Source organism: Streptomyces humicola, assembly GCF_024436035.1.
Taxonomy (GTDB): Bacteria; Actinomycetota; Actinomycetes; order Streptomycetales; family Streptomycetaceae; genus Streptantibioticus_B; species Streptantibioticus_B humicola.
Genome location: NZ_JANFNG010000014.1, coordinates 111,550 through 162,029, shown reverse-complemented (window position 1 = coordinate 162,029; position 50,480 = coordinate 111,550). Strand labels below are relative to the sequence as shown.

Below are 50,480 nucleotides of genomic sequence, written 5' to 3'. Positions count from 1 at the left end.
GGAAAAACACCCCACCCCAGCCGCAACCGCGGGAAACACGCGAACCGACCCCCAAGGCCCAGCGCCCAGCGCCCGTCACGCCTCGGCGATCACCACCGCGGATGCGATACCCGCGTCGTGGCTGAGCGACACGTGCCACTCCCGGACCCCGAGCGCCGCCGCCCTCGCCGCCACCGTGCCCGTGACGGCGAGTCGGGGGCGTCCCGAGTCCTCCGTGAGGACCTCCGCATCGTGCCAGTGCAGCCCTGACGGCGCGCCAAGCGCCTTCGCCAGGGCCTCCTTCGCGGCGAACCGGGCGGCAAGCGAGGCGACGCCGCGCCGTTCCCCGTCCGGCAGGTACAACTCGCCGTTGGTGAAGATCCGCTGGGCCAGGCTCGGCGTCCGGTGCAGCGATTCCTCGAAGCGTGCGATCTCGGCCACGTCGATGCCGACACCGATGATCATTCGACGGTGACGGACTTTGCGAGGTTGCGCGGCTGGTCAACCTCGTTGCCGCGGGCCGTCGCCAGCTCGCAGGCGAAGACCTGCAACGGGACGGTCGCCACCAGCGGTTGCAGCAGCGTCGGCGTGGCCGGGATGCGGATGAGGTGGTCGGCGTAGGGGACGACCGCCTCGTCGCCCTCCTCGGCGATCACGATCGTGCGGGCACCCCGTGCGCGGATCTCCTGGATGTTGGAGACGATTTTGTCGTGGAGGACGGAGCGCCCGCGCGGTGAGGGGACGACGACGACCACCGGCAGGTCGTTCTCGATCAGCGCGATCGGCCCGTGCTTCAGCTCGCCCGCCGCGAACCCCTCGGCGTGCATGTACGCGAGCTCCTTGAGCTTGAGCGCGCCCTCCAACGCCACCGGGTAGCCCACGTGCCGTCCGAGGAAGAGCACGGTGTTCTTGTCCTTGAGCGAGCGTGCGAGCTCCCGTACCGGCTCCATCGTCTCCAGGACCTCTTCGACCTCCTTGGCGATGTCGGACAGTTCGCGGACGAGGGAGTGGATCTCGTCGCCCCACTTGGTGCCGCGTACCTGGCCGAGGTAGAGCGCGACCAGGTAGCAGGCGACGAGCTGGGTGAGGAACGCCTTCGTCGAGGCGACGGCGACCTCGGGCCCCGCGTGCGTGTAGAGCACGGCGTCGGATTCGCGCGGGATCGTCGAGCCGTTGGTGTTGCAGATGGCGAGCACCCGGGAGCCCTGTTCGCGGGCGTGGCGCAGCGCCATGAGCGTGTCCATGGTTTCGCCGGACTGGCTGATGGCGATGACGAGGGTGCGCGGGTCGAGGATCGGGTCGCGGTAGCGGAACTCGCTGGCCAGCTCGATCTCGCAGGGGATGCGGGTCCAGTGCTCGATCGCGTACTTGGCGATCATCCCGGCGTGGAAGGCGGTGCCGCACGCCACGATGACGATCTTGTCGATCTCGCGCAGCACGTGGGCGGGGATACGGACCTCGTCGAGGACGAGGCGGCCGTTCACGTCGATACGGCCGAGGAGGGTGTCGGCGACCGCCTTGGGCTGTTCGGCGATCTCCTTGAGCATGAAGTAGTCGTAGCCGCCCTTCTCGGCGGCCGAGGCGTCCCAGTCGACGTGGTATTCGCGCACGTCGCCCGGCTCGCCGTCGAAGTCGGTGACGGTGACGCCCTCGCGGCGCAGTTCGACGACCTGGTCCTGGCCCAGCTCGATGGCGTCACGGGTGTGTGCGATGAACGCGGCCACGTCGGAGGCGAGGAAGTTCTCACCGTCACCGACGCCCACCACGAGCGGGGAGTTGCGGCGGGCGCCGACGACCACGTCGGGTGCGTCGGCGTCGACGGCCACCAGGGTGAACGCGCCGTCGAGGCGGCGGCAGACCTGGCGCATCGCCTCCGCGAGGTCGCCGGTGGAGGAGTAGGCCTCGGCGAGGAGGTGGGAGACCACCTCGGTGTCGGTCTCGGAGAGCAGTTCGTGGCCGCGGTCGGTGAGCTCGGAGCGCAGCTGGGCGAAGTTCTCGATGATGCCGTTGTGGACGATGGCGACGCGGCCCGCGTTGTCCAGGTGCGGGTGGGCGTTGGTGTCGTTGGGGGCGCCGTGGGTGGCCCACCGGGTGTGGCCGATGCCGGCGGTGCCGCTGGGCAGCGGCCGGTCGGCGAGCTCCTTCTCGAGGTTGGCCAGCTTGCCCGCCTTCTTCGCCGCGGCAAGGCCGCCGTCGGCGAGCACAGCGACCCCCGCCGAGTCGTAGCCGCGGTACTCCAGCCGCTTCAGCCCGGCGATGACGACGTCGAGGGCGTTCTGGCCGCCCACGTATCCCACGATTCCGCACATGGGGGTCAGCTTACGGGGACGGGGTGGGCGGGCATCGGGCTGCGTACGGCCCTCCGGGGGATGTGGTGCCGGGCGAAGGGGTGGACTTGCGCCCGGGCGCGGGAAATGTGTGGCCGAACCGACGGCCACAAGGCGTATGGCTGAAGCCGTCCAATCGCTGCGCGAAGGCCTCGCGCATACCTGGAGGGCCAGTGCGATGTCTGGATTGAAACGGATGAGAGCGGCGGTGCTCGCCGCTGCGGTGGCACTGCCGTTGACGGCCGGTGGGAGCGCCGCGGCGTACGGAAAGTACGACAAGCCGGTAATGCGTACGCCGGGCATGTCGCGCGGGGCGGTGGCCGAGGGCCGCAGAGACGTTTCGGCGCTCCAGTCCCTGCTCGGCCTGCCGGTCGTGCCGGTCAGCTGGCACCGCGATGTCCGCTGGCCGGAGATCCCCTACTGCGACCCGCACACCGGTCCGTATCAGACGCAGATCGAGCGCCTCCTGCACTTGTTGATGTACGGACAGCAGACGCGCGCCAGTTGCGTCGCGATCCGCCATTACCAGCGCACGCACGGCATCCACCCGGCCATCGGATACGCCGGACCTGTGACCTTGCACCGTCTGCGTGGCCGCCATCCGCACCGTCACGGGCATATGCGCCTCGTGCACCGCCTCCGGCCGCGGCGGCGCGTGACACACATCACGCACACCACCGGCATCACCCGCATCACCAACCCGAACGCCGCAGGGCGCTGCCCGACCGGCAATTTCCGTATCGCCTGCGTGGACCAGAACCGGCAGATCATGTGGGTGCAGCACGGGCGGCGGATCGTCTTCGGCCCGGTGCGGATCCGCACCGGCTACGGCCGCTACCGCACCCGCAACGGCATGCACCGGGTTTACTGGAAGCACCGCTACCACGTCTCCTCGCTCTACGGCATGCCGATGCCCTATGCGCAGTTCTTCGACCGCGGTGAGGCCTTCCACGGCATCTACGGGAGCGTGAGGTCGCGGCATCGCTCGTTCGGCTGCGTGAACATGCGGCTTGCCGATGCCCGCCGTCTGTGGAGCGTGCTGCGCAGGGGCGACCGCGTCTACCTGTGGGGTCACGTTCCCGGCCACGCCTGAGCGCTCACGGGCCGCCGGTGCCCGACCGCACCCGCCGGTACCGGGCCACCGGTGATGCCTGAGACACTGGCGGGGATGAACGAGACCGTGCGCCCGGGCAGCGACCCGGACTCCGCTGACCTCAGCCGCTGGCGTGGCGAGCCCGATGCGTTGCGCGCGTGGGCCGAGATCGACCTGGCGGCCCTGCGCGCCAACGTGCGGTCGTTGCGTGCCCGCGCCGCAGGGGCCGAGGTGATGGCCGTGGTGAAGGCGGACGCCTACGGCCACGGGATGATCCCGTGTGCCCGCGCGGCCCGTGAGGCGGGCGCCACGTGGCTCGGCACCGCCACGCCCGACGAGGCACTCGCGCTGCGCGCGGCCGGTGTCGACGGCCCGGTGCTGTGCTGGCTGTGGACGCCGGGCGGACCGTGGCGCGAGGCGGTCGAGGCGGAGATCGACATCTCCGTCAGCGCCAGATGGGCGCTGGAGGAGGTCGTCGCCGCCGCCCGCGCCGCCGGGCGGATGGCCCGCGTCCAGCTCAAGGCCGACACCGGCCTCGGCCGCAACGGCTGCCAGCCCGCCGACTGGCCGGAGCTCACCGCAGCCGCCCGCGCCGCCGAGCGGGACGGCCTGATCCGGGTCACCGGCGTCTGGTCGCACTTCGCCTGCGCCGACGAACCCGGTCACCCGTCGATCGCCGCACAGCTCACCGCGTACCGGCAGGCGCTGGCCACCGCCGAGGCGGTGGGCCTGCGGCCCGAGGTGAGGCACCTCGCCAACTCCCCGGCGACCCTCACCCTCCCCGAGTCGCACTTCGACCTCGTCCGTACCGGTGTCGCCATGTACGGCATCTCGCCGGTGCCGCAGCTCGGTTCGCCGGCCGACTACGGGCTGCGGCCGGTGATGTCGCTGGTCGCCAAGCTCGCGAGCGTCAAACGGGTTCCGGGCGGCCACGGCGTGTCGTACGGCCACCTGTATACGACCCCCGGCGAGACCACCCTCGGGCTCGTCCCGCTCGGCTATGCCGACGGCATTCCCCGGCACGCGTCGGGAACCGGTCCTGTGCTGGTCGCGGGCAAGTGGCGCACGGTCGCCGGACGGGTCGCGATGGACCAGTTCGTCGTCGATCTCGGGGGGGACGCGGCGGAGGTGGGCGATCGGGCAGTACTGTTCGGCCCTGGTGACCAGGGTGAGCCGACCGCGGAGGACTGGGCGCGAGCGGCCGGCACCATCGCATACGAGATCGTCACTCGGATCGGGGCCCGAGTGCCGCGCGTCTATACGGACAGCGGGAGACGCGTCAGCACAGGGGAGTAGCTGAACCACCATGAGCGACAGCACCGCGGATACCGGCAAGGCGGCGGCGAAGGCCGTCGCCGCGGCTGTTCGGCCGGGGCAGCCGGGACAGCAGGCTCTGGGCCTCCTCGCGCGCGCCGGCAAGCAGGCCGGTTTCGTCGGCGCGGCGATCGGCGTTGTCGCGGCCGGTGCCGCCGCGGGCGTGGCGGTAGAACGGATGACGGTCGGCCGCGAGATACGCCGCAAGGCGCGCCTCGCCCTGGACGCGGCCGGTCCGTACGGGACGCTGCGCGGCGAGCCGGGGCTGGCCGTCGCAGAGGACGGCACCGCCCTGTACTACGAGACCGAGGAGATCGACGCCGGCGCGCAGGGCGGCACCAACGGCATGCACAAGGCGCTGGGCGGTCTGTTCCGGCGCGGTGGCTCCGACGCGCCGCTCACCGTGGTCTTCAGCCACGGCTACTGCCTCAATCAGGACGCCTGGCACTTCCAGCGTGCGGCGCTGCGCGGCCACGTACGGGCCGTCTACTGGGACCAGCGCAGCCACGGCCGCTCCGAGCGGGGGCATGCGCAGATCGACGGCAGCCCCGCCACCATCGACCAGCTCGGCCGCGACCTGAAGGCAGTCATCGATGCCGCCGCGCCCGAGGGGCCTCTGGTGCTCGCCGGGCACTCGATGGGCGGTATGACGATCATGGCGCTCGCCGATCAGTTCCCCGAGCTGGTCGCCGAGCGTGTGGCAGGGGTGTTCTTCGCAGGGACATCGACAGGCAAGCTGGCGGCCGTGTCGCTGGGGCTGCCGGCGGTCGGCGCGCGCGCCTTCCGTGCCCTCGCCCCCGGTCTGCTGCGGGCACTGGGCAGCCAGGCGGATCTGGTCGAACGGGGGAGGCGGGCGACGGCCGACCTGTTCGCGGGGGTCGTCAAGCGGTACTCGTTCGGCTCGGACGACGTCGATCCGGGCGTCGCGCGGCTCGCCGAGCGGATGATCGAGTCGACGCCGATCGACGTCGTCGCGGAGTTCTACCCGGCCTTCACCGAGCACGAGAAGGCCGAGTCGCTCGCGGCGCTCGACGGGCGGCCCGCCCTCGTCATGGCGGGCGACAAGGACCTGCTGACGCCGAGCGAGCACAGCGTCGCGATCGCTGAACGGCTGTCCGCATGCGAGCTCGTCGTCGTGCCCGACGCGGGGCATCTGGTGATGCTCGAATACCCGGAGCTGGTCAACGGTCACCTCGCGGCGCTGCTGGCGCGCGTCGCCGACGAGGTGCGGGCGCCGCTGCCGGACGCGGTACGGGAGCTCGGCGCTGCCGCTGCCTCGGAGATCGCGGAGGCAGCGGGTGCGTAGTGCCGTGGGGTGGGCCCGGTTCCGCGTAGCATCCGAAGGCATGAGCAGCACGACACAGGAGCAGGCACGGATCACCGTCAAGACCGCGGACGGCATGCGGGAGCTGGGACGGCGCCTCGCCGCCATGCTGCACCCGGGTGATCTGGTGCTGCTCAGCGGGGAGTTGGGCGCCGGGAAGACGACGCTGACCCGCGGACTCGGGGAAGGGCTCGGCGTCCGCGGGGCGGTGACCTCGCCGACGTTCGTGATCTCGCGCGTGCACCCGTCGCTGACCGGTGGGCCGGCACTGGTCCATGTGGACGCCTATCGCCTCTCCGGCGGCCTCGACGAGATGGAGGACCTCGACCTCGACGTGTCGCTCGCGGAGTCGGTCGTCGTCGTGGAGTGGGGCGAGGGCAAGGTCGAGGAGCTGTCGGACGAGCGGCTGCACGTGCTGATCGAACGGGGGATGGGCGAGGATGCCGATGATGTGCGCGAGGTCCGGGTCATCGCGGTCGGGGCGCGCTGGGAGGGCGTCGACCTGACACCGCTCGCCGTGTGACCGCCGGGTGATTCGTCTCTTCCGCCAACTTTCCGACAGCGCGTCGGCAAGATGTTGCACGGCGGGTGCCGGGCGTGTTCTGCTGGAGTGGAAAGAGATCGTCCTGGCTGCTGTCCCCAGGAGGCGCACATGTCAGCCGACGACCGGTCCGCACCGGCGCCGGAACCCGAGCAGCCCGCGGAGGGCAACGCCGCGCCGTCGATGAGCGCGCTGCTCGCCGCGGGGCAGGCTGCGCATGCCGTCTGCACGCCTCCTGCGGCCCCGGGAGAGCGCGCTGAGAACCATGAGGAGCTGGACGGCCCGGGGCGCCGGAACGCTGCTTAGACGCCGCTCAGAGGCTCGGGGGCTCAGGGAACGACGACGACCTTCGCGCCGAGCAGGGCGAAGTGCCACATCGCATCGCCGTCAGCCGGCTTCTCCCGGACGCCACCGGTGCGCCTCGCCGGGTCCGGAGTCGGCATCGAACCGTTGACGGCGGCGCTGAAGCCGATCGTCGTCCCGCCGACGGACCCGAACCGCACCACGTGCTCGACGGCCACCCCGTCCGTGCCCGTGACGCGGTCGGAGCGCGAGGTGACGGCGTACGTACCGGGCTGGGGCGACACCGAACCGGGCACGACGGTGAAGCTGCGTTCGGTCCGGCCGTCCGTGCCCACCAGCCACACGCGCTTCTGCGCGAGCGAGTAGACGACGCGCCTGCCCTCGCCGGAAGCGCTCGGCAGCCCGGCGGCCTTGCCGGAGGGGGTGCTCGACGGCGAGGCGGATGGACGGGCGCCGGCGGTCGCCAGGGCGCGTGCCTTTCCGTTGTGGTCGGGCGAGGCCGAGGCCTGCCAGGCGAGCACGCCGATGACGGCCAGCGCGCCCGCGGTCAGCGCGGCCACGATGGTGCCGGAGGCGATCCTAGCCATGCGGTGACGTTAGCACTGGGCTTGCCTGATGAGCTGTTTTTCCAGGCCGTCGGTCCGTTGCCGTGACCACTCGGATCACGGAGCATCACCGCAACGGCCGTAGGCTGTGAACCGTGCTGCTCCTCGCCTTCGACACCGCCACTCCCGCCGTCACCGCCGCCGTCCACGACGGGACCACCGTGCTGGCCGAGTCGACGAGTATCGACGCCCGCCGCCACGGTGAGCTGCTGATGCCCGCGGTGGACCATGTGCTGCGGGAGGCGGGCGTGCGGCTCGACGCCGTGACCGGCATCGTCGTCGGCGTCGGCCCCGGACCGTACACGGGGCTGCGCGTCGGTCTGGTGACCGCCGCCGCCTTCGGGGACGCACTCGGCATCCCCGTCCACGGTGTGTGCACCCTCGACGGCCTCGCCTACGCGGCGGGGGTGGCCGGTCTCGGCGGCCCGTTCGTCGTGGCGACGGACGCACGGCGCAAGGAGGTCTACTGGGCCCGCTACGACGGCCCGCGGACCCGTGCCACCGGTCCCGCCGTCGACCGTCCGGGTGACATCGCCGCGGAGGTGGCCGGGCTCCCCGTGGTCGGCGCCGGTGCCGCGCTCTACCCCGAGGTGTTCGCCGACGTCCGTCCGCCCGCCGACCAGTCCGCGGGCGCGCTGGCGGCGCTCGCGGCCGCGAAGCTCGCCGACGGTGAGGAGTTCCTGCCGCCGCTTCCGCTGTATCTGCGGCGCCCGGACGCCCAAGTGCCCGCGGCGTACAAGGCGGTACTTCCCAAGTGACGGTCGTGCTGCGCGAGATGCGCTGGTGGGACATCGAGCCGGTGATGGCGATCGAGCAGGAGCTGTTCCCGGACGACGCGTGGTCGCGCGGGATGTTCTGGTCGGAGCTCGCCGGCGCCCGGCACCCCGCGGCCACGCGCTACTACGTCGTCGCGGAGCAGGACAGTCGCCTGATCGGGTATGCCGGGCTCGCGGCTGTCGCCGGTATGGGTGATGTCCAGACGATCGCTGTGGCCCGCGAGGAGTGGGGCACCGGCCTCGGCGCGCGGCTGCTCACCGATCTGCTGCGCCAGGCCGGTGCGTTCGAGTGCCGTGAGGTGCTGCTCGAGGTGCGGGTCGACAACACGCGCGCGCAACGCCTCTACGAGCGCTTCGGCTTCGAGCCGATCGGCTTCCGGCGAGGCTACTACCAGCCGGGCAACGTCGACGCGCTCGTCATGCGCCTTGCTACTGATCACGAAGAAGGAAAGATCCATGGCTGACGAACCGCTGGTTCTCGGGATCGAGACCTCCTGCGACGAGACCGGGGTCGGCATCGTGCGCGGGCACACGCTGCTCGCCGACGCGGTGGCGTCGAGCGTCGATGAGCACGCCCGGTTCGGCGGTGTGGTGCCGGAGGTGGCCAGCCGGGCGCATCTGGAGGCGATGGTCCCCACGATCCAGCGGGCCCTGAAGGAGGCGGGCCTCGCAGCGAGCGATCTGGACGGGATCGCGGTCACCGCGGGCCCGGGGCTTGCGGGCGCGCTGCTGGTCGGCGTGTCGGCGGCGAAGGCGTACGCGTACGCGCTGGGCAAGCCGCTCTACGGCGTCAACCACCTCGCGTCGCACATCTGCGTCGACCAGTTGGAGCACGGCGCGCTGCCGGAGCCGACGATGGCGCTGCTGGTCTCCGGCGGGCACTCCTCGCTGCTGCTCGCGCCCGACATCACCTCCGACGTGCGCACTCTCGGTTCGACCATCGACGATGCGGCGGGCGAGGCGTTCGACAAGGTGGCGCGGGTGCTGGGGCTCGGCTTCCCCGGCGGTCCCGTCGTCGACAAGCGGGCGAGGGAGGGCGACCCGCAGGCGATCCGCTTCCCGCGCGGTCTGACCGGCTCGCGGGACCCGCTGTACGACTTCTCGTTCTCCGGCCTGAAGACGGCGGTCGCCCGGTGGGTCGAGGAGCGGCGGCGCGAGGGCGTGGAGGTGCCGGTCGCGGATGTGGCCGCGTCCTTCCAGGAGGCCGTCACCGACGTGCTCACGCGCAAGGCGATCCGCGCCTGCCGGGACAACGGCGTCGACCACCTGATGATCGGCGGCGGGGTCGCGGCCAACTCGCGGCTGCGCTCGATGGCCCAGGAGCGCTGCGCCGACGCGGGCATCGAGCTGCGCGTGCCGCGGCCGAAGCTGTGCACGGACAACGGGGCGATGGTGGCCGCGCTCGGTGCCGAAATGGTGGCGCGGAATGTCGCACCGTCCTCCTTGGACCTGCCCGCGGATTCCTCGTTGCCGGTGACCGAGCCGCACATCCCGGGGACGGGCGCCGACGCGGGGCACGTGCACCGATGACGGTCGCGTTGATGTGGGAGGCGCGCGCGGCGGAGGGCCGCGGCGCCGAGCTGCTGGAGTGGGTGCGCGGTCAGCGGCTTCCGGGCGTCCGGCCGCTGCGCAGTGAGACGTTCGCGGCGCCGGGCGACCGCGTGCTCGTCATCACGTGGTGGGACGGTTCGTACGACGCCGATGTCCCCGAACTTACCGATCCACCAGGGGAGTTGGTGCGGCGCCCGGTGCACCGCTGGCGGTTCGAGTCGTTGGGACAGCCTGCGCCAGCAGCATGGTAGGGGCGCCTGCGACGCGGGTGAGGACGACGACACAGGAGTTCGGGCCGTCGAGCTTGAGCTTCCTGCGGAGCTCGTCGGGTTCGACGGCCGAGCCGCGCTTCTTGATCACGGCGGTGCCGATGCGGCGTTCGCGCAGCAGCGCCTTGAGCTTCTTGAGGTTGAACGGGAGCGTGTCGGTGATCTCGTAGGCCGTGGCGTACGGGGTTGCGCGCAGCTCGTCGGAGGTGATGTACGCGATCGTCTCGTCGATGAGCCGGCCGTCCAGGTGTGCGGCGGCCTCGGCGACCAGGTGGGCGCGGATCACGGCGCCGTCCGGCTCATAGAGGTAGCGGCCGACGGGGCCGACGGCGGGGGCCGGCAGGCCCGCCGAGGTGAGGCCGGCGCTGCTGGGGAGCAGCGTCGCCCGTATGGAATCGTCCGTGCCGAACCACAGCACGGCTTCCTTCACGTCACCCGCGTACGAGACCCATTCGGGCGCCGCGTCCTCGGGGACGGCCTCGTGCGGGATGCCGGGGGCGACCTTGATCGCGGCGTGCGGGAGCGTGCGGGCCGCCTCGACCGCCCATGACAGCGGGGGCGAGTACGCCTCGGGATCGAAGATCCGCCCGCCCGTCGCCCGCCACCGCCCTTCTGCGGAAGCGCTTCGCGCCTTCTTTTCGCGTCCGCCGCGTCGTGCGGGGTCGGTGAACAGCGCGTCGTACGGCGCCGTGTCGACCTGGGTGACGTCCGCGCACCGCACCTCGATCAGGCCGTCGAGCCCGAGCGCCTGCGCGTTGGCGCGGGCGACGGCGCAGGTGAGTTCGGAGCGGTCGACGGCGAGGACCTCGATGCCGGCTCGGGCCAGCGCGATCGCGTCGCCGCCGATGCCGCAGCACAGGTCGGCGAGGCGCCGCACCCCCAGGGCGGCGAACCGTGCGGCGCGGTGCTCGGCGACTGCGGTGCGCGTCGCCTGCTCGACGCCGTCCGGGGTGAAGTACATCCGGTATGCGTCGTCGCCGAACTTCGCCGCCGCCCGCTGCCGCAGCCGCGCCTGTCCGAGCGCGGCCGAGACGAGTGCGGCGGGGTGCTCGCGCCGCAGCCGGGTCGCCGTGGCGAGTTCGTCGGCGGGGTCGTGGTGGCGCAGCGAGGCGAGCAGCGCCTGCCCCTCGTCGTCCAGGAGCGCGGAGAACGCGTCGAGATCCACTCGCCCATTCTCGCAGCGCCGCTCACCGGACCGGACACGCCGCAGGAGCGGTTCATTGGCACTCTGGTTGACTGAGTGCTAGGCGCGTCATAGTCTCGCTACTGGCACTCTCCAAGAGGGAGTGCCAGAACAGCGACGAGGCAGATCCGGCACCCGCGACGACGGATCTACCAGGTCGCCACCCCAAGACACACACTCCCGTGAGCTCTCCGAAGGGGGAGGTCGGATCGTGACGACCGCCAGCACCAAGGTTGCCATCAAGCCGCTTGAGGACCGCATTGTGGTCCAGCCGCTCGACGCCGAGCAGACCACGGCCTCGGGCCTGGTCATTCCGGACACTGCCAAGGAGAAGCCCCAGGAGGGCGTCGTCCTGGCCGTGGGCCCGGGCCGCTTCGAGGACGGCAAGCGCATCGAGCTCGACGTCAAGGTCGGCGACGTCGTGCTGTACAGCAAGTACGGCGGCACCGAGGTGAAGTACAACGGCGAGGAGTACCTCGTCCTCTCGGCGCGCGACGTTCTCGCGATCGTCGAGAAGTAATCCTGATTCCGGCGCATACGCAAGTGCCGTGACCCTGCCCCGGGTTTTCCGCGTCATCCGACCGGGGACCCGGGGCGTGGTCGTTGACGTGGAGAAGACGAGGTAGCACGCAGGTATGTCCAAGATCCTGAAGTTCGACGAGGACGCCCGCCGCGCCCTGGAGCGCGGCGTCAACAAGCTTGCCGACACGGTGAAGGTGACGATCGGCCCCAAGGGCCGCAACGTCGTCATCGACAAGAAGTTCGGCGCACCCACCATCACCAACGACGGTGTGACCATCGCCCGCGAGGTGGAGGTCGAGGACCCGTACGAGAACCTCGGCGCCCAGCTGGTGAAGGAGGTGGCGACCAAGACCAACGACATCGCGGGTGACGGCACCACCACCGCCACCGTGCTCGCCCAGGCCCTGGTCCGCGAGGGTCTGCGCAACGTCGCCGCGGGCGCCTCCCCGGCCGCCCTGAAGCGCGGCATCGACGCGGCCGTCAAGGCCGTCGCCGACGACCTGGTCGCCACCGCGCGCCCGATCGACTCCAAGGCCGACATCGCCGCCGTGGCTGCGCTGTCCGCGCAGGACCAGCAGGTCGGCGAGCTGATCGCCGAGGCCATGGACAAGGTCGGCAAGGACGGTGTCATCACCGTCGAGGAGTCCAACACCTTCGGCCTGGAGCTGGACTTCACCGAGGGCATGGCCTTCGACAAGGGCTACCTGTCCCCGTACATGGTCAGCGACCAGGAGCGGATGGAGGCCGTCCTCGAGGACCCGTACATCCTGATCCACCAGGGCAAGATCTCCGCCATCGCGGACCTGCTGCCGCTGCTTGAGAAGATCATCCAGGCCAACTCCAGCAAGCCGCTGCTGATCGTCGCCGAGGACGTCGAGGGCGAGGCGCTGTCGACGCTGGTCGTCAACAAGATCCGTGGCACGTTCAACGCCGTCGCGGTCAAGGCCCCCGGCTTCGGTGACCGCCGCAAGGCGATGCTCGGCGACATGGCGACCCTCACCGGCGCCACCGTGGTCGCCGAGGAGGTCGGCCTCAAGCTCGACCAGGTCGGCCTGGACGTGCTCGGCTCCGCCCGCCGCGTGACCGTCACCAAGGACGACACGACGATCGTCGACGGCGCCGGCGACAGGGCCGACGTCGAGAGCCGTATCGCCCAGATCAAGTCCGAGATCGCCACCACCGACTCCGACTGGGACCGCGAGAAGCTCCAGGAGCGGCTGGCGAAGCTGGCGGGCGGCGTGTGCGTGATCCGCGTCGGCGCGGCCACCGAGGTCGAGCTGAAGGAGCGCAAGCACCGCTTGGAGGACGCGATTTCCGCGACCCGTGCCGCGGTCGAGGAGGGCATCGTCTCCGGTGGCGGCTCCGCGCTGGTGCACGCCGCGAAGGTGCTCACCGAGGGCCTGGGCAAGACCGGCGACGAGGCCACGGGTGTCGCGGTCGTGCGGCGCGCGGTGGTCGAGCCGCTGCGCTGGATCGCCGAGAACGCGGGCCTCGAGGGCTACGTCATCACCTCCAAGGTCGGCGAGCTGGAGAAGGGCCACGGCTTCAACGCCGCGACCGGCGAGTACGGCGACCTGGTCAAGGCCGGCGTCATCGACCCGGTGAAGGTCACCCGCTCCGCGCTGGAGAACGCCGCGTCGATCGCCTCCCTGCTGCTCACCACCGAGACCCTGGTGGTCGAGAAGAAGGAGGAGGAGCCGGCCGAGGCTGCCCACGGCCACGGTCACGGCCACGCCCACTGACCGACCTCCGGTCGGACCGGTACGACACAGGGCGGGCACCCCGAGGGGTGCCCGCCCTTGCCGCGTTCGGCGAACCCTCAGCGGGGGCCGAAGCGGCGGCCCGCCGTGCTGGAGACGCGGCCGAACGCCCCGCTCGGAGCCACCTTCGCCAGCCCGACGGCCACCTTGTAACGGAGGTCGGGCACGCTGACGACGCGGCCCCGCGCCAGGTCGCGGATCGCGGTCGCCACGACCTTGTCGGCGTCGAGCCACGCCCAGCCGGGGATGCCGTCGACGTTCATGCCGGCGCGCTCGTGGAACTCCGTCCGCACGAAGCCGGGGCACAACGCCAGCAACCGCACACCACTGCCCGCCAGATCACGCGCCGCACCCTGCGTGAAGCTCACCACCCACGCCTTCGTCGCCGCGTACGTGCCGCGCGGCACGAACGCCGCCACCGACGCGACGTTGATCACGAAGCCGCGGCCGCGATCGCGCATCGCCTGCGTCGCAGCAGTCGTCAGCCGCAGCACCGCCTCGCAGTGCACCTTGAGCATCGTCAGTTCGTCGGCGAACGGGGCGTCCGGATAGGTGCCGCGGATGCCGAATCCCGCGTTGTTCACCAGCACGTCGACCGGCCTGTCACGGTCCGCGAGACGCGCCTCTACGGCCGCGATCCCGTCGTCGGTCGACAGGTCGGCGGCGAGGACCTCGACGTGCACTCCGTGATCACGGCGCAGCTGTGCCGCTTGGTCGTCGAGCCGTTTCGTGTCGCGTGCCACGAGCACGAGCCGGTGCCCGTCGCTCGCCAGCCGCCGGGCGAAGGCCGCGCCGATCCCTGCCGTCGCCCCCGTGATGAGTGAGGTGGTCATGGACGAAGGCTAGTCGGCCTGCCCGAGCCGCTTGCGTACCCTGGCCCTGTCCTCCTCGGGGAGGGCGTCGACGCCCAGCAGCCGGGTGAGCAGCTCCGGCTCGCCGGTGAGCGCGCGGAAGACGACGGAGATGCTCACGTCGTGATCGGGCCGGTCGAGCACCGTGATCTCGTCCCCCGCCCGGATCTCGCCGGGGCTGATCACCCGGAGGTACGCACCCGGCAGCGCCGCCTGCGTGAACCGTTTGATCCAGCCCTCCTCTTCCATCCAGCCTTGGAAGGTGCCGCACGGGATGCGCGGGCAGGAGACCTGGAGCACCACGTCGGCACCGATCCGCCAGTGCTCGCCGATCAGCGCGCCATTGACGTCGAGTCCGCTGGTGGTGAGGTTCTCGCCGAACATCCCGTTGGACAGGCCACGGCCCAACTCCCGTTCCCAGCCGTCGAGATCCTCACGCGCGTATGCATAGACCGCCTGCTGATCACCCCCGTGATGCTGCACGTCGTAGACCCGGTCGCCCGCCAGGCCGACCGCTCCCGTGCCCTTGGGCCCCGGTGCGCTCACCGCCACCGGTCCCGTCACCGGGCACTTGTCGATCCCGGTGTGCCTCAGGCCCTTCCACGGATTGGGGCGTGGGGCGCCGATGTTGACCGAGACAAGCCTCATCGTTCAACGGTACGTCGCAGACCTCCGAGGACGTCCAGTGCTTTATCGACGTCGGCCGCCGAGTTGTACAGGTGGAAGGAGGCCCGCAGATGCCCCGCCCGTGGTGAGACCAGCACCCCGGCCCGGGCGAGCTGCGCCGCGGCGTCGCCGAGCCCGCGCACTGCGACGATCGGCGAGTCGCCGGCGCCGCCCTGCGCGTACCCGATTCCCAGCTCGTCGAGCCCGGCGCGGAACCGCCCGGCCAGCGCCGTGTCATGGGCGCCGATCCGCTCCACCCCTGTCTCCTCGATCAGCGCGAGCGACTGCTCCGCGGCGACGTAGGGGATATAGGGCGGCGATATGTCGAACCGCCGTGCCGAGTCGGCGAGTTCGGCCACGGGGCCGTAGGTGCTCAGCCACGGGTCCGCGCCGGCCGACCAGCCCGCGAAGATCGGCGCCAGCTCGTCCGCGGCGGATTCGCCGACCACCAGGAAGGAGACCCCGCGTGGGCAGAGCAGCCACTTGAACGCCCCGACCACCACGTAGTCGTACAGGGCGGCGTTCATCGGCCGCCAGCCCACCGACTGGGTGGCGTCGATCAGCGTGCGTGCACCGTGCCTGGCAGCCGCTTCCCGTATCGCGGCGAGATCGGCGACTCGGCCGTCGGCGGACTGCACGACGCTGACGGCGACCAGCGACGTGCCCCCGCGCACCTCGTCGGCGATGCTCTCCAACGGCACCACGCGCAGCTTCAGATCGCGGCGGACGGCGAACGGGTTCACCAGCGAGCTGAAATCCCCCTCGGCGGCGAGGACCTCGGCCCCCGGCGGCAGTGCGGAGGCGATCAGTCCGACGTGCACGGAAACCGCCGAGCCGACCGCGACCCGTTCGACCGGGACGGAGACTAACCGCGCGAAGGACGCCCGCGCCGCGGTGACGGCCGGCTCGTATGCCGACTGGTCGGCGACGGTCCAGGCGTCGACCGCCCGCCGCAGGGCCACCGCAGCCCTCGCCGGACCGAGCCCGGCGGACGCGGTGTTGAGGTACGCCACCCCCGGTGGCGCGGTCGCCGAGCGGGCCGAATGGGTCGAGTCGGTCAAGTGGGTGGAGTGGGTCGAGCGCGTCGAAGGAGCGGTGTACGGCTGCGTCTGCGAAGGGAACTCGGAGCCCCCCAGGCTCTCCAGGCTGTCCATGGTCCCAGCCTGCACCCCGCCTATCTGAAAGTCCATGAAAATTTCTGGCACTTAACCCTAAGGAGTGCTTATAGTCGACACATGATCGAGGCTCGGCATCTGCGGGTGTTCCGCGCGGTCGCCAAGACCGGCTCCTTCTCCGCGGCGGCGCGCAGGCTCGGCTGCACGCAGCCCGCCGTCAGCCAGCAGATGAGGGCTCTGGAGCAGTCGGTCGGCACCCCGCTGCTGGTGAGGACGGGCCGCGAGATGCGCCTCACCGAAGCGGGGGAGTCCCTTGCCCGCCATGCCGTCGGCATCCTCGCCGGTCTCACCGCCGCGGAGGAGGAGCTCGCCGCGATCGCCGGGCTGCGCGCCGGTCGGGTGCGGCTGGTGTCGTTCCCCTCGGGCAACTCGGTGCTGGTGCCGACTGCGCTCGCCGAGATGCGTGCCGAACACCCCGCCGCCCAGATCTCGCTGGTCGAGGCGGAGCCGCCGCAGTCGGTCGAGATGCTGCGCGCCGGCGACTGTGAGATTGCGCTCGCCTTCCGTTACCTGGACATGCCGGCTGCGGCGGCCGAGAGCGCCGAGGACGAGTGGGGCGACCTGGTGGTGCGCCCGCTCCTCACCGACCGGCTGGTCGGCCTGTTCCCCTCCCGGCACCGGTTTGCGGAGGAGGCGCAGGCCGGGCGTCCGTTGGAGATGGCGGAGCTCGCCGAGGAGCAGTGGATTGCAGGCTGTCCGCGCTGCCGCCGTCACCTGGTGGCGGTGTGCGAGGGGGCGGGATTCACCCCCCGCATCGACTTCGCCACCGACGACTACCCGGCGGTGGCGGGCCTGGTCGGTGCGGGGCTCGGCGTGGCGATGCTGCCGGAGCTCGCGCTCGAATCCGTTCACCCGAAGGGCGTGACGTTCGCCGAAGTGCGGCCGGCCGTGCGGCGTGAGGTGGTGGCGCTGACCCTGCCCGATCTGGCGAGGGTGCCTGCGGTCGAGGCGATGCTGGAGCAGCTGGTGCACGCGGCGCGTCGGTGACCGGCCCGGAGCCGGCCCGGCTCCGGCCCGGCTCCGGCCGGAGTCGTCGGAGCGCTCGGCCGCAGCGCGGCCGCATCCCGCTGCGCACCCCCGCAGGTGCGAAGCCATGGGTGGCGGATTGCGAAAATCGGATTATGGAAACCGGAGTGCAGAAACGATTCTTCGTCGGTGCGTGAGTGCTCGCGGTGCTCAGTTGTTCTGGTTGCTCATTACCCGGTTGCGAGAGCGCCCCATCATCTCCTCACGCTCGTCCTCGGTGAGGCCGCCCCATACGCCGTAGGGCTCGCGGACCGCCAGCGCATGCGCCGCGCACTCCACACGCACGGGGCAGCGCATACACACCTCCTTGGCCGCGGCCTCGCGTGAGCTGCGGGCTGCGCCGCGCTCGCCCTCGGGGTGGAAGAACAGCGAGCTGTCGACGCCGCGGCACGCGGCCACCAGTTGCCAGTCCCACAGGTCGGCGTTGGGGCCAGGGAGTCGGGAGAAGTCTGCCATTGCTCATCTCCTCGAGAGATCTGCCGGATCCGGATCGCTGCCGACGGGACGCAGACCCGCGGCCGGACACAATCAGTGTCTAACTGGATGTAAATATGACTCTTCGCAAATCTAGCGCTCGACAACCGCGTTCGGTAAGAAATGCCGCCAAACAGTTCAAAAACTGGACATCACGCCCACGGGTCGGCCTCTGGCCGGCCCCGCTGCCGTCCCCGTTCGGCCCCTGGTCAGGGCCCTGTCCGGCCCTGGCGGCGCCCCCGCGCAGCCGTCGTGTGCGCCCGATGTGCATCCGGGCGCGACGGGATGCGCCACTTCGCGGTGCGGTGGAGCTGATCTGTGTCGGTGTGATCACGTAGAGTGTCGGGTGCGGCTGCCAAACTCCGTAACTCTTTCGAGTGAGCGTCGTTGAGAGTGCGGAGGTGGTTGGACGGCAGGCAAATCGGGCACATGCCCGACGCCGTCAGCCCCACCGGTGACGATTCGTACCAGCCTGGAGGCTCAACGTGAAGCGGATCAGCTGCGGAGGGCGGTCATGACATCCGTCCTCGTCTGCGACGACTCCCCGCTTGCCCGAGAGGCGCTTCGCCGTGCGGTCGCGACCGTGCCCGGCGTCGAGCGCGTGACGACGGCGGCCAACGGCGAGGAAGTCCTCCGCCGCTGGGGCGCCGACCGCTCCGACCTCATCCTGATGGACGTCCGGATGCCTGGTCTCGGCGGTGTCGAGACGGTACGGCGGCTGCTGTCCGCCGACCCCGGCGCCCGCATCATCATGCTCACCGTCGCCGAGGATCTCGACGGAGTGGCGCTCGCCGTGGCCGCAGGCGCCCGCGGCTACCTGCACAAGGACGCCTCGCGCGCCGAGCTGCGCGCCACGGTCACGCAGGCGCTCGCCGACCCGACATGGCGGCTCGCCCCGCGCCGGTTGCGCTCGGCCGAGATGGGCGCGGCGCCCACCCTCACCGCGCGCGAGATCCAGGTGCTCGAAGGGATGAGCCACGGCCGTTCCAACGCCGAGATCGGCCGCGAGCTGTTCCTGTCCGAGGACACCGTCAAGACGCACGCCCGGCGGCTGTTCAAGAAGCTGGGCGCATCCGACCGGGCGCACGCGGTGGCACTCGGCTTCCGCTGGGGCCTGGTCCGCTGAGGACGGCTCCATGTGCGGCCGTGCCCGGGGAGCCCCGGGAATCGCCGTCCAGCCCAGGGCTTGTCGGGGACGGGCGGCGATGTCCTGGTCGGCATCCCGGGCGGTGCGGACGACAGCGCGGGTGACGGCGCCGGCGACGCGGCGAGCGACGCTGATGACGGCGCCGGCGACATCGCCGGCGCGCTGCGACGTGTCCGTCGTCACGCTCTTCGGGCGAGCGCGTCACCCCGCTACGTTCCGGATGCCCGTGCGAGGACGCATGCTTGGGGTATGGACTTCCTCGGGGACGAGCGGCAGCGCGCGGGCGGGTCGGCGCGGGTGGCGGGAGACAGTCGGGAGGGGCAGCGGGTGAGCGGCATGACGGCTACGGCCTCCGTGAGGGCCGCGCTCCCGACGTCGCCGGCCTCGCCGATCGCACCGACGGCAGACACCGCGGCCGCCGCACCGGCCACCGCGCCGCACTCACCTGCATCCTCAGCGGCGTCCGCCCCGGCATCGCGGCCCCACACGGTGCCGTCGCGGACCGGGTCGCATAACGCTTCGGGGTACAAGTCGGGACGCGGTGCCACGGACGCCAGAGCGACCAGGCACCATGGAGCGGTGCGCGACGACGAGAACGCGGCCGGGCAGGCCATCGGAGCCCTCGTGCGCCGTGCCGTAGCCGGCGACGAGCAGGCCACGCATGACCTGCTCGCCCATGTGCATCCGCTCGCGCAGCGCTACTGCCGCACGAGACTGTCCCGGCTGCCCGGCGACGCACGGCACTTCGTGGAGGATCTCGCCCAGGAGGTCTGTCTCGCGGTGCTGTGCGCGCTGCCCCGCTACCGAGACCAGGGGCGCCCCTTCGAGGCGTTCGTCTTCGCCATCGCCTCGCACAAGGTCGCCGATCTGCAGCGCTCCGCCATGCGCGGGCCCGGCTCCACGGCCGTTCCCTCCGAGGACCTGCCGGAGAAGCCGGACGACTCGCTCGGGCCCGAGGAGCGCGCGGTGCTCAGCAGCGACGCCGAGTGGGCCAAGGCGCTGCTGGCCAATCTGCCCGCAACCCAGCGCGAACTGGTGCTGCTGCGGGTCGCCGTCGGGTTCACGGCCGAGGAGACCGGCCAGATGCTCGGGATGTCGCCGGGTGCGGTGCGAGTCGCGCAGCACCGGGCGCTGAGCAGGCTGCGGGCGCTGGCCGAACAGGCGGAGGCCATGCGGGCGGAGGACGCCTCCGGGCTGAGCGCGTAGCCGCCGGGACCGTGCTCCGGCCGTGCCCGGTCGCGCTCCGCCCGTGGTCCGGAACCGCCGCGGGCCGATAGCACGCCAAACCCCAGTACCATGGGATGCCACGCCGGGCAAGACCTCAGTGGGGATGGTGTCATGACTGCGAACGCCGACGGAGTGGCCGAGAAGTTCGGTTTCCTCGGGCTCACCTACGACGACGTGCTGCTGCTCCCTGGGGCGTCGGACATGGCACCGGACGAGATCGACACCTCGACGCGCGTCTCGAAGAACGTACGGGTGAACATCCCGCTGATCTCGGCGGCGATGGACAAGGTAACCGAGGCCCGGATGGCCATCGCGATGGCCCGCCAGGGCGGTGTGGGCGTGCTCCACCGCAATCTCTCCATCGTTGACCAGGCCAACCAGGTCGACCTCGTCAAGCGCTCCGAGTCCGGCATGGTCACCGACCCGATCACCGTGCACCCGGACGCCACCCTCGCCGAGGCCGACCAGCTGTGCGCCAAGTTCCGCATCAGCGGCGTCCCGGTGACGGACGTGGCGGGCAAGCTGCTCGGCATCGTCACCAACCGCGACATGGCCTTCGAGCTGGACCGCAGCCGTCAGGTGCGCGAGGTCATGACGCCGATGCCGCTGGTCACCGGCAGGGTCGGGATCTCGGGCCACGACGCGATGCAGCTGCTGCGCCGCCACAAGATCGAAAAGCTGCCGCTCGTCGACGACGAGGGCGTCCTCAAGGGCCTGATCACGGTCAAGGACTTCGTCAAGGCGGAGAAGTACCCCAACGCCGCCAAGGACAAGGAGGGCAGGCTGCTCGTCGGCGCGGCCGTCGGCGTCACGGGCGACGCGTTCGAGCGTGCCCAGGCGCTGATCGAGGCGGGTGCCGACTTCATCGTCGTCGACACGGCCCACGGCCACTCCAGGCTGGTCGGCGACATGGTCGCGAAGATCAAGTCGAATGCGGCGGTCGATGTGATCGGTGGCAACGTCGCCACGCGCGTCGGCGCGCAGTCGCTGATCGACGCGGGCGCGGACGGGATCAAGGTCGGTGTCGGCCCCGGCTCGATCTGCACCACGCGTGTGGTCGCCGGCATCGGCGTCCCGCAGGTCACCGCGATCTACGAGGCGGCGCTCGCCGCCAAGCAGGCCGGTGTCCCGGTGATCGGCGACGGCGGCCTGCAGTACAGCGGCGACATCGCCAAGGCGCTCGTCGCCGGCGCGGACACGGTGATGCTCGGCTCGCTCCTGGCGGGATGCGAGGAGTCGCCCGGCGAACTGCTGTTCATCAACGGCAAGCAGTTCAAGTCGTACCGCGGCATGGGTTCTCTCGGCGCCATGCAGTCGCGCGGCGACCGCAAGTCCTTCTCCAAGGACCGCTACTTCCAGGAGGGCGTGGGCGGCGACGACAAGCTCGTCCCCGAGGGCATCGAGGGCCAGGTGCCCTACCGCGGGCCGCTGTCCGCGGTGGTCCACCAGCTCGTCGGCGGCCTGCGTCAGTCGATGTTCTACGTCGGCGGCCGCACGGTGCCGGAGCTGCAGGAGCGCGGCCGCTTCGTGCGCATCACCGCCGCGGGGCTGAAGGAGAGCCACCCGCACGACATCCAGATGACCACCGAGGCGCCCAACTACCACGTGGGCTGAGCAGCCCGGCTGCGACGAGGGGGGTACGCATGCGTACCCCCCTCAGCCACGCCCTGGGATACTGGACGCGCAGGCCACGAAGAAAGGCGAACAGTGACTGAGATCGAGATCGGGCGGGGCAAGCGCGGCCGCAGGGCCTACGCATTCGACGACATCGCCGTCGTCCCGAGCCGGCGCACCCGGGACCCCAAGGAGGTCTCGATCGCCTGGCAGATCGACGCCTACCGCTTCGAGCTGCCCTTCCTGGCCGCGCCCATGGACTCGGTGGTCTCCCCCGAGACTGCCATCCGCATCGGCCGTCTCGGCGGCCTCGGCGTGCTCAACCTCGAAGGGCTGTGGACGCGCTACGAGGACCCCGAGCCGCTGCTCGCCGAGATCGCCGAGCTGGACGACACGTCGGCGACGCGCCGGCTGCAGGAGATCTACGCGGCTCCCATCAGGGAGGAGCTGATCGGCCAGCGGATCAAGGAGGTGCGCGAGTCGGGCGTGGTCACGGCGGCAGCGCTTTCGCCGCAGCGCACGGCGCAGTTCTCCAAGGCCGTCGTGGACGCGGGCGTCGACCTCTTTGTAATCCGCGGGACGACGGTCTCCGCCGAGCACGTCTCCGGCGCGCACGAGCCGCTCAACCTCAAGCAGTTCATCTACGAGCTGGACGTGCCGGTGATCGTGGGCGGCTGCGCCACCTACACGGCAGGGCTGCACCTGATGCGTACCGGCGCGGCCGGCGTCCTCGTCGGCTTCGGCGGCGGCTCCGCACACACCACCCGCAATGTCCTCGGCATCCAGGTGCCGATGGCGACCGCGGTCGCCGATGTCGCCGCGGCCCGCCGCGACTACATGGACGAGTCGGGTGGCCGCTATGTGCATGTCATCGCGGACGGTGGCTTCGGAGCCAGCGGCGATCTGCCGAAGGCGTTCGCGTGCGGCGCGGACGCGGTGATGATGAGCTCGCCGCTCGCGCGGGCCACGGACGCCCCCGGCCGCGGTTTCCACTGGGGCATGGAGGCGGTCCATGAGGAGCTGCCGCGCGGCAAGCGGATGAACCTCGGATCGGCGGGGACGACGGAGGAGATCCTGCTCGGCCCCTCGCACGCGCCGGACGGGTCGATGAACCTCTTCGGCGCGCTGCGGCGCGCGATGGCCACGACCGGCTACTCGGATCTGAAGGAGTTCCAGCGGGTCGAGGTCACGGTGGCGCCGGTCGCCGCCAAGAACCGCTGAGAAGAACCCACTGAGAAGAACCCACTGAGAAGGCCGCCGCTGAGAAGGCCGCCGCGCGAACGGTGCTGACGCACCGCCACCGACCAGGCGTACAGGGCCCCGGACTCGCCGAGTCCGGGGCCCTGGCCGTGCGCGATCGGGCGACCGGATGCCGTGGCAACCATCAGATAAATACGACTATGAGTAATAATCATGTGTTATGGCGCAAAAGAAGTCGTTCTCCGGACGCGGCATGGGCATCGACCTCGGCACCGCGAACACATTGGTGTACGTCAAAGGCGAAGGGATCGTGCTCAACGAGCCGTCAGTGGTGGCCGTGAACGCGGTCGACGGCGAGGTGGTCAGCGTCGGCCGCGACGCGAAGCGCACGATCGGCCGAACGCCCTCGCACATCGTCGCCCTCCGCCCGATGCGGGACGGAGTGATCGCCGACTTCGACATGGCCGAGCGGATGCTTGCGTACTTTGTGCGGAAGGTGGCCGGCACCCGCCGCTTCAACCGGCCGACGGTGGTGATCTGCGTGCCGTCCGGCATCACCGGCGTCGAGCGGCGTGCGGTCGTCGAGGCCGCAATGGGGGCGGGCGCGCGCCAGGTCCACCTCATCGAGGAGCCGATGGCGGCGGCGATCGGCGCCGGGCTGCCGGTGAACGAGCCGACGGGGTCCATGGTCGTCGACATCGGCGGCGGAACGACCGAGGTCGCCGTGGTCTCGATGGGCGGGGTCGTGGCGGCGCGGTCCGTCCGGACGGCGGGCGACGCCATCGATGCGGCCATCGTGAGCCACGTCAAGCGTGAGCACTGCCTGCTGATCGGCGAGCGGACGGCGGAGGAGCTGAAGGCGACGATCGGTTCGGCCTCTCCGGTCGGCTACTGGTCGGACGAGTTGCGCCGCCTGGACCGGGAGATCGAGCGGGACAGCGCGGCGGAGGCCGGCGCCGGGTCCGCGGGCGAGGATGCCGTCCGCGTACGGCTCGACGACACGGACACGGACGCAGGCACAGGCACAGACTCCGGCAGCGACGGCGGGATCGAAGGGATCACGCAGAGCCTGCTGCCTCCCGACCGCTGCCGCATCCGCGGACGGGACCAGGTCAGCGGGCTGCCCAAGACCCTCGACATCGGCGCCGACGAATTGCGGCAGGCGATCGCCGAGCCGGTCGACGCGATCGTCCACGCCGTCCGGCACACCCTGGACACCTGCCCGCCCGAACTGGCGGGGGACATCATGGAACGAGGAGTCGTCCTGACCGGCGGTGGCGCTCTGCTGCGTGGGCTCGACGTACGCCTCAGGCAGGAGCTGGACGTCCCCGTGCTGGTCGCCGCGGAGCCGCTGCACTGCGTGGCCGTCGGCGCGGGCAAGTGCGTCGAGGAGTACGGCACATACCGGCCCGTCCTCGAGGCGCAGCCACACCGCCTGGCCGCGGCCCGCCTTGGGTGACGAGCGCATCCGATCGGCGGTCGCAGGCGTGTAGGCAATCAGGAGGAGGGGGTGCGCGGGCAGGTGCCGGATCGAGGACGGTGGGCAGCGGGGGCGCTACGTCATGCCCTGCGCGCCGCCGTCACGGCCCTGGTCGTCGCCCTGCTCGCGCTCGCCCTGCCGCTGTCGGCCGGCGCGACAGGGCGGTCCGCCGGTCCGTCCGCCGGTCCGACCGGCGGTACGTCGTCCACGGGTGATGCCCCGGGCCAGGCCCCCTACCCCGTGGGGGTGACGCTCTCGACGCTCACCCCCGCAGCGCCGCAGCAGAGCGACACCCTCACCGTCACCGGCACGCTGGACAACCACGGCGCCCGCCAGATCGTGGGCGCCCACCTGGGCGTGCGGATCGACGAGGGCGGTGAGATCGGCCATGTCGAGCCGCTCGCCTCCCTCACCCCTGGCCAGAGCCTTCCGTTCACGTTGAAGGTCCCGGTCTCGGCCCTCGGCCTCACCGCAACGGGCGACTACCGGTTCGCGGTGGACCTCGTCGGGTCCGACGGCCGCGTGCTGGGCCTCGCCGCAACCGAGCTGCCCTGGTATCCCTCGGGCGCGGGCAGCTCCAACCCCAGCGGCGGCAAGCCTCTGAACGTAGCCGTGGTGTGGCCCGTGACCGACACCCCGCACCTGGAGGCGGTTTCGCTCGGTGAGGGCGCTGCCGCACAGCCGGTGTTCCGTGACGACGACCTCGCCACCGAGTTGGCGGTCGGCGGCAGACTCCAGCAGGTGGTGGCGGCGGGCGCTGGCCTGTCGGTCACCTGGACGGTCGATCCGGCGCTGCTGGACGAGGCGAAGGCGATGACTCGCGGCTATCGCGTCGCCAGGACGCCGGACAGCAGCGATCCGCGGGACAGCGTCCAGGGCACCGGGGGTAAGGCCGCTGCCGCCTGGCTGGCCGCAGCCAGGAGCGCGGTGGCCGGGCGTGACGTCGTCGCGCTGCCGTACGCCGACCCGGACCTGGCCTCGATCGCGCATCACGCGCCTGGCGACGCGGCGTTGCTGGGGGTGCTGGGGAGCTCGGTGCAACAGGCGGGGACGGCTGCCCGGGACGTGCTGGGCGTTCCGGGCAGCATGCACGTCCGCACCGATGTGGCGTGGCCGTACGGCGGGGCGCTCGACACCTCCGTCACCGCACTGGCGGAACGTTTCGGCCTGAAGACCTTCATCGCCTCTGGCGAGGGCCTGTCCACGGGGACGACGCAGCCGCAGGTCCGGCTCGGCGGAGGGGCGACCGCGCTGGTCGCCGAGCCCGCGACGCGTGCCGTGCTCTCGCGCGACCTGTCCGGCGACGGCGATCAGCTGATCGCACGGCAGCAGCTCCTCGGTGATCTGCTCAAGACCCAGCAGCGCGAACCGCAGCACCCGGGCGGCATCGTCGTGGAACCGCCCCGGCAGATGCCCGCTGAGACCGCGACGGTGCTCTCCGAGGCGTTGCGCGCCGCGCAGGCCGCCGGGTTCGTCAAGCTCGTCGGGCTCGGCCAGGTGGGGTCCGGACCGTCCGCCGATGCCCGGCCGGCTCTGCCGTCGGCGCAGGTGGCAGGCGCCACCGACTATCCGGAGGGGCTGAGCGAAAGCGAGCTGACCCGCTCCCAACTGGGGACGGTTGCGGGAGTGCAGCCGGACCTGGAGAAGCTGACGCAGGTGCTCTCCGACTCCTCACCGATCACCGATGCGGTGCACCGGGCGATGCTGCGGGCGGTCTCCAACGGGTGGCGCGGTGACCGCCAGGACGCCACCTCGTACGGGGGCGGTGTGGAGGCATACGTCGATGCGTCGATTGCCTCCGTCCACCTGCTGCAGAAGCGCGGCACCATCACCGTGGCGGGCAATTCGGCGTCGGTCCCGGTCACCGTCGCCAACGGGCTGCAGCAGCCGCTCGCCGGGCTCGAACTGCGCGTCACCTCCAGTGCGCCGCAACGGCTGATCGTCGTCACCCCGCGTACGGCGGTGCAGGCCCCCGCGGCCGCCAACCATACCGAGCAGGTACACGTCACGGCGCACGCCAACGGCCCGGTACGGGTCACCGCGCAGCTCTACACCACCGTCAACGGGCGGCCGTGGGGCGATCCGATGACGTTCCAGGTCAACATCAGCAAGGTGTCGGCGGGCGCCATCACGATCGTGGTGGGCGGCGTGGTGCTCGTTCTGCTCGCGGGGGTGTGGAAGATGCGTCAGGCGCGACGCAAGCATCAGCGGGAGCCGTAGGCACATCACAGCCGGGCGGCGACACCCGCCGGAACCGCCCCACGGGTGTCGAGCAGCAACTGCGCCTTGACGGCAAGCCCCTGCAGGTCGTAAGTGCGATGGTGCTGCAGCAGCACCGTCAGGTCCGCGTCGGCGGCAGCCTCCCACAGCGAGTCGGCGCGCTCCACGGTCCGCCCGCAGATCCGCCATTCGGGCACGTACGGATCGTGGTAGCTCAGGGCAGCGCCCAACTCCAGCAGCCGGGCACCGATCTCACGCGCTGGTGCGCCCTCCTGGTCGCCGAGATCCGCCTTGTAGGTGACGCCGAGCAGCAGGACGCGGGCACCGCGCACCGACTTGCCGTGCTCGTTGAGCAGCGCCGCGCAGCGCTGGACGACATAGCGCGGCATGCCTTCATTGACCTCCCGTGCCAGCTCCACCAGCCGCAGCGGTCGCAGCTGACGGCCCGGGGCGGTGCTCTGGCGGCTCTGGTGGGGCGGGCGGTTGGGGTCGACCGGAATGCTGTGGCCGCCGACGCCGGGGCCGGGACGGAACGCCTGGAAGCCGAAGGGCTTGGTCTCGGCGCACCGGATCACGTCCCACAGGTCGATGCCGGCGTCGTGGCAGAAGACGGCCATCTCGTTGGCGAGTGCGATGTTGACGTGCCGGTAGTTGGTCTCCATCAGCTTGACCGCCTCGGCCTCGCGCGTGCCGCGGGTGCGCACCACGCGCTCGCAGATGCGGCTGTAGAAGGCGGCGGCGGCCTCGGTGCAGGCGGGGGTGAGGCCGCCGATGACCTTGGGAGTGTTGGCGACGGTGTAGACGCGGTTGCCGGGGTCGAGGCGGGTGGGGGAGTACGCGAGGTGGAAGTCGCGGCCGGCCCGCATGCCGGAGCCCTCTTCGAGGATCGGCCGCAGGAATTCCTCGGTGGTGCCGGGGCAGGCGGGCGATTCCAGGATGACGGTGGAGTGCGGGCGCAGCTGGGCGGCGAGGGTGCGGGCGGCGTCGCCGACGGCGGTCAGGTCCGGGCTGCGGTCTTCCCCGAGCGTGGTGGGTGCGCAGATCACGGCGGTGCGGGCCCTGCCAAGCCCGGCGGGGTCGCCGCTGGCGCGGAAGCCGCCGGCCACCATGCGCCGCACGTCGGAGGCGCTGAAGCCTTCGAGTGTCGGCCGGCCGGCGTTGAGGCCGTCTACGGTCGCCTGGTCGGTGTCGTAGCCGAAGACGCCGATGCCGGCGCTGGTGGCGGCCTGGGCGAGGGGCAGTCCGAAGTGGCCGAGGCCGATGACGGCGAGGTCCGAGGGCATGATGGTCAGTCCCCTCCCGGAGGTCGGAGGTTCAGTCTGAGGACTCCGCGCATGTCACGAGTCCCGAATGAGTCCATTTAAGGCTAAGCAGACATATGACTGATATTTAGTATTGGATGCGGCGTGTGGCGCGCGTCGCCGCCCTCGGCCACCATCGGAGAGGCGGGATGAGCGACGCGGGCGGCCGCCGCTCGCGGAGGCGACCGGTCGCGGATCGGGAGGCATACGTGAGGACGGCACAACTGGGTCCGCGGGAGCGCACACAGGCGCTGGCCCGCCTGGCTGAGCAGGAGCTCGACGTCCTGGTCGTGGGCGGAGGCGTGACAGGGGCGGGTACCGCCCTCGACGCGGCGACGCGCGGCCTGACGACGGGTCTCGTCGAGGCCAGGGACTGGGCCTCGGGCACGTCCAGCCGCTCCAGCAAGCTCATCCATGGCGGCCTGCGCTACCTGGAGATGCTCGACTTCGCCCTGGTGCGCGAGGCGCTCAAGGAGCGCGGCCTGCTGCTGCAGCGGCTTGCGCCGCACCTGGTCAGGCCCGTGCCATTTCTGTACCCCCTCACCGGCCGAGGCTGGGAGCGGCTCTACGCCGGTACCGGTGTCGCGGTGTACGACACCATGGCGATCTCGTCAGGGCACGCCCGCGGGCTGCCGCGCCACCGCCATCTCACGCGCCGCCACGCGCTGCGCGTCGCGCCCTGTCTGAAGAAGGAGTCCCTGGTCGGCGCCTTGCAGTACTACGACGCCCAGGTGGACGACGCGCGCTATGTGGCGATGCTGGTGCGCACTGCGGCCGGCTACGGCGCACTCACCGCCAACCGGGCGCGGGTCGTCGGGTTCCTTCGCGAGGGGGAACGCGTTGTCGGTGCCCGGGTGCAGGATGTGGAGCAGGGCAGTGAGTACGAGGTCCGGGCCCGGCAGATCGTGAACGCGACCGGGGTGTGGACCGACGAGACACAGGGACTGGTGGGGGAGAGGGGGCAGTTCCACGTCAGAGCATCCAAGGGCATCCATCTGGTCGTGCCGAAGGACCGGATCCATTCGTCGACCGGATTGATCCTGCGGACCGAGAAGAGCGTGCTGTTCGTGATCCCGTGGGGGAGGCACTGGATCGTCGGCACCACGGACACCGATTGGGATCTGGACAAGGCGCACCCGGCCGCGTCCAGCGCCGACATCGACTATCTGCTGGAACACGTCAACTCCGTGCTCGCGGTGCCACTCAGCCGCGACGACGTGCAGGGGGTGTACGCCGGGCTGCGCCCGCTGCTGGCGGGGGAGTCGGAGGCGACGAGCAAGCTGTCACGCGAGCACACCGTGGCGCACCCGGTGCCGGGGCTCGTGGTCGTGGCGGGCGGCAAGTACACGACGTACCGGGTGATGGCGAAGGACGCGGTGGACGCGGCCGTGCACGGGCTCGACCGCCGCGTCGCGGAATGCTGCACAGAGGAGGTGCCGCTGGCCGGGGCCGAGGGCTATCACGCGCTGTGGAACGCGCGGGCGGGCATCGCCGCGCGCACGGGACTGCACGTCGCGCGCGTCGAACACCTGCTCAAGCGGTACGGATCGCTCACTGAGGAGCTGCTCGACCTGATCGCCGACGACCCCTCGCTGGGCCGTCCGCTGGAGGCGGCCGACGACTATCTGCGTGCGGAGGTGGTCTATGCGGCCTCGCACGAGGGCGCCCGCCACCTCGACGACGTCCTGTGCCGCCGCACCCGCATCTCGATCGAGACCTTCGACCGCGGCACGCTGAGTGCACGTGAGGCGGCCGAGCTGATGGCACCGGTGCTGGGCTGGGACGGGGAGCACACGCGCAAGGAGGTGGAGCACTACGAGAAGCGGGTCGAGGCCGAGCGGGAGTCGCAGCGGCAGCCCGACGATCTGACCGCGGACGCCGCACGGTTGGGCGCTCCCGATATCGTTCCCCTTTAGGTTGACGGTGCGTGGTCGCCGAGGGTTGACGGCACGGCGGTGCAGCGGGGGACGGAGAGGGGCGCGAGGTGACCGACCAGGGGCGGCTGGTGGCGGGGCGGTACCGGCTGGCCGAGCTGATAGGCCGGGGCGGCATGGGTACCGTGTGGCGGGCCCAGGACGAGCTGCTCGGCCGCCAGGTCGCGGTCAAGAAGCTGCGCGTTTCGCCGCATCTGCACGACGACGAGCGCGAGACGCTGTACGAACGCACCCGCCGCGAAGCCCGCAGCGCGGCCCGCATCACCCACCCCAACGTGGTCGTCGTGCACGACGTCGTCGAGGACGAGGGCCTGCCCTGCATCGTCATGGAGTACGTGCGCTCGCGCACCCTCGGTGATGTGCTCAAGGAGGACGGGCCGATCACCCCCCGCGAGGCCGCGCGCATCGGCCGCGGGATGATCGCCGCCCTGCGCGCGGCGCACCGCGCCGGGGTGCTGCACCGCGACGTCAAACCCGCCAACGTCCTGCTGGGCGTGGACGATACGGAGTCAGAAGCGGGAACGGAGGGTGACGACGGCTGGCCCGGCGGCCGCGTGGTGCTCACCGACTTCGGCATAGCCTCCGCCACCGGTACCTCCACGCTCACCCGAACGGGTGAACTCATCGGCTCCTTCGACTATCTCGCCCCCGAACGCATCACCGGTGGCTCGCCCGGCCCCGCCTCCGACCTGTGGGCGCTGGGTGCGACGCTGTACCAGGCCGTGGAGGGGCAGGCCCCCTTCCACCGCGACACCCCGATAGAGACCGCGTACGCGATAGCCACCGACCCGGTCGAGCCGCCGCAGCACGCCGGGCCCCTCGCCCCCCTCATCGAGTCGCTGCTCGCCAAGGACCCCGAGCAGCGGATGACGGCCGAGCAGGTCGAGCGGCTGCTGGTGTCGTCGGTGGAGACGGTGGCTGCAGGCTCGTCGGGCGGAGGCCGCACGGCGCCGTCCTGGGGCGGGTCCGAGACGAGCACCGAGGTCGTCGGCGCCCAGGCGCCCCAGCCGCCCCCGCCCGCGGAGCCGGCCACCACGACCACGACCGCCCCCGTCGCCGAGCCCGACACCCCGACGGCGCCGACGAGCTCCCGTCGCCGCAGCCGGCGCGCGGCGGCTTGGTGCGGCGTAGCCGTCCTCGTCGCCGCGCTCTCGGTCGGCGGATACGCCCTCAGCCGCACCCTCGGCCACCCCTCGGCGGGCAGCCCCGCCCGGAAGCCGTCCACGACCCCTTCGACGTCGCCGTCCACCGCGCCCTCGCCCACCGCACCGCCCGGCTACCGCATCGACCAGGACCCCGCCGGTTTCACCATGGCCGTCCCCGCCGGCTGGACGCGGAAGGTGGAGGCCGACGGCACCGAGGTCGACTTCGTGGACCTCGCGGGCAAGGCGGACCTCAAGGTGAGCATCCTGGACTTCGCCGGGCCCAGCCCCCTGAAGCACTGGCAGGACCTGGAACCGGTCGTCAAGCAGCAGTCGCCCGGCTACCACTTGTTGCGGATGAACACGACCACGACGACCGTCGACGGCGTCCAGCAGCCCGCCGCGATATGGGAGTACACGTGGCAGGGCCGGGTGCGCGCCTACCACGCCATCGACTTGGACTTCGGTCAGGAGGGCGGCACCGAGTACGCCGTCTATCTCTCCGCGCCCGACGCCGAGTGGTCGACGTTCGAGCCGTACTGGGAGACCGCTCGGAAGACCTTCCGTCCCGGCCACTGAGGCGTCCGGAAGGCGCCGGAATCCGGGGTCAGCCGCACCCCTGTCCTATCTACAGGGGATGATGGGACAGGGCAGCGGCACGGACACAAGGACTCACGTTCGCGCCCGACACATCGTCACATCGAACTGCAGAGGACGTTGATGACCCAGGCGCAAGGCACCACCGGCCGTCTCCTCGCCGACCGCTACCGCCTCGGCGAGGTCCTCGGCCGAGGCGGAATGGGCACGGTGTGGCGGGCAGTCGATGAAACCCTGGGCCGTACCGTCGCCGTCAAGGAGCTGCGGTTTCCGGGCAATGTGGATGAGGACGAGAAGCGCCGCCTGGTCACCCGCACCCTGCGCGAGGCGAAGGCGACGGCCCGGATCCGCACCACGGGCGCCGTCACCGTCTTCGACGTCGTCGACGAGGACGACCGGCCGTGGATCGTGATGGAGCTGGTCGAGGGCCGCTCGCTCTCCGACGCGATCAGAGCCGACGGTCCGCTGACTCCCAGACGCGCGGCCGAAGTCGGCCTCGCCGTCCTCGACGTGCTGCGCGCCGCGCACCGCGAGGGCATCCTCCACCGCGACGTGAAGCCGTCGAACGTCCTGATCGCCGAGGACGGCCGCGTCGTGCTCACCGACTTCGGCATCGCCCAGGTCGAGGGCGACCCGTCGGTGACGTCCACCGGCATGCTCGTCGGCGCCCCCTCGTACATCTCCCCCGAGCGCGCACGCGGCCAACGGCCCGGCCCCGCCTCCGATCTGTGGTCGCTCGGCGCCCTGCTCTACGCGGCGGTCGAGGGCCGCCCGCCGTATGACAAGGGGTCGGCGATCGCCACCCTCACCGCCGTGATGACCGAGCCGCTGCGGACGCCGAAGGTGAGCGGGCCGCTCGCCGAGGCGATCCACGGCCTGCTGATCAAGGATCCGGCCAAGCGACTTGACGACGCCGCGGTGCGAAGTCTGCTGATCGAGGCGGAGAACGCGCCCGACACCCCTGTCGCCGAACGGACCCGCACGATGGCGATCCCCGCCGACCCGCAGCCGACGCCCACCGACGTCCCCGCCCCCGACCCCCTCCCGGAGGCGAAGGCGTCGAAGGCGTCGAAGGCGTCGAAGGCGTCGAAGGCGTCGAAGGCGGCGAAGAAGGTGACGTCCGCGCCGACGCCCGCCGCCGCCCCGGAGAAGCCGGTGGCGGCCATCGCCCGCGTCACATCGGGGCGCGCGCCGCTCACCGACGTGATCCCGCGCCGCAGGCTCGTGATCGTCGCCGCGGTGATCGCGCTCGCCGTCCTCGGTGTGATCATCGGTACCCAACTCGCCTCGGGCGACGGTTCCAAGCGCGGCGCGAACGGCGGCAAGCACGGCTCGGTGCACACCACCGGCGCCCCCCGCGCCGGCACCGCCGCCGGCGATCTAGGCCTCGCGGCCTCCGAGCACCCCACGGCGCCCGCCCTGCCCGCCGGGTTCACCCTCTACCGGGATCCGCAGTTCCACTTCTCGATGGCGCTGCCCGCCGGCTGGCACCGCATAGGAACCTCGGGGCAGAACTCCGGCGCGATCTTCGCCGCATCCGGCAACGGATATCCGCGCGTCCAGGTCGACTACAGCCCGACCCCCCGCGCCAACGCGGCCGCCGCCTGGCGCGAGCTCGAACCCGCCGTCAGATCGACCAGCAACGACTACAAGGGTCTCGGCATCCAGACCATCACCTACCGCACCTTTGTGACGGCGGCCGACTGGTCGTTCACCCGTTCCGAGGGCGGCACCACGATGCGCGTGCTCGACCGCGGACTGTCCACCGGCCACGCCGGATACGCCATCATGATCACGTGCCCGGTCGCCGAGTGGAACGCTCAGAGCTGCGCACAACTGCGTCAGACGTTTTTTGAGACGTTCGAACCGGTCAACTGACCGCCATTCCACACGTATCGTGCTGGAGGCACCGCGCGCGAGGGGAGGAGCCGTGGACGAGTACGCCGGACGGATACTGGCCGGCCGCTATCGTCTGCCCCGCCCGCCCGCCGACGAGTTCGACCTCATGGAGACCCGCGCGTTCGACACCTACAGCGGACAGGAAGTCCTCGTCCGTCAACTGCTCCTGCCCGAGGTCGTCGACGCGGATCTCGACGGACGTCCCGGCGGGCCGAATGGGGACGAGGGAGAGGGACAGGACGAGGGCGGGCCCGGCGGCGCGGACGCGTCGGCCCGGCGTGCGCTGGAGGCGGCACGCGCTGCGGCCGCGATACCCGACCACCCCGGTCTCGTCCAGGTCTTCGACGTCTTCACCGAGGGCGGCAGCCTGTGGGTGGTCTCCGAACTCGTCCCTGCCCGCCCCCTCGCCGCACTCATCGCCGAACAGCCGCTGGGTCCCTACCGCGCCGCCGAGATCGCCGCGGACGTGCTCGGCGGCCTGCGCGCACTCCACGTGCACGGCTGGGCGCACCGCAACATCACCGCCCGTACCGTCCTGGTCTGCGAAGACGGCCGCGCCATGCTCGACGGTCTGGCACTGGGCGCCGCCCAGGAGGCGCTGTGCGGTTACGACCCGGTGCCGCAGGAGGTGCTGGCCGCAACGGACAGCGGCGCGCCGGGCGATGCGGCCGAACGCACAGTGTGGGGAGGCCCCGATTCCGCGCTCGCGCTCGAACGGGCACGGCAGGCGCGCATCGCCGTCGTCGGCCCGGTCACCGAACGCTGGGCGCCGGAACAGGCGGGGCCCGTCCACGACAATTGGCAGTTCGCCCCGCCGGTGGGCCCCGCCGCAGACCTGTGGGCGGTCGGCTCGTTGCTCTACCGCTGTGTCCAGGGGCATCCGCCGTTCCCCGAGGAGAGCGCCGCGGAGCTCGTACAGCTCGTCTGCGCCGAACCGCCCGCGTTCGCCGAGGAGTGCGGTCCGCTGCGGCCGGTCGTCGAATCCCTGCTGCGTCAGGACCCCGCCGAGCGCCCGGAGTTCGAGGAGCTGCGCGGCTGGCTGCGCTCGCTGGTCCGTTCCGCGCCGGAGCCGGAGATCGGCAGCCGAACCGTCCAAGTGCCGAGCGATCCGCGCAAGCTCCCCGTCGTACGGCGCAGAGGCGAGCTGGTGCGGCTGCGCAGGCGCCGCAGGGCGCAGGGCGCGCAAAGGCCGCAGCGGGCGCAGGACACGCCGCCGCACCCGCCGCACCCGCCGCACCCGCCGCACCCGCCGCACGCGCCGCACGCGCCCCACGGCCGTCATGCGCGCAGCGGCGGCCGTGGCCGCAGCGACCGCAGCCCGCGACATCTGGGCATCTGGCTGCTGGGGCTGATCCTGGTCGTTCTGCTGGCGTTCCTGGTCTACGCGGCGGCGTTCATGCCGCGTGACGACAGGGGCACGGCCAACGCCCAGGCGCCGTCGTCCACCCCTGCCACGCCCCCAGCGTCCGCCACCCAGAACACCCCGACCCCCAGCGACCAGTCCGCCACCCAGACCCCTGACGTGGGCCCGGACTTCACCGTCCGCAGCGATCCGGCCGACTTCTCGGTGGCCGTCCGCAACGGCTGGACGCGCAGCGTCCGCGGCAACGAGGTGATCTTCTCCAGCGGAGGCGGGGACTTCCAGCTGATCGTCGCCCTCGGCGAGGGCTCGGCCGCCTCCGCCGGTGACAACCCGATGACCTACCAGATCAGCGACGAGCCGCAATTGGCCGACTATCGCGCCAGCCAGTGGGCCTCGTCCTCCGGAACGAAGCAGCTCACCACCGCGAACGGCCCTGCCGCCGAGGGCGATTTCACCTGGAGCCGGCCGGGCACGGGCGCCCAGCTGTACGCGGGCAATCTGGTCACCCTGCGCGGCGGACGGTTCGACGTGGTCTTCATGATGGGACCCGCCGACCAGCAGACGGACATCGCGGCCGACTTCGCCGCGGCGGCGCAGACCTTCCGCGCCGGCGGTTAGCGGGCGCCGCGTCACCCGTACGGCGTAACCGGCGCGACCGGGCTTCAGGGCGCGTACGGTGGAAGTACACCACCTGTCGCCCCGTCTGCCAGGAGCCAGCGAGGAGGGCGCCATGGTTTCCGCGCGCGTGGATCATGCGGATGTGATCGTCGTGGGGCTCGGCCCCGGCGGGGAGGACGCGGCGGGGCGGCTCGCCGAGGCAGGCCTGGACGTCGTCGGAATCGACGAGAGGCTGGTCGGCGGTGAGTGCCCCTACTGGGGTTGCATCCCGTCGAAGATCATGGTGCGCTCCGCTGATTTGCTGGCCGAGGGCCGCCGCATCACTGGACACGCCGGTACGGCCATGGTGCACCCGGACTGGCGGCTGGCCGCCCGCGCGGTACGGGAGGCCACCGCGGACTGGGACGACAAGATCGCCGTCGACCGGCTGACCGGGCGCGGGACGCGCTTCGTTCGCGGCACCGGACGGCTCACCGCGCCGGACCAGGTGACCGTCGCCGACGCCGACGGCAACGAGACCGAGATCCGCGCCCGCCGGGCGATCGTGCTGGCCGTGGGCAGCGAACCCGCCGTGCCGCCGATCCCGGGCCTGGCCGGGACCCCCTTCTGGACCAATCACGAGGCGATCGAGGCCGCCGAAGTGCCGCGCTCGCTGCTGGTGATCGGCGGAGGCGCGATAGGGCTCGAGCTCGGTCAGGCCTTCAACCGGTTCGGCACCGCCGTCACCATCGTCGAAGGCATGCCACGACTGCTGCCCGGCGAGGAGCCGGAGGCCCATGAGCTGCTGCTGCGTGTGCTCACCGAGGACGGCCTGGACGTGCACACCAGCGCCTTGGTCGGCTCCGTGGCGTACCGGGACGGCGTCGGCTTCACGACCAACTGCGAACGCGGCGAACGCCTGACCGCGGAACGGCTGCTCGTCGCCACCGGACGCCGCACCGATCTGGCCAGACTCGGCGCGGTCGCCATCGACGTCGACCCGGATCTGCGGGCGCTGCCCGTCGACGACAGGCTGCGCGTCGTACCGCCGGTCGGCGGGCGTCCCGGGGTATGGGCGCTGGGCGACGCCACCGGCAAGGGAGCCTTCACCCACATGTCGATGTACCAGGCGGAGATCGTCGTCCGCGGGATTCTCGGCCAAGGCGGGGCGGTGGCCTCGTACCACGCGGTACCGCGGGTGACCTTCACCGATCCGGAGGTGGGCGCGGTCGGGCTCACGGAGGCGCAGGCGCGCGGCAAGGGGCTCGCGGTGCGGACGGGATACGCCGACCTGGCGAGCAGCAGCCGGGGCTATGTGCACCGGGTGGGCAACGAGGGTTTCATCAAGGTCGTGGCGGACGAGACGAGCGGCACGCTGGTCGGAGCGACGGCGGCGGGCCCGTACGGCGGGGAGATCCTGGGCGCGCTGGCGGTCGCCGTGCACGGGCGCGTCCCGCTGGAGGTGCTGCGCGAGCAGATCTGGGCGTACCCGACGTTCCACCGGGCGATCGGCGACGCGCTGCGGGGGCTCGGCACCACGTAAATCCCGGGGCGGAGGCAAGAGGGAGGCGAAAAGGGGTTACCGACGGGTACACAAGAGCTCGTCGGGGTCGTAATCTCGCGGACATGACGGACGCGCAGGAGACTCAGGCCACTCAGGACAGCCGCAGCAGCCACGACGGGGCCGACGGACGCAACCCCGTGGCACCGGCCGGCGGGCGCGGAGCGCGGGACGTGATCACGCCCGAGCTGGTCGCGCGGCTCACGCGTGGCGTCGTAGGGAGCGGGCGCACCGCGAACCACACACCCTTCACTCAGGAGAAGCTCGCCGATCTGCCCGAGGCGAGCCCCGAGGACGTCGCCGTCGCGTTCGACGCGGCACGCGAGGCGCAGCGGGCCTGGGCGGCCACGCCCGTTCGACAGCGCGCAGCCGTCCTGCTGCGGTTCCACGACCTCATCATGCGCCGCCAGTCCGAGGTGCTCGACCTCATCCAGCTGGAGACGGGCAAGACGCGGCTGCACGCGCACGAGGAGCTGCAGGCCGTCGCCGTCGCCGCACGGCACTACGGGCGCAAGGCCCCCGCGTATCTGCGGTCCAGGCGCCACACCGGTACCGTGCCCGTGCTCACCAAGGTCACCGAGTTGCGTCAGCCGCGCGGTGTCGTGGGGCAGATCGCGCCGTGGAACTACCCCTTCGAACTGTCCGTCGGCGACGCACTGCCCGCATTCGCCGCCGGCAACGCCGTCGTGATGAAGCCCGACACCGAGACGGCGCTCACCGCCCTGTGGGCGCGCGAGCAGCTCATCGAGGCCGGGCTGCCGCCGGCCGTGTGGCAGGTCGTGCTGGGTGAGGGGCCGGTCGTCGGCCCGGCGGTCGTGGAGCTCGCCGACTACGTGTCGTTCACCGGGTCCACCCGTACCGGCCGTGACGTGGCGCAGCGCGCCGCCGCCCGGCTCGTCGGCTGCTCGCTCGAACTCGGCGGCAAGAACGCCATGCTCGTGCTGAGCGACGCCGACCTCGACAAGGCGGCCGAGGGCGCGGTCCGCGCCTGCTTCGCCTCCGCCGGCCAGCTGTGCATCTCCATCGAGCGGCTCTACGTGCACTCCTCGATCGCGGACGAATTCCTCGCGAAGTTCGCCGCGCGCACGCGCGCGCTGCGCCTCGGCTCGGGCCTCGCCTACGGCGCCGACATGGGATCGCTGGTCGGGGAACGGCAGTTGGAGACGGTGACCCGGCACGTGGACGAGGCCGTGGCCAAGGGCGCGACCGTCCTGGCGGGCGGACGTCCGCGTCCCGACGTGGGCCCGCTCTTCTACGAGCCGACCATTCTCGACGGCGTCGAGCCGCCGATGGCCGTCTGCACGGAGGAGACCTTCGGTCCCGTGGTCTCCGTCTACCGGTTCGACGACGAGGACGAGGCGATCCAGCGCGCCAACTCGACTCCGTACGGCCTGAACGCCAGCGTCTGGACGAAGGACGGCAGGCGCGGCCGGGCCGTCGCCGCACGGCTGCGTTCAGGCACGGTCAACGTCAACGAGGCGTACGCCGCCGCCTACGGCAGCGTCCAGGCACCCATGGGCGGCATGGGCGATTCCGGCCTCGGCCGCCGGCACGGTTCCGAGGGGATCCTCAAGTACACCGAGGCCCAGACGGTGGCCTCGCAGCGGGTGATGCCGCTCGCGCCCGCATTCGGGATGGACGACGCGAAGTATGCGGCCTTCATGAGCCGCAGCCTGCGCGCCATGAAGGCCGTCCGGCTGCGCTGACCGCTGACCGCTGACCCGACACGTCGACAAGAGAGGCTGGCCGCAGTGTCCGAGGAGCAACACCAGAACGGCAACGGGGACGACGGGGAGCACGGGGACGACGGGTACGACTACGACGTGATCGTGATCGGATCCGGTTTCGGCGGATCGGTCTCCGCCCTCCGGCTCACCGAGAAGGGCTATCGCGTCGGCGTGCTCGAAGCAGGGCGCCGGTTCAGCCGCGACACGCTGCCGAAGAACTCCTGGGACATCCGCAACTTCCTGTGGGCACCGGCGCTCGGCCTCTACGGGATCCAGCGCATCCATCTGCTGGGAAATGTGCTCGTGCTGGCGGGCGCGGGCGTCGGAGGCGGATCGCTCAACTACGCCAACACCCTCTACGTTCCGCCGAAACCCTTCTTCACCGACCGCCAGTGGGGCGGGATCACCGACTGGCAGGAGGAGCTGGCGCCCTACTACGACCAGGCCAAGCGCATGCTCGGCGTCCGGCTCAACCCCACCCTCACCCCTTCCGACGTCCATCTCAAGGCCACGGCGGAGAAGATGGGGTACGGCGACACCTTCCACCTCGCGCCGGTCGGCGTCTTCTTCGGCGACGGCAAGGACGCCTGCGGCGGGGAAGGGTCCGGTTCGGTGACGGCGAAGCCGGGCGAGGAGGTGCCGGACCCGTTCTTCGGCGGTGCGGGACCCTCGCGCCGAGCCTGCCTGGAGTGTGGCGAGTGCATGACCGGCTGCCGCCACGGTGCCAAGAACACGCTCAACGAGAACTATCTCTACCTCGCCGAGAAGGCCGGCGCCGTCATCCACCCGATGACCACCGTGGTCGGCCTCACCGAGGACCCCGAGGGCGGCTACAAGGTGGCCACCGTGCCCACCGACAACCGCCGCAGGGCCCGCCCGAGCGTCCTGCGCGCCCGGCAGGTCGTCGTCGCGGCCGGTACGTACGGGACGCAGACGCTGCTGCACACGATGCGCGAGCGGGGCGAGCTGCCGGGGATGTCGCCGCGGCTCGGTGAGCTGACCCGCACCAACTCCGAGGCGCTCGTCGGGGCGCAGACCGACGACCGCCGCTACCGCAAGGCGCACGGCCGGCCGAGGGCCGACTTCACCAAGGGTGTCGCGATCACCTCCTCGGTCCACCCCAACGAGACCACCCACATCGAGCCGGTCCGCTACGGCAAGGGCTCCAACGCGATGGGCGCGCTGTCGGTGCTGCAGGTGCCGTACGGCGGGCGGGCGCCGCGCTGGCTGTCGTACGTCGCCAACAGCGTCAAGCACCCGACGCTGACGCTGCGGTCGCTCTCCAACCGGCGCTGGTCGGAGCGGACCATCATCGGCCTGGTGATGCAGACGCACGACAATTCGCTGACCACGTACCTGAAGCCGAAGGGGCTCGGGAAGGGCCTGCTGACGGCACGTCAGGGACATGGTGCGCCCAACCCCACGTACATCCCCGAGGGCGCGGAGGCGGCGCGTGTCCTCGCCGAGGAGATCAACGGCTTCGCCGGAAGCAGCATCGGCGAGATCATGGACACCCCGATGACCGCGCACTTCCTCGGCGGCTGCCCGATCGGCGCGGACCCGGAGCACGGTGTCATCGACCCGTACCACCGCCTGTACGGGCACCCCGGCATCCACGTCGTGGACGGCTCGGCGGTCTCCGCGAACCTCGGCGTCAACCCGGCACTGACCATCACCGCCCAGGCGGAGCGCGCGATGGCGCTGTGGCCCAACAAGGGCGACGAGGACGCGCGGCCCGCGCAGGGCGAGGCGTACGTCCGGCTCGCGCCCGTCGAGCCGAAGAACCAGGTGGTCCCGAAGCACGCCTACGCGACGCTGGTGCTCCCGGTCCCGCCGGTCCCGCCGAAGGGGGACTGACCTCACAGCGAAGGGCCCGCACCCTGGGGATGCGGGCCCTTTCTGCGTTCGGTGTTCCGCGTCAGGCGGCGGAACCGGCCTTACGACGACGCACGACGAACATCGCCCCGGCGCCGGCCACGATGGCGGCACCGCCGATGCCGGCGATCATCGGCAGCTGCGACGGCGCACCGGTGTGCGCGAGCGAGCCGCTGAGGTCGGCGGCGGGGACCACCGTGTTGGACGTGCTGCTGGAGCTGCTCTTCGAGACCGGAATCTCGCCGCCGGTCTGTTCCACCGGCTTGCTGCCAGTGGTGCTGGTGCCGGGCGCCACGATCTGGATTCCGTAGTCGACTTCGCTCTTTACGACACAGTCGTTGTTCGTGTCGGGGTAGCCGGCGATGCCGACGGCCAGGCTCTTGCCGATCTGCGCGCTGGACTTGACGTCAAGGCGCACGGGGAACTCCCAAGCCGTCTGACCAGGCAGGTTGCCCCCGCCGAGAGCGCCTGCAGCAGTCTGGCCGTCGTCCGTGACGTCGAACCACTGGTGGGTGTTCTCGTCGTAGGCCTGCAGCTCGACCTGGCTGAGCGGCAAGGGGTTTCGGGCGTCCGTGCCGGTGATTCCTGCGGCCAGGCCGATTTCCTTGATCGTGTTGTTCGAGGGATTGGTCACCGTGATCGAGAACTTGTGCCATCCACTGCCCGCCACGATCTTCCCAGGCAGGCCGCTGATCGAGGTCTGGACCGCGGACTTGTAGCTCGGGTCACAGAAGGTCGTCGGGTAAGGCTGAGGCGTCGGCGTGCTGGTCGCCGTACCGGTCGGGCTCGGGCTCGCGGTCGGCGACGCCGTCGGGGTGGTGGTGGCGGTCGCGGACGCGCTGGGCGCCGACGTGGTGGGCGCCGACGACGGGGTCGGCGAGTCCGACGCGGTTGCGGATGCCGTGGCGGTCGGAGACGCCGAGGCGTCGGCGAAGGCCGCCGGCGCTGCCATCAGCGCGGCGGGGGCGATGGCTGCGGTCGTCGCGACCGTCACCAAGGCACGGCGAAGCTTCATGGAGACCTCTCTGGGCCAGAAAAGCTGAAGTGAAAAAGAAAGCGAGAGGCCGTCGCGGTGGGGGTGCGCGGTGCGGCAGGCGCTGATCGTATGGCTATGTGATCGCTGTGTGGAGAGCGTTTACCCGGGCCGGATTCACCAACGGACCTCGCCGACAGGTGCAGACCATGTCGGAATCGGACAGTTGCCCGCGGGCCGCCGATATTTAAGTGACCATCATCACAGGAGTGATCGGGTGTCCACCCCGGCGACCCGGGCACAAGAAGGGCCCCGCAGGCGCCGTGAAGGCGGCGTCGTCCGCGGGGCCCTTCGCGTCGGCACGCGGCGTCAGGGCGGCGCCGGTGCCAGGGAGCGACGGTGCCGGGGGGAGCGCCGTCGCGGGAAGTCACAGTCGACTCACCCGAATGGGGGTTGGGTGTCCGCGTCCGGTGGTGAGGGTGGGTAGGGTGCACTACATCCCGCTTCGCCGCGCAACCCTCGCAGAGCGGCCGGCCCCAGGCGTCCCTAGGACCGACCGCCATTTTTCTCGGCGTGACCGGGCTGCTGTCCCCTGCTGACCGGTCACAGCACACCGGGGCGAGGTCCCACGACGTGCGTCCAAGGCACGTCTCATCGCCCCGGTGACCCACCCAGCTGCGTCTGGGTGGTCTCCACGCGTGGTAATCAATCCTGACCGCCCCTGGCTGGGACGGACATACGGTCCAACGAAGCCTCTCGGGGCCGGTCACGGCGCCGTACGGGTGACGACCCTCGAACGGGTTATCACACGCGGCCTCGGCACAGTTCGAGCAACGTCATCGCCAGCGCCGTTCCCGGCTTGCCGAGCTGCGCGCTGTAGGCGCCGATGATCTCCATTTCGCGGGAGAGGTTCACGCGTCGCCCGCCCGAGGCGATCCGGGTCTGCTGGATGGAGTCGGAGACGGCGATGCGTTGCCGGACGAGGCCGATGATCCTGCGGTCCAGATCGTCGATGCGATCGCGCGCGCTGCTGATCGTCGCCGCGGCCTCGTCCGTCCGCGCACCGGTGTCCGCCGAGGCGGCCGTAGTGGTCGCCGTGGTGGGTGTGCTCATGATCCGTAGCTCCTGGGGTGGTGGCCCCGAACGGTCCGGACGGACGACACAGGCGCCCCGGACCGAAACCGGTCCGGGGCGCCTGTGGGTGTCTGGAGTTCGTCCGCTCAGACAGCACGACCATGGCAGCCGGACCAGCCGGTGCCATAGGTAAACGCGAAGTGCGCGCTGTGTGTGCTGCGGAACATGGGACCCATTATGCATGCGTCAGCCGACTCTGCCGACGGGACTGCATACGCACGCCGGTAGAATCGGCAGAGACCCCTCTTCTCACGCCGGAAGGCCGCCCGTGGCATCAGCGACCCCCGCCGCTCCCGCTTCCCACGTCGACACCGTTCTGGTCGTCGACTTCGGGGCTCAGTACGCCCAGCTCATCGCCCGACGCGTGCGCGAGGCCCGGGTCTACAGCGAGATCGTGCCCAGCACCATGCCCGTCGCCGAGATCCTCGCCAAGAGGCCGAAGGCGATCATCCTCTCCGGCGGACCCTCTTCCGTCTACGCCGAGGGCGCGCCGGCGCTCAGCCGTGAGATCTTCGAGGCCGGGGTGCCGGTTCTCGGTATCTGCTACGGCTTCCAGATCATGGCCCAGGCGCTCGGCGGCACCGTCGCCAACACCGGTGGCCGGGAGTACGGCCGTACGCCGCTGACCGTCACCCGCCCGGGCTCGACGCTCTTCGAGGGCACCCCCGAGGAACAGCCGGTGTGGATGTCGCACGGCGACGCCTGCTCGGCGGCGCCCGAGGGGTTCGTCGTCACCGCCGCCACCGAGGGGGCGCCGGTCGCGGCCTTCGAGTGCGACGAGAAGCAGCTCTACGGCGTCCAGTACCACCCCGAGGTGCTGCACTCCTCGTATGGGCAGCAGGTGCTCGAGCACTTCCTCTACCGTGGCGCGGGCCTGGAGCCGACGTGGACGACGCACAACGTCGTCGAGGAGCAGATCGCCGCCATCCGCGAGCAGGTCGGCGACAAGCGCGTGATCTGCGGGCTGTCCGGCGGCGTGGACTCCGCGGTCGCCGCGGCCCTCGTCCAGCGGGCCGTCGGCTCGCAGCTGACCTGCGTCTTCGTCGATCACGGACTGCTGCGCAAGGGCGAGGCGGAGCAGGTCGAGAAGGACTTCGTCGCCGCGACGGGCGTCCAGCTCAAGGTCGTCGACGCGCAGAAGCGCTTCCTCGACGCGCTCGCCGGCAAGACCGAGCCCGAGGAGAAGCGGAAGATCATCGGCCGGGAGTTCATCCGGGTCTTCGAGCAGGCCGCGAGCGAGGTCGTCGCCGACGCGGGGGCGCACGGCGAGGCCGTCGATTTCCTCGTGCAGGGCACCCTCTACCCGGACGTCGTGGAGTCCGGAGGCGGCACCGGCACGGCCAACATCAAGTCGCACCACAACGTGGGCGGGCTGCCGGAGGACCTGCAGTTCCGGCTGGTCGAGCCGTTGCGCAAGCTGTTCAAGGACGAGGTGCGCAAGGTCGGCGAGGAGCTCGGGCTGCCCTCCGAGATCGTCTGGCGCCAGCCGTTTCCGGGCCCCGGCCTCGGGATCCGCATCATCGGTGAGGTCACCCGCGACCGTCTCGACCTGCTGCGTGAGGCCGACGCCATCGCGCGCGAGGAGCTGACCGTGGCCGGCCTCGACCGCGACATCTGGCAGTGCCCGGTGGTGCTGCTCGCGGACGTCCGCTCGGTCGGCGTCCAGGGCGACGGCCGCACCTACGGCCACCCGGTCGTGCTGCGTCCCGTCTCGTCGGAGGACGCGATGACGGCGGACTGGTCGCGGCTGCCGTACGACGTGCTGGCGAAGATCTCGACGCGGATCACGAATGAGGTCCCGGAGGTCAACCGGGTCGTGCTCGACGTGACGAGCAAGCCCCCGGGCACGATCGAATGGGAGTAGCCCTCCCGAACGCGTCAACGAACACGCCGTCGCTCATTCGTTTGGGCGGCGGCGTTGTCGTTTGTGCTCGGTACGCTGTCCGTACGGTGAAGGATCCCGTCCATGGGAGGAACCATGACCGCCGAGCCGCTGACCACTGCTGCCGCTAGGTGGCCTGTGCCGCCGCCCGACGGCTACACCGTGGATGACCTGTTCACGCTGCCTGATCTCCCGTCGCACACCGAGTTGATCGACGGGAGCCTTGTCTTCGTGAGCCCGCAGCGCACCTTTCACAGCATTTCCATCGACCTGCTGGTCAACGGTTTGCGCCGGACCGTGCCGCCCGAGCTGAGGGTACGGCGCGAGATGACCGTGGTGATCGACAAACGTAACGGTCCCGAGCCGGACATCTGCGTCGTGCGTGCCGAAGCGGTGGCCGGTCAAAAGCAGACGCACTTCCAGGCCGCAGATGTGCTGCTCGCTGCCGAGGTTGTCTTGCCCGACTCGGAGTCTCGTGACCGGGACACCAAGCCGCACAAGTACGCAGCCGCGGGCATCCCCCACTTCTGGCGGGTGGAGATGACCGGAGAGGACGACCGGCCGGTGGTCTACGTCTACGAACTGGACCCGCTGACGAAGTCCTACATCTTCAGCGGCATGCACCATACCCATCTGAAGCTCAGCGCCCCCTTCACCATCGACATCGATCTGACGGAGATCGACCAGCTCTGAGGGATTCTTTGCCACGGACGTGCTGTTTCCGCGCTCGCTGCGGGCAGCAGCGCCCACACGCCCGCAAGGGGGCTGCGGCGAGGCGGTGGTGCGCTTTGCCTGCGAGGACGGGACGGCGAAGTGCCGTGACGGCGGCCGCGGTTGCCGCCGTCACGATCACGGGCTCCGTCGCGCTCGCGGCCTCCGCGCACGCGACAGCCCCCGCGCGCGGCCCGACTGCCTGGTGTCCAAGTGCGCGGCACTCACCTTCGACGACGGCCCCTCCGCGCGGAACGCCGATTCCGCGGGACTGGAAGCACCACAACACGGCGCTTCCTGGTTACCGTCCCGCAGCTGTTCGCGCAGACCGGAGGGCTCCAGCCGGGCACGGCGTACTTCCACGGGCCGTGAGGGAAGAACCCCGGTAAGGGCCTGGCCTTCGCCGGTACTCACCGGTAGCTTCCGATGCATGGACGACAGTGACATCAGCCGCTCGCGCAGCGGGGCGACGGCCCCCCTGACCCCGCCACAGCCGATACCCACCGACCAACTCCACTTCGCCATGCCGCCGTCGTTCGACAACGTCGCGGCCGAGCGACAGCACCGCAAGGAACGCCTTGCCGCCGCGCTCCGCCTCTTCGGCCGGTTCGGGTTCGAGGAGGGCGTCGCGGGCCACATCACCGCGCGCGACCCGGAGTTCACCGACCACTTCTGGGTCAACCCCTTCGGGATGTCCTTCAAGCACATCACCGTCAGCGACCTGATCCTCGTCAACCACGCGGGGCAGGTCGTCGAGGGCCGCTACCACGTCAACCAGGCCGCGTTCGCGATCCATTCGCAGGTCCACAGGGCGCGCCCCGACGTGATCGCCGCCGCGCACAGCCACTCCACGTACGGACGCACCCTGTCCGCCCTCGGTGAGCTGCTCGAACCGATCACCCAGGACGTGTGCGCCTTCTACGAGGACCACTCGCTCTTCGACGACTACACGGGCGTGGTGGTGGACGAGGAGGAAGGCCGCCGGATCGCCGAGGCGCTCGGCCCGCACAAGGCCGTCATCCTGCGCAACCACGGCCTACTGACGGTCGGCGACTCCGTGGACGCGGCGGCGTGGTGGTTCATCACCATGGAGCGTTCGTGCCAGGTGCAGCTGACGGCGAAAGCCGCGGGGAAGCCCGTCCCGATCACCCACGAGAACGCGCTCCACACCCGCGACCAGCTGGGCAACGACCTCGTGGCATGGATCAACTATCAGCCGCTGTACGAGCAGATCACGCGCAGCGAGCCCGACCTGTTCAACTGAACGCGTCCGAAGGCGTCTCGGCGACGCTTCTGATGCTTCTGCAGGGCCGTACGACAGGCATACGATCGCACGGGAACGAAGGGGGGCGGCGACGAGCGAAGGAGATCGCGATGTCTGGAACCGGTGTGATGCCCGGAGCTCGGGTGGGCGTGCGCGAGAGCGCCGCCCGCTATGCCCTCCTGCCGTTGCGCATCTTCCTCGGAGTGACGTTCGTCTACGCCGGACTCGACAAGCTCACCACGTCGTCGTTTTTCCACGGCAACGGCCCGGACTCGATCACCGCCTCGCTCCACGCGGTGCAGAGCAGCGCCGCGATACCCGCCATGGTCACCCTGGCGCTGAAGGACCCGAGCGCCGTCGGCTACGCCATCGCCTTTGGTGAGCTCGCGGTGGGGCTCGGCACGCTCGTGGGCCTGCTCACGCGGATCGCGGCGTTCGGTGGTGCACTGATCTCGTTGAGTCTGTGGCTGACGGTCAGCTGGGCGACGCACCCGTACTACTACGGCAACGACCTGGCCTACCTGATGGCCTGGCTGCCGCTGGTGATCGGCGGTGCGCCGCAGCTGTCGATCGACCGGCTCATCTCCCGGCGCCGGGGTCGCCGTCGGCCGGCGCAGCACGCCTCCTACGGCGCTCTGCCGATCGGCTGATCACCCCGGCAACGCCCGCGAGTGCGAGCCCGCCGCCGACGACCGGCGGCAGGAGGACCAGCGGGGCATGCCAGGCGCCCGCCGCGTCCAGGCCGAAGCCTGCCGCGACGGCGAGGAAGACCAGCCCCGCGATGAGCGCCGACGGCCGGAACACGCGCAGCTCACGGGTTGTGCTGAGCTGCCGAGGTCCTCGGGGCTGCCGGGCCTGCCGGGGCTGCGGGGACTGCCGGGAGCGGGCCACGTTCCACCTCCACCTGTCCGATGCCGAGCTTGAGGTCGAGGGTGATGGTGCCGGCGGACTTCGTGCCGGCCGGCGGGTAGAGCGTCACCGAGCGCCGGATGCCCGGCTTCACCGTGATGTCGTGCGGCCCGAGTTCGGGGAAGTCGAGGTCGCCGACGCCGACCTTGGCATTCACCTGCACGGTGGCGTTCTGCGGCGCGAGCACCAGCAGACGGCCGGCGCCCATCTCCACGGAGCTCGTCACGGTGGAGCCCTTGAGGTCGAGGCCGCTGAGGTCCAGCCGGCCGTCGCCCGGCCGGAGTTTGTACTGCGGCAGCACCTGTGAGGCGGTGGCCGGCCGGACGATGGTCGGGCGCCAGTCGGTGCCGATCGAGGTCGGAAGCGCTGCCGCGCCCGCGAGCAGCATCGTGGTCAGCAGCGCGAGGACGACGGTGCCGCCGCTGCGGCGTCCCATGAACGCGCTGATGATCAGCCCGAGCCCGAACACGCCGAGCGCGGCGACGAGACCGGTCTGCAGCGTCGTGCCGAGCGGGTGGTGGTGCCAGGAGACGGCGACGGCGACCGCCGCGGCGGCGAGCGCGAACAGGAAGGTGACCACCCCGAAGGACGACCGCTCGCGCGGCACGGGAGGCGCGTACGGGGGGCGGGTACGGTCACGGCCACGGTCCCGATCACGGGCGCGGGGTGGCCGCCCTTGCCGGCCGTCGTACGGCGCATCGGCCGGCCACGTCGTGGCGTCGCCCGATGCGTCGCCCGCGACCTCCTCGGGGCCCCAGAGGTAGCCGGTGCCGGTGCCGGGCCCGGTGCGGCCGGGGGTGCTTCGCCACCACGACGCCGTGGTCGCATCCGCCGGGGGCGGCTGTGCGGCCGGCGGGGCGTCGGACGTCGTGGCGGAGGCGTTCGCGTAGGACGCCTCGCGGTCCGCATGGCCGGCACGGACCTGGCGACGGCGTTGCTGCGACCAGTAGACGGCCGCCGCGGTCGCCCCCACCAGGCAGGCCGAGAACACCTCGTTGCTGCTGTTGTCGATCGTCGACAGGAAGAGGCCCGAGCCGACGAGCGCGCACAGCACCGCGGTCAGACCGGGCCCGTCGACCCGTCCCGACAGCAACCTGCGCAGCTCGGTCTCCTCCTCGCCGTCCATCGGGATCAGCAGCCATCCGATCCCGTAGGCGATCAGGCCGACGCCACCGGTCAGCGCGAGTACCGCGAGGACGACGCGGAAGATCACCGGATCGAGGTCGAGGTACTGGCCCAGGCCCCCGCACACGCCGCCGACCACCTTCTGCCGGGGACTGCGCGTCAGCCCCGGCCGCGCGTCCCCGGGCGCCCCGTCCTCGGCCGTCCCGTCGCCCGTCATGCCCTCCGTCATGTCTCCCATGGTGACGGGCGGCGCGGGCCGCCGATACCGTGTCCACCCTGGCGTGACCCTGAGCCTGCCCTGTCAGGGACTCCTCGGGGCCGACCCTGATGCAGGTCGAGCCCCGGGCATGTGACGATCGGAGCCATGCCCACGCTCGACTTCGACGACGCGCCGCCGCGGCGCCGGCTCTACCGCAGCTCCGAGGGGCGGATGTGCGGCGGCGTCGCGCGCGGCCTCGCCGGGCATCTCGGGCTGCCGGTGTCGTGGGTGCGGATCGTGTTCGTCGGCCTCGCCACCATCCAGGGGCTCGGCATCCTGCTCTACGCGATCTTCTGGTTCGTCGTCCCGCTCGGCGTCGGCGGGGTCACGGCGACCGAGGCCGCCCGCGGCCGCCGACTGCGCAGGCCCGACCGGGGCCAGGTCATCGCCCTGATCGCGATGGTCGCCGCCGCCGGAGCGCTCGTCAGGAATCTCACCGCCGGTGGAGCGGCGAACGCCTACATCTGGCCCACGCTGCTGATCGGCGCCGGTGTCGCGCTGGTGTGGCGGCAGGCCGACAACGCGCGGCGCGCCCGCTGGGTCGAGATGAGCCGCAGCAAACGGTTCCTGCCCATCGCACGCGGTGCGGCGGGCGTGATCCTGGTGTGCGCCGGCGTCACCGGCATCCTTCTCCTGCGCGGCTCCACGAAGGAGCTGGGCTCGATGCTGCAGGCGTCGCTCGCCGTACTCGTCGGCATCGCGCTCCTCGCCGGCCCGTACCTCGTCCGCATGACGCAGGATCTGTCGGCGGAGCGGATGATGCGGATCCGGGCGCAGGAGCGCGCCGAAGTCGCCGCCCACGTGCACGATTCCGTACTGCACACCCTCACCCTGATCCAGCGCAACGCCGACGACCCGCGCGAGGTCGCACGCCTGGCGCGCGCGCAGGAGCGCGAGCTGCGCGCGTGGCTCTACCGGCCCGAGGGAAACGGCCGGGAGGACGAGCCGAACACGCTCGCCGAGGCGGTACGCAGAACGGCCGCCGAGGTCGAGGACGCGCACGGCGTCCCGGTGGAGGTGGTGTGCGTCGGCGACTGCCCGCTCGACGCACACCCTCTCTACGCGATGATGCAGGCCGCGCGTGAGGCGATGGTGAACGCGGCCAAGTACGGTGGCAGCGCAGCCGGGACCGCCGCAGAAGCGGTCCAGGTGTACGCGGAGGTGGAGGAGGCCAAGGTCTTCGTCTCGGTGCGCGACCGGGGGCCCGGCTTCGACCTCGACCAGGTGCCGGACGACCGCATGGGCGTACGGGAATCGATCATCGGCCGCATGCAGCGCAACGGCGGCAAGGCGTCCCTGCGCGCCGCGCCGGGCGGGGGCACCGAAGTGGAGCTGGAGATGGAGAGGGCGACGGCATGACCGAGCACGAGCACACGGATCAGGCTCAGGCTGAACAGCAGACTCGGCGTCAGGTGCGGGTGGTGCTCGTCGACGACCACCGGATGTTCCGCACCGGAGTACAGGCCGAGATCGGCGACACGGGGACGAGCGGCGTCGACGTGGTCGGGGAGGCCGCCGACGTCGACCAGGCGGTCACCGTCGTCACCGCCACCCGCCCCGACGTCGTCCTCCTCGACGTCCACCTCCCGGGCGGCGGGGG

At 71.3% G+C, this 50,480-nt stretch carries 44 protein-coding genes (1 of these 44 running past the window's edge); 32 read left to right on the top strand and 12 right to left on the bottom strand.

Annotated features, from left to right (window positions below; genetic code table 11):
- Window positions 1–75: 75 nt before the first annotated feature.
- Together NGB36_RS19130 and glmS are read right to left on the bottom strand one after the other, a co-directional pair.
- The gene (locus tag NGB36_RS19130) at window positions 76–444 is read right to left on the bottom strand and encodes a holo-ACP synthase (RefSeq protein ID WP_255921543.1); all 369 of its coding nucleotides are present in this window, start codon (window positions 442–444) and stop codon (window positions 76–78) included.
- Window positions 441–2,288 (bottom strand): glutamine--fructose-6-phosphate transaminase (isomerizing), encoded by a 1,848-nt coding sequence (gene glmS, locus NGB36_RS19125; RefSeq protein WP_255921542.1) that lies wholly within the window; start codon window positions 2,286–2,288, stop codon window positions 441–443. Before glmS ends, NGB36_RS19130 begins: the two co-directional genes overlap by 4 nt.
- Before the next feature lie 196 nt (window positions 2,289–2,484).
- Between glmS and NGB36_RS19120 the strand changes: the two genes are divergently transcribed.
- The 5 genes from NGB36_RS19120 (at window position 2,485) to NGB36_RS19100 (ending at window position 6,884) form a co-directional block, all read left to right on the top strand.
- Complete coding sequence (locus tag NGB36_RS19120; protein WP_255921541.1) at window positions 2,485–3,399, top strand: L,D-transpeptidase family protein; 915 nt, start codon at window positions 2,485–2,487, stop codon at window positions 3,397–3,399.
- Window positions 3,400–3,474: 75 nt separating this feature from the next.
- Complete coding sequence (alr, locus tag NGB36_RS19115) at window positions 3,475–4,695, top strand: alanine racemase (protein WP_255921540.1); 1,221 nt, start codon at window positions 3,475–3,477, stop codon at window positions 4,693–4,695.
- A gap of 10 nt (window positions 4,696–4,705) precedes the next feature.
- Window positions 4,706–6,019 (top strand): alpha/beta fold hydrolase, encoded by a 1,314-nt coding sequence (locus tag NGB36_RS19110; protein ID WP_255921539.1) that lies wholly within the window; start codon window positions 4,706–4,708, stop codon window positions 6,017–6,019.
- Between the two features lie 40 nt (window positions 6,020–6,059).
- Window positions 6,060–6,560 (top strand): tRNA (adenosine(37)-N6)-threonylcarbamoyltransferase complex ATPase subunit type 1 TsaE, encoded by a 501-nt coding sequence (gene tsaE, locus NGB36_RS19105; RefSeq protein WP_255921538.1) that lies wholly within the window; start codon window positions 6,060–6,062, stop codon window positions 6,558–6,560.
- Window positions 6,561–6,689: 129 nt separating this feature from the next.
- Complete coding sequence (locus NGB36_RS19100) at window positions 6,690–6,884, top strand: hypothetical protein (protein WP_255921537.1); 195 nt, start codon at window positions 6,690–6,692, stop codon at window positions 6,882–6,884.
- 23 nt (window positions 6,885–6,907) lie between these two features.
- Here NGB36_RS19100 and NGB36_RS19095 read toward each other — a convergent pair whose 3' ends face one another.
- Window positions 6,908–7,468, bottom strand: coding sequence for a hypothetical protein (locus NGB36_RS19095; protein WP_255921536.1), 561 nt, complete (start codon window positions 7,466–7,468; stop codon window positions 6,908–6,910).
- Window positions 7,469–7,581: 113 nt separating this feature from the next.
- Here NGB36_RS19095 and tsaB point away from each other — a divergent pair, with 113 nt between their 5' ends.
- Genes tsaB through NGB36_RS19075 form a run of 4 tightly spaced genes read left to right on the top strand, consistent with a single transcriptional unit; the run spans window position 7,582 to window position 10,064 of the window.
- Window positions 7,582–8,244 (top strand): tRNA (adenosine(37)-N6)-threonylcarbamoyltransferase complex dimerization subunit type 1 TsaB, encoded by a 663-nt coding sequence (gene tsaB, locus NGB36_RS19090; RefSeq protein ID WP_255921535.1) that lies wholly within the window; start codon window positions 7,582–7,584, stop codon window positions 8,242–8,244.
- 17 nt (window positions 8,245–8,261) lie between these two features.
- Window positions 8,262–8,726 carry a ribosomal protein S18-alanine N-acetyltransferase gene (gene rimI / locus NGB36_RS19085; protein ID WP_255921556.1) on the top strand — a complete coding sequence of 155 codons (465 nt, stop codon included), beginning with the start codon at window positions 8,262–8,264 and terminating at the stop codon, window positions 8,724–8,726.
- Window positions 8,719–9,792: a tRNA (adenosine(37)-N6)-threonylcarbamoyltransferase complex transferase subunit TsaD gene (gene tsaD, locus NGB36_RS19080; RefSeq protein WP_255921534.1), complete on the top strand. Its 1,074-nt coding sequence runs from the start codon at window positions 8,719–8,721 to the stop codon at window positions 9,790–9,792. Before rimI ends, tsaD begins: the two co-directional genes overlap by 8 nt.
- A complete protein-coding gene (locus NGB36_RS19075; protein WP_255921533.1) occupies window positions 9,789–10,064 on the top strand; it encodes a hypothetical protein in 276 nt (91 codons plus the stop codon). Before tsaD ends, NGB36_RS19075 begins: the two co-directional genes overlap by 4 nt.
- On the opposite strand, the gene NGB36_RS19070 is transcribed toward NGB36_RS19075, so the two are convergent.
- Window positions 9,976–11,247 (bottom strand): THUMP-like domain-containing protein, encoded by a 1,272-nt coding sequence (locus NGB36_RS19070; RefSeq protein WP_255921532.1) that lies wholly within the window; start codon window positions 11,245–11,247, stop codon window positions 9,976–9,978. The two genes, NGB36_RS19075 and NGB36_RS19070, sit on opposite strands and share 89 nt — an antisense overlap.
- 229 nt (window positions 11,248–11,476) lie before the next feature.
- Here NGB36_RS19070 and groES point away from each other — a divergent pair, with 229 nt between their 5' ends.
- Together groES and groL are read left to right on the top strand one after the other, a co-directional pair.
- Window positions 11,477–11,785 (top strand): co-chaperone GroES, encoded by a 309-nt coding sequence (gene groES / locus NGB36_RS19065; protein ID WP_255921531.1) that lies wholly within the window; start codon window positions 11,477–11,479, stop codon window positions 11,783–11,785.
- A 115-nt stretch (window positions 11,786–11,900) separates the two neighbouring features.
- On the top strand, window positions 11,901–13,529 hold the full coding sequence (gene groL / locus NGB36_RS19060; protein ID WP_255921530.1) for a chaperonin GroEL: 1,629 nt from the start codon (window positions 11,901–11,903) through the stop codon (window positions 13,527–13,529).
- Window positions 13,530–13,606: 77 nt separating this feature from the next.
- On the opposite strand, the gene NGB36_RS19055 is transcribed toward groL, so the two are convergent.
- From NGB36_RS19055 to NGB36_RS19045, 3 genes are read right to left on the bottom strand one after another with little or no spacing between them, the layout of a single operon-like run.
- Window positions 13,607–14,380: an SDR family NAD(P)-dependent oxidoreductase gene (locus tag NGB36_RS19055; protein ID WP_255921529.1), complete on the bottom strand. Its 774-nt coding sequence runs from the start codon at window positions 14,378–14,380 to the stop codon at window positions 13,607–13,609.
- Between the two features lie 9 nt (window positions 14,381–14,389).
- Window positions 14,390–15,046, bottom strand: coding sequence for an MOSC domain-containing protein (locus NGB36_RS19050; RefSeq protein WP_255921528.1), 657 nt, complete (start codon window positions 15,044–15,046; stop codon window positions 14,390–14,392).
- Entirely contained in the window at window positions 15,043–16,254 is a 1,212-nt protein-coding gene (locus NGB36_RS19045) for an aminotransferase class V-fold PLP-dependent enzyme (protein ID WP_255921527.1), read from the bottom strand. Before NGB36_RS19045 ends, NGB36_RS19050 begins: the two co-directional genes overlap by 4 nt.
- A gap of 45 nt (window positions 16,255–16,299) precedes the next feature.
- Between NGB36_RS19045 and NGB36_RS19040 the strand changes: the two genes are divergently transcribed.
- Complete coding sequence (locus tag NGB36_RS19040) at window positions 16,300–17,226, top strand: LysR family transcriptional regulator (protein WP_255921526.1); 927 nt, start codon at window positions 16,300–16,302, stop codon at window positions 17,224–17,226.
- A gap of 189 nt (window positions 17,227–17,415) precedes the next feature.
- On the opposite strand, the gene NGB36_RS19035 is transcribed toward NGB36_RS19040, so the two are convergent.
- Window positions 17,416–17,721, bottom strand: a complete 306-nt coding sequence (locus tag NGB36_RS19035; RefSeq protein ID WP_255921525.1) for a WhiB family transcriptional regulator — start codon at window positions 17,719–17,721, stop codon at window positions 17,416–17,418.
- A 532-nt stretch (window positions 17,722–18,253) separates the two neighbouring features.
- Here NGB36_RS19035 and NGB36_RS19030 point away from each other — a divergent pair.
- The 6 genes from NGB36_RS19030 (at window position 18,254) to NGB36_RS19005 (ending at window position 26,627) form a co-directional block, all read left to right on the top strand.
- Window positions 18,254–18,865, top strand: coding sequence for a response regulator transcription factor (locus NGB36_RS19030; protein ID WP_003948568.1), 612 nt, complete (start codon window positions 18,254–18,256; stop codon window positions 18,863–18,865).
- 600 nt (window positions 18,866–19,465) lie between these two features.
- Complete coding sequence (locus NGB36_RS19025) at window positions 19,466–20,092, top strand: sigma-70 family RNA polymerase sigma factor (RefSeq protein WP_308288881.1); 627 nt, start codon at window positions 19,466–19,468, stop codon at window positions 20,090–20,092.
- A 132-nt stretch (window positions 20,093–20,224) separates the two neighbouring features.
- A complete protein-coding gene (gene guaB / locus NGB36_RS19020; protein ID WP_255921524.1) occupies window positions 20,225–21,727 on the top strand; it encodes an IMP dehydrogenase in 1,503 nt (500 codons plus the stop codon).
- Between the two features lie 93 nt (window positions 21,728–21,820).
- The gene (locus NGB36_RS19015; protein WP_255921523.1) at window positions 21,821–22,948 is read left to right on the top strand and encodes a GuaB3 family IMP dehydrogenase-related protein; all 1,128 of its coding nucleotides are present in this window, start codon (window positions 21,821–21,823) and stop codon (window positions 22,946–22,948) included.
- 199 nt (window positions 22,949–23,147) lie between these two features.
- Window positions 23,148–24,386: a rod shape-determining protein gene (locus NGB36_RS19010; protein WP_255921522.1), complete on the top strand. Its 1,239-nt coding sequence runs from the start codon at window positions 23,148–23,150 to the stop codon at window positions 24,384–24,386.
- A 51-nt stretch (window positions 24,387–24,437) separates the two neighbouring features.
- Window positions 24,438–26,627, top strand: a complete 2,190-nt coding sequence (locus tag NGB36_RS19005; protein ID WP_255921521.1) for a DUF6049 family protein — start codon at window positions 24,438–24,440, stop codon at window positions 26,625–26,627.
- A gap of 5 nt (window positions 26,628–26,632) precedes the next feature.
- Here the strand turns inward: NGB36_RS19005 and NGB36_RS19000 are convergent, their stop codons facing one another.
- The gene (locus tag NGB36_RS19000) at window positions 26,633–27,910 is read right to left on the bottom strand and encodes a nucleotide sugar dehydrogenase (protein ID WP_255921520.1); all 1,278 of its coding nucleotides are present in this window, start codon (window positions 27,908–27,910) and stop codon (window positions 26,633–26,635) included.
- Window positions 27,911–28,137: 227 nt separating this feature from the next.
- On the opposite strand from NGB36_RS19000, the gene NGB36_RS18995 reads away from it, so the two are divergent.
- The 7 genes from NGB36_RS18995 (at window position 28,138) to NGB36_RS18965 (ending at window position 40,605) form a co-directional block, all read left to right on the top strand.
- Window positions 28,138–29,844 carry a glycerol-3-phosphate dehydrogenase/oxidase gene (locus NGB36_RS18995; RefSeq protein ID WP_255921519.1) on the top strand — a complete coding sequence of 569 codons (1,707 nt, stop codon included), beginning with the start codon at window positions 28,138–28,140 and terminating at the stop codon, window positions 29,842–29,844.
- Window positions 29,845–29,912: 68 nt separating this feature from the next.
- Window positions 29,913–31,583, top strand: a complete 1,671-nt coding sequence (locus NGB36_RS18990) for a serine/threonine-protein kinase (RefSeq protein ID WP_255921518.1) — start codon at window positions 29,913–29,915, stop codon at window positions 31,581–31,583.
- A 141-nt stretch (window positions 31,584–31,724) separates the two neighbouring features.
- Window positions 31,725–33,479 carry a serine/threonine-protein kinase gene (locus NGB36_RS18985; RefSeq protein ID WP_255921517.1) on the top strand — a complete coding sequence of 585 codons (1,755 nt, stop codon included), beginning with the start codon at window positions 31,725–31,727 and terminating at the stop codon, window positions 33,477–33,479.
- A 52-nt stretch (window positions 33,480–33,531) separates the two neighbouring features.
- A complete protein-coding gene (locus NGB36_RS18980; RefSeq protein WP_255921516.1) occupies window positions 33,532–35,481 on the top strand; it encodes a serine/threonine protein kinase in 1,950 nt (649 codons plus the stop codon).
- A 112-nt stretch (window positions 35,482–35,593) separates the two neighbouring features.
- Window positions 35,594–37,003: a dihydrolipoyl dehydrogenase family protein gene (locus NGB36_RS18975; protein WP_255921515.1), complete on the top strand. Its 1,410-nt coding sequence runs from the start codon at window positions 35,594–35,596 to the stop codon at window positions 37,001–37,003.
- A gap of 83 nt (window positions 37,004–37,086) precedes the next feature.
- Window positions 37,087–38,727: a succinic semialdehyde dehydrogenase gene (locus NGB36_RS18970; RefSeq protein ID WP_255921514.1), complete on the top strand. Its 1,641-nt coding sequence runs from the start codon at window positions 37,087–37,089 to the stop codon at window positions 38,725–38,727.
- Window positions 38,728–38,772: 45 nt separating this feature from the next.
- Window positions 38,773–40,605, top strand: coding sequence for a GMC oxidoreductase (locus NGB36_RS18965; RefSeq protein ID WP_308288880.1), 1,833 nt, complete (start codon window positions 38,773–38,775; stop codon window positions 40,603–40,605).
- Between the two features lie 61 nt (window positions 40,606–40,666).
- On the opposite strand, the gene NGB36_RS18960 is transcribed toward NGB36_RS18965, so the two are convergent.
- Entirely contained in the window at window positions 40,667–41,293 is a 627-nt protein-coding gene (locus tag NGB36_RS18960) for an LAETG motif-containing sortase-dependent surface protein (RefSeq protein ID WP_255921513.1), read from the bottom strand.
- 91 nt (window positions 41,294–41,384) lie between these two features.
- Here NGB36_RS18960 and NGB36_RS18955 point away from each other — a divergent pair, with 91 nt between their 5' ends.
- Entirely contained in the window at window positions 41,385–41,666 is a 282-nt protein-coding gene (locus NGB36_RS18955; protein WP_255921512.1) for a hypothetical protein, read from the top strand.
- Window positions 41,667–42,400: 734 nt separating this feature from the next.
- Here the strand turns inward: NGB36_RS18955 and NGB36_RS18950 are convergent.
- On the bottom strand, window positions 42,401–42,709 hold the full coding sequence (locus NGB36_RS18950; RefSeq protein WP_255921511.1) for a chorismate mutase: 309 nt from the start codon (window positions 42,707–42,709) through the stop codon (window positions 42,401–42,403).
- Between the two features lie 289 nt (window positions 42,710–42,998).
- Here NGB36_RS18950 and guaA point away from each other — a divergent pair, with 289 nt between their 5' ends.
- The 4 genes from guaA (at window position 42,999) to NGB36_RS18930 (ending at window position 47,237) form a co-directional block, all read left to right on the top strand.
- The gene (guaA, locus tag NGB36_RS18945; protein WP_255921510.1) at window positions 42,999–44,594 is read left to right on the top strand and encodes a glutamine-hydrolyzing GMP synthase; all 1,596 of its coding nucleotides are present in this window, start codon (window positions 42,999–43,001) and stop codon (window positions 44,592–44,594) included.
- Between the two features lie 114 nt (window positions 44,595–44,708).
- A complete protein-coding gene (locus NGB36_RS18940) occupies window positions 44,709–45,305 on the top strand; it encodes a Uma2 family endonuclease (protein WP_255921509.1) in 597 nt (198 codons plus the stop codon).
- A 448-nt stretch (window positions 45,306–45,753) separates the two neighbouring features.
- Complete coding sequence (locus NGB36_RS18935; RefSeq protein WP_255921508.1) at window positions 45,754–46,587, top strand: class II aldolase/adducin family protein; 834 nt, start codon at window positions 45,754–45,756, stop codon at window positions 46,585–46,587.
- A 110-nt stretch (window positions 46,588–46,697) separates the two neighbouring features.
- A complete protein-coding gene (locus NGB36_RS18930; protein WP_255921507.1) occupies window positions 46,698–47,237 on the top strand; it encodes a DoxX family protein in 540 nt (179 codons plus the stop codon).
- 161 nt (window positions 47,238–47,398) lie between these two features.
- Here the strand turns inward: NGB36_RS18930 and NGB36_RS18925 are convergent, their stop codons facing one another.
- Complete coding sequence (locus tag NGB36_RS18925; protein ID WP_255921506.1) at window positions 47,399–48,850, bottom strand: PspC domain-containing protein; 1,452 nt, start codon at window positions 48,848–48,850, stop codon at window positions 47,399–47,401.
- A gap of 135 nt (window positions 48,851–48,985) precedes the next feature.
- Here NGB36_RS18925 and NGB36_RS18920 point away from each other — a divergent pair, with 135 nt between their 5' ends.
- On the top strand, window positions 48,986–50,239 hold the full coding sequence (locus tag NGB36_RS18920; RefSeq protein ID WP_255921505.1) for an ATP-binding protein: 1,254 nt from the start codon (window positions 48,986–48,988) through the stop codon (window positions 50,237–50,239).
- A protein-coding gene (locus NGB36_RS18915; RefSeq protein ID WP_255921504.1) for a LuxR C-terminal-related transcriptional regulator crosses the window boundary here: on the top strand, window positions 50,236–50,480 show its 5' portion. Its footprint extends 466 nt past the window's final position; 245 of the gene's 711 nt are visible here — the first part of the coding sequence; the start codon lies at window positions 50,236–50,238; its stop codon lies off the right edge, out of view. Before NGB36_RS18920 ends, NGB36_RS18915 begins: the two co-directional genes overlap by 4 nt.

What these genes read in the sequence shown, in the direction of transcription:
- NGB36_RS19130 (WP_255921543.1), bottom strand. Translation starts at nt 444, where the DNA reads ATGATCATCGGTGTCGGCATCGACGTGGCCGAGATCGCACGCTTCGAG.
- glmS (WP_255921542.1), bottom strand. Translation starts at nt 2,288, where the DNA reads ATGTGCGGAATCGTGGGATACGTGGGCGGCCAGAACGCCCTCGACGTC.
- NGB36_RS19120 (WP_255921541.1), top strand. Translation starts at nt 2,485, where the DNA reads ATGTCTGGATTGAAACGGATGAGAGCGGCGGTGCTCGCCGCTGCGGTG.
- alr (WP_255921540.1), top strand. Translation starts at nt 3,475, where the DNA reads ATGAACGAGACCGTGCGCCCGGGCAGCGACCCGGACTCCGCTGACCTC.
- NGB36_RS19110 (WP_255921539.1), top strand. Translation starts at nt 4,706, where the DNA reads ATGAGCGACAGCACCGCGGATACCGGCAAGGCGGCGGCGAAGGCCGTC.
- tsaE (WP_255921538.1), top strand. Translation starts at nt 6,060, where the DNA reads ATGAGCAGCACGACACAGGAGCAGGCACGGATCACCGTCAAGACCGCG.
- NGB36_RS19100 (WP_255921537.1), top strand. Translation starts at nt 6,690, where the DNA reads ATGTCAGCCGACGACCGGTCCGCACCGGCGCCGGAACCCGAGCAGCCC.
- NGB36_RS19095 (WP_255921536.1), bottom strand. Translation starts at nt 7,468, where the DNA reads ATGGCTAGGATCGCCTCCGGCACCATCGTGGCCGCGCTGACCGCGGGC.
- rimI (WP_255921556.1), top strand. Translation starts at nt 8,262, where the DNA reads ATGCGCTGGTGGGACATCGAGCCGGTGATGGCGATCGAGCAGGAGCTG.
- tsaD (WP_255921534.1), top strand. Translation starts at nt 8,719, where the DNA reads ATGGCTGACGAACCGCTGGTTCTCGGGATCGAGACCTCCTGCGACGAG.
- NGB36_RS19075 (WP_255921533.1), top strand. Translation starts at nt 9,789, where the DNA reads ATGACGGTCGCGTTGATGTGGGAGGCGCGCGCGGCGGAGGGCCGCGGC.
- groL (WP_255921530.1), top strand. Translation starts at nt 11,901, where the DNA reads ATGTCCAAGATCCTGAAGTTCGACGAGGACGCCCGCCGCGCCCTGGAG.
- NGB36_RS19055 (WP_255921529.1), bottom strand. Translation starts at nt 14,380, where the DNA reads ATGACCACCTCACTCATCACGGGGGCGACGGCAGGGATCGGCGCGGCC.
- NGB36_RS19050 (WP_255921528.1), bottom strand. Translation starts at nt 15,046, where the DNA reads ATGAGGCTTGTCTCGGTCAACATCGGCGCCCCACGCCCCAATCCGTGG.
- NGB36_RS19045 (WP_255921527.1), bottom strand. Translation starts at nt 16,254, where the DNA reads ATGGACTTTCAGATAGGCGGGGTGCAGGCTGGGACCATGGACAGCCTG.
- NGB36_RS19040 (WP_255921526.1), top strand. Translation starts at nt 16,300, where the DNA reads ATGATCGAGGCTCGGCATCTGCGGGTGTTCCGCGCGGTCGCCAAGACC.
- NGB36_RS19035 (WP_255921525.1), bottom strand. Translation starts at nt 17,721, where the DNA reads ATGGCAGACTTCTCCCGACTCCCTGGCCCCAACGCCGACCTGTGGGAC.
- NGB36_RS19030 (WP_003948568.1), top strand. Translation starts at nt 18,254, where the DNA reads ATGACATCCGTCCTCGTCTGCGACGACTCCCCGCTTGCCCGAGAGGCG.
- guaB (WP_255921524.1), top strand. Translation starts at nt 20,225, where the DNA reads ATGACTGCGAACGCCGACGGAGTGGCCGAGAAGTTCGGTTTCCTCGGG.
- NGB36_RS19010 (WP_255921522.1), top strand. Translation starts at nt 23,148, where the DNA reads ATGGCGCAAAAGAAGTCGTTCTCCGGACGCGGCATGGGCATCGACCTC.
- NGB36_RS19000 (WP_255921520.1), bottom strand. Translation starts at nt 27,910, where the DNA reads ATGCCCTCGGACCTCGCCGTCATCGGCCTCGGCCACTTCGGACTGCCC.
- NGB36_RS18985 (WP_255921517.1), top strand. Translation starts at nt 31,725, where the DNA reads ATGACCCAGGCGCAAGGCACCACCGGCCGTCTCCTCGCCGACCGCTAC.
- NGB36_RS18975 (WP_255921515.1), top strand. Translation starts at nt 35,594, where the DNA reads ATGGTTTCCGCGCGCGTGGATCATGCGGATGTGATCGTCGTGGGGCTC.
- NGB36_RS18970 (WP_255921514.1), top strand. Translation starts at nt 37,087, where the DNA reads ATGACGGACGCGCAGGAGACTCAGGCCACTCAGGACAGCCGCAGCAGC.
- NGB36_RS18950 (WP_255921511.1), bottom strand. Translation starts at nt 42,709, where the DNA reads ATGAGCACACCCACCACGGCGACCACTACGGCCGCCTCGGCGGACACC.
- NGB36_RS18940 (WP_255921509.1), top strand. Translation starts at nt 44,709, where the DNA reads ATGACCGCCGAGCCGCTGACCACTGCTGCCGCTAGGTGGCCTGTGCCG.
- NGB36_RS18935 (WP_255921508.1), top strand. Translation starts at nt 45,754, where the DNA reads ATGGACGACAGTGACATCAGCCGCTCGCGCAGCGGGGCGACGGCCCCC.
- NGB36_RS18930 (WP_255921507.1), top strand. Translation starts at nt 46,698, where the DNA reads ATGTCTGGAACCGGTGTGATGCCCGGAGCTCGGGTGGGCGTGCGCGAG.
- NGB36_RS18925 (WP_255921506.1), bottom strand. Translation starts at nt 48,850, where the DNA reads ATGACGGAGGGCATGACGGGCGACGGGACGGCCGAGGACGGGGCGCCC.
- NGB36_RS18920 (WP_255921505.1), top strand. Translation starts at nt 48,986, where the DNA reads ATGCCCACGCTCGACTTCGACGACGCGCCGCCGCGGCGCCGGCTCTAC.